This window comes from Rhodococcus sp. GQ147 (assembly GCF_059759155.1).
The window spans coordinates 57,672-114,806 of the sequence record NZ_JCAXDU010000002.1 but is presented as its reverse complement, the minus strand read 5'-3'; the positions used below and the strand labels follow the sequence as shown (position 1 = coordinate 114,806).

Sequence of the window (57,135 nt, the reverse complement as noted above, 5' to 3'; positions counted from 1 at the left end):
CCGATTCCGCAGACGACACCCCGCAGTCCGCGATGCTCCCGACCCCCACCGTGCGTCCCGGCGCTGCGCACCGATCCACGGCGACTCCCTCGGGAATGCGTCGAGCGTTGCGTCGGGCTCGCGACGGGGTCGCACTGAACGTCGACGAAGCGGCGGTCCTGCTGCAGGCCCGGGGTGCCGATCTCGAGGATCTCTGTGCGTCGGCGGCGCGGGTGCGCGATGCCGGCCTTCTCGCGGAGGGTCGATCCGGCACGGTCACCTATTCGCGCAAGGTCTTCGTCCCCATCACCCGGCTGTGCCGGGACCGATGCCACTACTGCACCTTCGTCACCGTCCCCGGCAAGCTCCGCGCCGAGGGTCACGGCATGTATCTCGAACCCGACGAGATCCTCGAGATCGCCCGTCAGGGAGCCGAACTGGGTTGCAAGGAAGCCTTGTTCACACTCGGCGACCGGCCCGAGGACCGGTGGCCCGAAGCGAAGCAGTGGCTCGACGAGCGCGGCTACGATTCCACCCTCGACTACGTGCGAGCGATGGCGATCCGCGTCCTCGAGGAGACCGGTCTGCTGCCGCACCTCAATCCCGGGGTGATGAGCTGGGCCGAGATCTCGCGGCTGAAGCCGGTCGCCCCGTCGATGGGCATGATGCTCGAGACCACCTCCGAACGGTTGTTCACCGAGAAGGGGCAGTGCCACTACGGCAGCCCCGACAAGGATCCGGCGGTGCGGCTGCGGGTGCTCACCGATGCGGGCCGACTCGCGGTGCCGTTCACCACCGGCATCCTCGTCGGCATCGGTGAGGACTTCACCGAGCGTGCCGAATCGATCCACGCGATCCGTAAGTCGCACAAGGCATTCGGTCATATCCAGGAAGTAATCGTCCAGAACTTCCGCGCCAAGGACGACACCGCGATGCGCGAGCACGACGACGCCGATCTCGGCGAGTTCCTCGCCGCGATCGCCGTTGCGCGGCTCGTCCTCGGGCCGGGAATGCGCATCCAGGCCCCGCCGAATCTCGTCTCGCTCGACGAGTGCCGAGCGCTGCTCGGGGCGGGTGTCGACGACTGGGGTGGTGTCTCGCCGTTGACGCCCGATCACGTCAACCCCGAACGGCCCTGGCCGAATCTCGACACCCTGGCGCGCCTGAGCTCCGAGGCCGGCTTCGAGCTCACCGAGCGGATCGCCGCGCAGCCGAAGTACGTGCTCGCCGGGCAGCCGTGGATCGATCCGCGCATCACCGCGCACGTGCACGCCCTCGCCGATCCGGCCACGGGCCTCGCGCGCGAGGTGATCCCGTCCGGACTGCCCTGGCAGGAACCCGACATCGACTGGGAGTCGTCGGGTCGCGTCGATCTGAACTCCGAGATCGACGTGACCGGACGCAACACCGAGCACCGGTCCGATCTCGGGAGCGCTTTCGGCGACTGGGAGACCGTCCGCGAACAGGTGCTCGAGCTGGGCGCCTCCGCACCGGTGCGGCTCGACAGCGACGTGCTCTCGGCGCTGCGCTCCGCGGAACGGGATCCGGGCGGTTGCACCGAAGCGGAGTACATCGCCCTCGCCAACGCCGACGGCGCCGGTCTCGAAGCACTCGTGGCGCTCGCCGACCAGCTGCGCCGCGACACCGTCGGCGACGACGTCACCTATGTCGTCAACCGGAACATCAACTTCACCAACATCTGCTACACCGGCTGCCGGTTCTGCGCCTTCGCGCAGCGCAAGGGCGACGCCGACGCGTTCACCCTCTCGGCGAGCGAGGTCGCCGACCGGGCGTGGGAGGCGCACGTCGCCGGCGCCACCGAGGTGTGCATGCAGGGCGGTATCGATCCGGAACTGCCGGTGACCGGCTACGCCGATCTCGTCCGCGCCGTCAAGGCGCGGGTGCCGTCGATGCACGTCCACGCGTTCTCGCCGATGGAGATCGTCAACGGTGTCGCGCGCAGCGGCACGTCGATCCGGGACTGGCTCACCGAACTGCGTGAGGCCGGGCTCGACACCATCCCGGGCACCGCCGCGGAGATCCTCGACGACGAGGTGCGGTGGGTGCTCACGAAGGGCAAGCTCCCGACCGCCGAGTGGATCGAGGTGGTGACCACCGCGCACGAGGTGGGCCTGCGATCGAGCTCGACGATGATGTACGGGCACGTCGACCAGCCGCACCACTGGGTCGGCCACCTCGAGGTGATCCGCGGGATCCAGGACCGCACGGGCGGATTCACCGAGTTCGTGCTGTTGCCCTTCGTGCACCAGTCGTCGCCGCTGTATCTGGCCGGCGCGTCGCGTCCCGGCCCGACCATGCGCGACAACCGTGCCGCGCACGCCCTCGCCCGGGTCATGCTGCACGGCCGGATCGACAACATCCAGACCAGCTGGGTCAAGCTGGGTGTCGCCGGGACGCAGGCCATGCTCGAGGGCGGGGCGAACGATCTCGGCGGCACGCTCATGGAGGAGACGATCTCGCGCATGGCGGGCTCGCAGCACGGTTCGGAGAAGACCGTCGCCGAACTGGTCGCGATCGCCGAGGGCATCGGGCGGCCGGCGCGCCAACGGACCACCGCGTACACGCCGATCGAGCTCCCGGTCACCGCGGGCTGACCCGCCTCGACGGTCTGCACTCTGAAGTAGGGGACCCTTACTCCGGTGTGTGGCACGGGCACGGGGGATACTGGAGGACCGTGGGCGCCGAGGGTGCCCGCTCGGGCGAGACCGCGCAGGTCGGCGGGCTTACAGAGAGGCAGGGAGAACAGCAGTGACGTACACGATTGCGGAACCGTGCGTGGACGTGTTGGACAAGGCATGCATCGAGGAGTGCCCCGTCGACTGCATCTACGAGGGCGGTCGCATGCTGTACATCCACCCCGACGAGTGCGTCGACTGCGGTGCGTGCGAGCCCGTGTGCCCCGTCGAAGCGATCTTCTACGAGGACGACGTCCCGGACGAGTGGTCCGAGTACGTCAAGGCCAACGTCGACTTCTTCAACGATCTCGGCTCGCCCGGTGGCGCCGCGAAGCTCGGCAAGGTCGACTACGACCCGCCGTTCGTCAAGAATCTCCCTCCCATGGGCGAAGAGTGACGAACGGACCGGTGGAACTTTCGTGAGCACGCGTGTCCGCCGTTCGGTGGCGAAGAGCCTGCCGGACTTCCCCTGGGATTCCCTGACCGACGCGAAGGCGAAGGCAGCGGCGCATCCCGACGGCATCGTCAACCTGTCGGTGGGCACACCGGTCGACCCGGTCGCCCCCGTGATCCGGGAGGCGCTCGTCTCCGTCGCGGAGGAGCCGGGCTACCCGACCACGCACGGCACCGCCGAACTGCGGCGGGCGGCCGTGGGTGCGCTCGAACGTCGCTACGGCATCACCGGTCTCGACGACTCGGCGATCCTGCCGGCGATCGGCACCAAGGAGATGATCGCCTGGCTGCCGTCGCTGCTCGGCCTCGGTGCCGACGATCTCGTCGTGATCCCCGAACTGGCGTACCCGACCTACGAGGTGGGCGGGCTGCTCGCCGGTGCCCGCATCATCCGCGCCGACGGGCTGACCCGCCTCGGCCCCGAGGTCGCGTCGCTGGTCTTCGTGAACTCGCCGTCGAACCCCACCGGCAAGGTGCTCGGACCCGACCACCTGCGCAAGGTCGTCGACTGGGCGCGCAGCCGCAACGCGATCGTCGTCTCCGACGAGTGTTATCTCGGGCTCACCTGGGAGTGTGAGGCCCTGTCGATCCTGCACCCGGACGTGTGCGGGGGCGACCACACCAACCTCCTCGCGGTGCACTCGCTGTCGAAGACCTCCAATCTCGCGAGCTACCGGGCCGGTTTCGTCACCGGCGACGCCGACCTCGTCGCCGACCTGCTCGAGGTCCGTAAGCACTCCGGCATGATGCTGCCGCTGCCGATCCAGGCTGCGATGACCGCGGCACTGAACGACGACGAGCACGAGAACGCGCAGCGCGAGAAGTACCGCAAGCGTCGCGAGGTGCTCCTGGGGGCCGTGCGCGGCGCCGGCTTCACCGTCGACCATTCGGAGGCGGGCCTGTACCTGTGGGCGACGCGCGGTGAGGGATGCCGCGCGACCGTCGACTGGTTCGCCGACCGCGGCATCCTCGTCGCACCCGGCGAGTTCTACGGTCCCGGAGGTGTCCTGCACGTCCGGATCGCGCTCACCGCGACCGACGACGCCATCGACGCCGCCGCTGCCCGACTGCGCCGATAGAGCGCGCCGACGCACCGCTCAGCGAGCAGCTCGCCGGTAGATTGGCCCCGTGAGTTCGTCCGGTGAGGATCCGCTGCTGTGGGTGCTCTACGTCGCCGTGGTGGCCATCGCTGCGGTGAGCGCGTCACGCTCCCATGCGGGAAGTTCCGTGCACGCGACGACGCGATCGTTCTGGTGGCCTCCGCCGGTCGCGGCGACGATCCTGTGGTCGGTGGTCGCGGTGGCCTCGCTCGCGCGACTGGTCTTCCCGGGACTGCTCGACGTCTTCCGGCGGCAGCCGGTCCGCACCCGGGACTCGGGGGAGTGGTGGCGCGTCCTCACCGCAGGTCTGATCGAGGACGGCGGCGTGCTCCTCACCGTCGTGAACCTGCTGTTGCTCGCGGTGGTCGCCATCGCGATCGTGCGGGTGTGGGGGTGGTACCGCGCACTCGGGTTGTTCCTGGTCGGCCAGGTGCTGTGGGGGTTGTTCACCACCTTCGTCTTCCCGTCCGACGGCGCGGGAACAACCGGCGCGACGCTCGCGGCGGCCGCGACCCTCGCGGGACTGTGGCCGGTCGTCGGAGCGACACGCTCGCTGCTCGTCGCCTCCGCGGCGACCTTCCTTCTCGGTGTGGTCCTCGTGATCGCGGGCGATGCGCACGGCGTGGCCGTCCTCGTCGGAATGCTGCTGGGCGCGGTCCTGGCCACCGTGCTTCCCCCGGCACATCTGGCGCGGACATCGATATCCGCGGCGCGCGGCGGCATCCACACCTGACCGCCACACCCGACCGCCCCCGCGAGGCTGCGGCATCGATATGGAATCGTGGCTGTCGTGTCTGCACTGCTTCGTTCGCTGAATCCGCTGGCCGTCGCGCGGGGCGACGATCTCCCGGACGTCGTCCGTATCGACGGCCACACCTTCTCCCGCAGCGATCTGCTCGGCGCGGCCACCGCCGTCGCGGCGCGGGTGGCGCGCGCCGATCGGGTGGCCGTGCTCGCGACTCCGAGCGCGACCACCGTCGTCGCCGTGACCGGTGCCCTGCTCGCCGGGACGACCGTGGTGCCGGTGCCACCGGACTCGGGGCCCGCCGAACTCGCCCACATCCTGACGGACTCGGACGCGCAGGCCTGGCTCGGTCCGGCGCCGGAGGTGCAGCATCCCGACGTTCCGCAGTTGTCGAGCCTGCCGGTCCGCCTGCACGCCCGCGACTGGCACCACCTGCCCGAGCCGAACCCGGCGCGAATCGCGTTCGTGCTCTACACCTCCGGGACCACCGGCGCTCCGAAGGGTGTGCTGCTGAGCCGCCGGGCGATCGCCGCGGGCATCGACGCGCTCGCCGAGGCGTGGGCCTGGACCGAGCGCGACACGCTCGTCCACGGGCTGCCGCTGTTCCACGTGCACGGACTCGTGCTCGGTGTGGTCGGAGCCCTGCGGGTGGGCAGCCGGCTGATCCACACGGGGAAGCCCACTCCGCAGGCCTACGCCGAAGCGCAGGGATCCCTCTACTTCGGGGTGCCGACGGTGTGGACACGCGTCGTCGAGGACGAGGACTCCGCCCGCGCGCTCAGCGGCGCGCGACTGCTCGTCTCCGGCAGCGCGCCGCTGCCGGTGCCGGTCTTCGAACGACTGCGTGAGCTCACGGGACTGGTTCCGATCGAGCGCTACGGCATGAGCGAGACGATGCTGACGCTCAGCACGCGCGTCGACGGCGAGCGCCGTCCCGGCTGGGTCGGCACGCCGGTGGCCCGGGTCGAGACGCGCCTGCGCGACGAGCAGGGCCGCGACGTGCCCCACGACGGGGAGAGCATCGGCGTCTTGCAGGTGCGTGGACCGATGCTCTTCGACGGCTACCTGAACAGGCCGGAGGCCACCGCGGCCGCGTGGACCGAGGACGGATGGTTCGTCACCGGCGATGTGGCGGCCGTCGACGAGGGCGGATTCCACCGCATCGTGGGTCGCGAGTCGACCGATCTGATCAAGACCGGTGGGTTCCGGGTGGGTGCGGGGGAGATCGAGACCGTTCTGCTCGGTCATCCCGCGGTGCGGGAGGTGGCCGTGGTGGGCCTGCCCGACGACGACCTCGGTCAGCGGATCGTCGCGTTCGTGGTGCCCGCCGCCGACGGCCCCCAAGTCGACGGGTCGGAACTGATCGACCTTGTCGCACAACAGCTTTCCGTGCACAAGCGGCCCCGGGAGGTGCGTGTGGTGGGTGACCTTCCACGCAATGCGATGGGCAAGGTGCAGAAGAAGAAACTGGGCTGACAGGGTCGGTGGGGAGCGCCCGCGGGCAGGTTCCTGTCACCGGAACTTCGTGGAAAATCGGTCACAGGGGTTGCATGTGTCACACTGCGAGGCGGATTCTCTACTGCACCGTATGTAGATCTACTCACTTCGATGGGGGTTCGAGGGATGTCTGTAACGGATCAGGTCCGGGTGACCGGGCACGATCGTCGGGGGGACGGTGACAACGCTCCGCTCTTCCTGGTGGACGGGAAGCCCGCGTCCGTTCCGCTGCGCGATCTGCCTGCCGTGGCTCGCAAACTCGTGGCGCACTTCGCCGACAACGTGGCGCCGTGTTCGCTGCGACCGGGCGAATCGCTGCGCGGTGACGTCACCGAGGTCACCGTGCGCTGCCTGCGCATCGCGATCCATCTCCTCGACTCCGGAGAACTACCCTCCGACGCGGAACTCGCCGACCTGCGCAGCAGCGCAGCCCAGTGGGCCCGCGCCGGCTTCCGGCTCGAATACATGCTCCGGATCTATCACGAAGGCATCCGTCTCGGGTGGGAGCTGGTCACCGATCGGGCCCGGGAGGGCGATGTCTCCTCCGTCGCCGACGCGTCCCGCCTGTGGATGGCGCTGCTCGAGAAGGTCACCGTCGCCGCGACCACCGGTTTCGTCGCCGAACTCGACGCCATCCGCCGTGAACGCGACGTCGCCGCGCAGGAACTGGTCGCCGCGCTGCTGAGCGGGCAGGACGCCGCGGCCGTGGCGCAACGCTCCGGGTTGGTGCTCGCCGACACCTACACCGTGCTCGCGGTCTCGCTCACCCGACATCCCGACGAACGCAATCCGCACGTGCGGCCGGAGGTCGTCGCGCGGCGCACCCTGCGCCGGGTCGAGACCGAACTCGAGGCGATCTGCGAGGGCCGCCACCTCGCGATGCTCGGCCCCGAGGGCGGCACCGTCCTGCTCCCCGAATCGCCCTCGACCGAGGCGATCGAGGAATTCCGGCAGCGCATCGAGACCGTCGCGGGCGTGTCCGTCACGATCGCTCTCGTCCACGCCCCCGTCCGGGAGGTGCCCACCGCGGCGAAGCAGGCCCACGAACTGCTCGATCTGGTGCGACGGCTCGGCCGTGCGGTCGGGGCCTACGGTATGCAGGATCTGGCCCTCGAGTACCAGCTCACGCGGCCCGGACCGGCGCGCCGTCACCTCGCACGCGTCCTCGACCCGCTCGACGAATCACCCGAACTCGTCGAGACGCTGGAAACGCACATCGCCCACGACCTGAGCCGCCAGCTCACGGCCAAGACCCTGCACGTCCACGCGAACACTGTCGACTACCGCCTCAAGCGGGTCGCGCAACTCACCGGATTCGACCCCACCCGGCCCTCCGGACTGCGCCAGCTGCAGGCGGCGCTGATCGCTCGACGACTCGAACTGGAGAGCTCCGAACAGGGCTGATATCGCGTCGGATTCGGCTTCCCGAGGCGTGCCGGTCTATATCATCGGTCTCGGGCGACCGAGGGTCGTCACCCGGAGTGAGCACGAGGGGGCCGACGCATGGCGGGGGAGTCCGGACCGTCCGAGTCGGATCCGCCGAGCCGTCGTGGCGGCGTGAGTGGGGATGCACGGCCGGGCGGGGGTCGGGCGCGCTGGTTCGTCGTCGCCGTGATCCTCGTCCTCGCTGCCGGATCCGTCGCCTTCCTGTTCGTGGAGCGGCGGAGTGGGTGCGACGACTCCGAGCGCTACACCGTGGCGGTCACCGCCGACCTCGCACCGGTGATCGAGGGGACCTCGGTATCCGCATGTACGGAGTTCGAGGTCGTCGAACAGGAACCGGGGGAGGTGTCGGCGCGACTGGCGACCGACGACGTTCCCGACCTGTGGCTCCCGGCGGGCGGTTGGTGGGCGTCGTGGGCGGGTGAGACCGCCACGGGCCCGGTGCGCACGGTGTCGACACCGCTGGCCACCACGCCGCTCGTGATCGCGGGTGCGCCGGGCACCGTCGAACCGGCGGCCGACTGGCAGGAGGCCCTGTCCGATCCCGGTCTCGTCTTCGGCAATCCATTGCGCTCCGGTCCCGCGGCAGGTGCCATCCGCGCCGTGCTGGCCGAGGCCGCCGACGATCCCGTCGCGATGGGCACGGTCCGTCCCGTCATGGCGCCGCTCGCCGAGCGGGAGGGGGTTCGCGACGAGGAGGTACCTACCGGATCGACCTTGCTCGAGGAGACCGTCGCCGATGGTGGGACGGTGGTGAGCACCGAACAGCAGGTCGAGACCTATCGCAGCGTCCACAAGCGCGAACTGGGCATCGAGGTACCCATCACCGGGACGCTGCTCGTGGACTATCCGGTGGTCGTGACGGCGCGCGGAGAACGGCACGACGCCGCGGCGGCGGCCGCCACGGCGCTGACCGACGCGCTGCACACGTCCGAAGGACTCGACAGGCTGACCCGTCACGGCTTCCGGGACGGAGGCGGACGACCCCTGCCCGACGGCCGCGGTGTGGGAGCGGTGCCGGTGCTCGAACTCGACGACGAGACCGTCGCCGAGGAGGCGATGAACGTGTGGGCGTTGCAGGCGCTTCCCGTGCGCACCGTGTTCGCGGTGGACGTCTCCGCGTCGATGAACCGTAATCTCGGCGACGAGAGTCGGATCGAACTGGTCCGGCGCGCCGCGACCGCCGCCAACGAGGTCCTGCCCGGGAACGTCTCAGCGGGCCTGTGGTTCTTCGGTGGGGGAGTGAGCGACTACGCCACATTGCCGAACGACCGCGCCGAGGCAACGGGGGACTACATCGTGGCGGCACCGATCCGGCGCTTCGATGCGGTGGTGGACGACGGTACCCAACGCGACCTGCTCACCTCGCTCGTCGCGCAGATGGCCGGTACGGCCGACGAGACCACCGCGCTCTACGACACGATCCTCGCGGCCTTCCGGTACGTGCAGGACAGCTACGATCCGCGCGCGGCCAACAGTGTCGTCGTGGTGACCGACGGCGCCGACAACGGTTCCGCGATGTCGAAGGACGAACTGCTCGCGGTCCTCTCGAACGAGAACGATCCGTCCAGGCCGGTACGGATCGTGACGATCGGACTCGGTGAGGACGTGGACACCGCAACCCTCGAGCAGATCGCCGCGGCGACCGGAGGGGTGAGCTACCGGACGAGCGATCCGCTCGACATCACCGAGCTCGTGCTCACTGCGCTGGCCGATCGGACGGGTGGCTGACCGTCTTGTCGTCGTGGGTGCGGTGCCAGAGCAAGCCGAGCGCCGTGATGATCAGGAACAGCACGAAGGTCGACGCGAGCTGGACCCGGGCCGCGCTGTCGGACAGCATCAGCACGATGAAGCCGATGAGCATCGCGAGCGTGAACCAGCTGAGATAGGGGAACAGCCACATGCGCAGGCGGATGGTGCCTTCGCGCTCGAACTTGCGGCGCAACCGCAGATGCGAGACGACGATGAACAACCAGATCGCGATGAGCGCCGATCCGACCGCGTTGAGCAGGATCCCGAGGATGGTGTCGGGCAGCAGCCAGTTGAGCCACACGCTGACGAAGCCGAAGAACACCGAGACGAGCACCGCGTTGCGGGGCACTCCGTGGTGGGTGAGCTTACTGAGCCAGGCCGGTCCGTCGCCGCCGCGTGCCAGCGAGTAGGCCATGCGGGAGGTGCCGTAGACGTTGGCGTTGAACGCCGACAGCAGCGCGATCACCACGACGAGTTCCATGAAGCCGGACACGTAGGGGATGCCGGCGATGTCGAGCACCGAGACGAACGGGGAGGTCTCACCGCTCGCCGCGGTCCACGGCAGCACGAGCACCATGATCGAGATCGACCCGAGGTAGAAGACCGAGATCCGCCAGACGACACTGCGCACGGCCGTCGCGATGGACCGTTCCGGATCCTTCGATTCGGCCGCGGCGATCGTGACGATCTCGATGCCGCCGAACGCGAAGGCCACCGCGAGCAGACCGGCCGCGACACCGGCGATCCCGTTGGGCGCGAAACCGTCGCCGTCGCCGAGCAGGTGCGTGGTGCCGACGGGTTCGGTGCCCGGAAGCAGACCGAACACGAGCAGGATGCCGATCACCAGGAACCCGAGGATGACCGCGACCTTCAGTGCCGCGAACCAGAACTCGAACTCACCGAAGTTGGCGACCCTCGCCAGATTGACCACCGCGAAGAAGGTGACGAACACCAGCGCGACCACCCATTGGGGTACGCCCGGCAGCCACGACTGCACGATCGCGGAGGCACCGGTGATCTCGACACCGAGCACCATGATCAGCATGAACCAGTACAGCCACCCCATGCTGAATCCGGCCCAGCGGCCGATTCCGATGCGCGCGTAGTGCGAGAACGAACCGCTCACCGGCAGCGCGGCACCCATCTCGCCGAGCATGCGCATCACGAAGATGATCATCACGCCGGCGAGCAGGTACGAGACGATGATGGCCGGACCGGCTGCGGCGATACCCACTCCGGAACCGAGGAACAGGCCCGCGCCGATGGCGGAGCCGAGTCCCATCATGGTCAGATGGCGGACCTTCAGGCCGCTCCCGAGATGTTCGGCCTCGGACGCGGGCCGCTGGGTTTCACTCACAGTTTCTCGGTTCCGAATCTGTTGTGGGTGCAGAGTCAGTCGTTGGCGTGCAGAGCCGCGTTCAGTTCGACTCCGCTGCCCTTGTTCGGCACGACCTCGACCGCGCCGCTCACCGAGTTGCGTCGCAGCAGGAGGTTGGACGCGCCGCTGAGGGTCGCGGCCTTGACGACGGTGCCGTCAGGTCCGGTGACCTTGGTACCGGCGGTGACGTACAGGCCGGCCTCGACGATGCAGTCGTCGCCGAGCGAGATGCCCACGCCCGCGTTCGCACCGAGCAGGCAGCGCTTGCCGACGGAGATGACCTCCTTGCCGCCACCGGAGAGGGTGCCCATGATCGAGGCGCCTCCACCGACGTCGGAACCGTCGTCGACGACGACACCCGCGGAGATGCGGCCCTCGACCATCGAGTTGCCGAGCGTGCCGGCGTTGAAGTTGACGAAGCCCTCGTGCATCACGGTGGTGCCGGACGCGAGGTGCGCACCGAGGCGGACGCGGTCGGCGTCGGCGATGCGGACACCGGCCGGAACGACGTAGTCGACCATGCGGGGGAACTTGTCGACACCGAAGACCGTCACCGGTCCGCGGATGCGCAGACGGGAGCGCACGGTCTCGAAGTTCTCGAGCGAGCACGGGCCGTAGTTGGTCCACACGACGTTCGCGAGCATGCCGAAGATGCCGTCGAGGCTGAGCCCGTGCGGCTGGACGAGACGGTGCGACAGCAGGTGCAGGCGCAGGTAGACGTCGTGAGTGTCGACGGGCGGCTTCGACAGGTCCGCGATGTCGGTGCGCACCACGACCTGCTGGACCTCGCGCGCCTCATCGTGACCGGCGAGCAGGGCGAGATCGGACGGGATGTCCGTGCCCTCGAGTCGCGTCGTTCCGGTTTCGCTCGGCTCGCCGAGGGCGGGTGCCGGGTACCACGTGTCGAGGACGGTCCCGTCCTCCGTGATGTTCGCGATGCCTACTGCTGATGCTCCGTGTGCACTCACGGGTGAGAAGCGTACGCGAGGCGGTCCTGCGCCTGTGTCCCCCCTGAGAAAATCGTGTGCGGGGTCTGAGGAACAGGCGCGTTTCGTATCGTGCAGGTATGCCCGTACCGCAGCTGGACCTGCACGCCGACCCCGTCGAACTGACCGCCGCGCTCGTCGACATCCCGAGCGTGTCGCAGAACGAGACGCTCATCGCCGACGCCGTGGAGACGGCCCTGCGCGAGCAGACCGACGGCTTCGAGGTCGTGCGCAACGGCAACTGTGTCCTGGCGCGGACGAACCGCGGACTCGGCAGCCGTGTGATGCTCGCCGGCCACCTCGACACCGTCCCGATCGCCGACAACGTGCCGTCGCGGCGCGACGGCGACCTGATGTGGGGCTGCGGCACCTCCGACATGAAGGCCGGCGATGCCGTCTTCCTGCACCTCGCGGCGACCGTCACCGATCTCGCTCACGACCTGACGATCGTGATGTACGACTGCGAGGAGATCGCGGCCGCGTACAACGGGCTCGGACGGATCGAGACCGAACTGCGCGACTGGCTCGACGCGGACGTCGCGATCCTCGGCGAACCCACCTCGGGTGAGATCGAGGCCGGTTGCCAGGGCACCCTGCGGGTGCGCATCACGACCGACGGTGTGCGGGCGCATTCGGCGCGCTCCTGGCTCGGCGACAACGCGATCCACAAGCTCGCTCCCGTGCTCGACCGTCTGGCCCGCTACGAGGCACGGTCGGTCGACATCGACGGTTGTGTGTACCGGGAAGGACTGTCGGCCGTGCACATCGAGGGCGGTGTCGCCGGCAACGTGGTGCCCGACGCCGCTGCGCTCGACGTGAACTTCCGGTTCGCCCCGGATCGCAGCCCCGACGACGCACTCGCGCACGTCCGCGAGGTCTTCGACGGTCTCGCGATCTCGATGGAACTCACCGACATGTCACCCGGCGCGCTGCCCGGACTGTCGAACCCGGCCGCGGCGGCGCTCGTCGAGGCCGCGGGCGGGAAGTTCCGGGCCAAGTACGGCTGGACCGACGTCTCGCGGTTCGCCGCGCTGGGGATCCCGGCTGTCAACTACGGGCCGGGCGACCCGAACCTCGCGCACAAGCGCGACGAGCACGTCGAGGTCGGGCGGATCACCGAGGTGACCTCCGTTCTGCGCTCCTATCTCACCCGATAACGTGGCCGCCATGTCCGGCGACAACTCCTCCTCCGAACGCGGCTCCCGGCGCGAGGTCGTGCACCAGGGCCCGGTGCAACTGCGCGGCTCTCTCGCCCGCGAGGCGACGACGATGGACCAGCGGCTGCTCGATCGCCGCGGCCCGTCCGACTGGGTGCACACCGATCCGTGGCGTGTGCTGCGGATCCAGAGCGAGTTCGTCGAAGGCTTCGGTGCGCTCGCCGAGGTGCCCCGCGCCGTCACCGTCTTCGGATCGGCGCGCACCCCGGCCGGTCACGAGGAGTACGAGATCGGCCGCGAGCTCGGCGCCGCACTCGTCCATGCCGGATACGCCGTCGTCACCGGTGGCGGTCCGGGCGCGATGGAGGCGGCCAACCGCGGTGCCAGCGAGGCCGGGGGACTGTCGATCGGACTGGGGATCGAGCTGCCCTTCGAACAGGGCCTCAACGAGTGGGTCGATCTCGGCCTGAACTTCCGGTACTTCTTCGCGCGCAAGACGATGTTCGTGAAGTACTCGCAGGCGTTCGTGTGCCTGCCCGGGGGTTTCGGGACGCTCGACGAGCTGTTCGAGGCACTGACCCTCGTGCAGACCCGCAAGATCACGCAGTTCCCGATCGTGCTGTTCGGTTCGGAGTACTGGAACGGTCTGGTGGGCTGGCTGCGCGAGACCCTGGTCCGCGGCGGCAAGATCTCGCCCGCCGACCTCGACCTGCTCTTCGTCACCGACAGCGTCGAGGAGACGGTGGACATCATCCTCGAGGCGCATCGCGGCGAGGACGAGAACGAACTGTACGGAAACGGGAGTGGATGGTAACCGAAGCTCTGTCGGTCTGTGTGTACTGCGCGTCGGGCCCTGTCGACCAGAAGTTCCTCGAACTCGCCGCCGCTGTCGGTACCGAGATAGGCCGACGGGGCTGGCAGCTGGTCTCCGGCGGCGGCAACGTATCGATGATGGGCGCGGTCGCCGACGCGGCCCGCGCGGCCGGCGCGCACACGATCGGGGTCATTCCGAAGGCACTCGTGCACCGCGAGGTCGCGGACGTCGACGCCGACGAGTTGATCGTCACCGAGACGATGCGCGAGCGCAAACGCATCATGGAGGACCGCGCCAACGCCTTCCTGACCCTGCCCGGCGGCATCGGAACCCTCGAGGAACTGTTCGAGACGTGGACCGCGGGGTATCTCGGTATGCATGACAAGCCGGTCGTCCTGCTCGATCCCACGGGCCACTTCGACGGCCTGCTCGGCTGGCTCGGGTCGATGGTCGACACCGGCTTCGTCGCGCAACGCGCACTCGACGGTCTCGCGGTCACCACCGACCTCGCCGACGCGCTCGACCGTTGCGCTGCGCCGTACGCGACGGTCTGAGGTGTTCCACTTCGCCGCGCGCTTATCTACTCTTCGGTAAGTTCGGGGGAACGCCGTGGGTGTCGCCCGAGCGAGCCCGCCCGTCCCCAACGTCGCCGTGAGGAAATCTGTCGTGACCACTCGATCCGATCGAGGCAATGTCCCCGTCGTGTCCCTGCCCGGACTCGTCTCGAAACTGCCCCGGATGGCTACCGATCTCCCCATCGTGCTGCGCGGAGCAGCCGGGATGACCCGGAAGCCGACCGCCCGCGAGACGATCGGGTCGGTCTTCCAGAAGCTCGCCGAGCGTCACCCGGAGCGGCCCTTCATCCGGTTCGAGGGAGCCTCCATCGGGTACGGCGAGGCCAACGCGCAGGTCAACCGGTACGCAGCGGTGCTCGCCGATCGCGGTGTCGGCATGGGCGACGTCGTGGGCATCCTCATGGGCAACCGGCCCGAGACCCTGCTGGTCGCGCTGGCCGCGGTCAAGCTCGGTGCGGCCGCCGGCATGCTCAACATCAACCAGCGTGGTGAGGTGCTCGAGCACAGCCTGTCGCTGCTCGACAGCGCCGCCCTCGTGATCGGGGAGGAGTGCGAGGAGGCCGTCGACTCTCTCGGTGGCGAGCCGCAGGCCCGCACCGTGCTGCGCTTCGACGATCTCGACACCGCCGCCCGCGACGCCGACGCGTCGAATCCCGCAGTCACCGAGGAGCTGCAAGCGTCCGAGACGGCCTACTACATCTTCACCTCCGGCACGACAGGACTGCCGAAGGCCAGCCGCATGACGCACTTCCGGTGGCTGAAGTCGATGTCGGGCCTGGGCAGCCTCGGCGTGCGCCTGCGCCGGACCGACGTCCTGTACTCCTGCCTGCCGCTCTATCACAACAACGCCCTCACGGTCGCGTTGTCCTCGGTGCTCGCCGCCGGCGCCACGCTCGGGCTCGGCCGGAAGTTCTCGGCGTCCAACTTCTGGAACGACGCGGAGCGCAACGGCGCCACGACCTTCATCTACATCGGCGAGATCTGCCGCTACCTGCTCAACCAGCCGCCGCGGGAGGACGACGCCGACCACGGGATCCGCCTCGCCGTCGGCAACGGTCTGCGCGCAGAACTGTGGGACGAGTTCACCGAACGCTTCGGTATCGACCGCGTCGCGGAGTTCTACGGTGCGAGCGAATGCAACATCGCCTTCATCAACGCGCTCGACCAGAAGCGCACCGCCGGCATCTGCCCGCTGCCCTACGCCGTCGTCGAGTACGACCCCGATTCGGGCCAGGCACGTCGCGGCGACGACGGCCGGTTGAAGAAGGTCGGCAAGGGCGAGGTCGGACTGCTCCTCGCGAAGGTCACCTCCCGCGCACCCTTCGACGGGTACACCGATCCCGAGGCCACCGAGAAGAAGCTGCTCCGCGACGCGTTCTCCGACGGCGACGTCTGGTTCGACACCGGCGACCTCGTCCGCAACCAGGGCTGGATGCACGTCGCGTTCGTCGACCGGCTCGGCGACACCTTCCGGTGGAAGGGCGAGAACGTCGCGACCACGCAGGTCGAAGCCGCGGTGTCGTCGCACGAGACGATCGCCGAGGCCGTCGTCTACGGCGTCGAGGTCGACGGGGCCGACGGCCGCACCGGGATGGCCGCGATCACCTTGAAGGAGGGCGCCGAGCTCGACGGAGCGGCGCTCGCGAAGTCGCTGCACGACGCGTTGCCGGACTACGCGGTTCCGCTGTTCGTCCGCATCGTCGACGAGCTCGAGTACACGACGACCTTCAAGAGCAGGAAGGTCGATCTGCGCAAGCAGGGCTACAGCGAGACCGGTGAGGACGAGGTGTACGTCCTCGCGAGTCGCAGCGAGGGTTACCGGCCGATCTTCGACGGCTTCGTCGACGGCGTCGCGCGAGGAGAATTGCCCGGTCGCTGAGCATGTCAGGATGGGATCATGAGCGGCCCCGCGACCGATGTCGACGAGCAGACCCCCGTGACCCGTCCCGGTCCGGCACCGTCCACCCTGTGCGGGCGCCCCGTCGCCACCGACAGGGCGCTCGTCATGGCGATCGTCAACCGCACCCCGGACTCGTTCTACGACCGGGGAGCGACCTTCGAGGACGACATGGCGCTCGCGGCCGTCGACCGCGCAGTGGCCGAGGGTGCCGACCTCGTCGACATCGGCGGGGTGAAGGCCGGGCCGGGTGAGGTCGTCGACAGCGACGAGGAGATCCGGCGCGTCGTGCCGTTCGTCGCCGCGATCCGCGAGCGCTATCCGGATGTGCTCATCAGCGTCGACACCTGGCGCAGCGAGGTCGCGCGTCGCGCTGTGGGCGAAGGCGCCGATCTGATCAACGACACGTGGGCCGGTGCCGATCCCGAGCTCGTCGCGGTCGCCGCGGAACTCGGGGCCGGCATCGTCTGCTCCCACACGGGCGGCGCCGTCCCGCGCACCCGCCCGCACCGTGTGCGGTACACCGACGTCGTCGGGGAGGTGGTGCGGGAGGTCGTCGCGGCCGCGGATGCCGCCGCCCGCGCCGGCGTCGCGAGCGACTCGATCCTCATCGACCCGACCCACGATTTCGGAAAGAACACCCATCACGGACTCGCTCTGTTGCGGCACGTGGACGTTCTTGTAAAAACCGGGTGGCCTGTGCTTATGGCGCTGAGCAACAAGGACTTCGTGGGGGAGACTCTGGGAGTCGAACTCGCCGACCGGTTGGAGGGCACATTGGCAGCGACAGCTCTGGCGGCAGCGGCCGGCGCACGAATGTTCCGGGTACACGAGGTGGCAGCCACACGTCGGGTGGTCGACATGGTCGCGGCGATCGCGGGCACACGCCCGCCGGCGCGCACGGTGAGGGGGTTGGCATGAGTGCACCTGCACGCACGTGGAACGAAGCCAACAGCTGGGATCGGCCCGCCTGGGCGATCGACGAGCTGATCGCGGCCAAGGCCGGCCGCACAGTGACCGTGGTGCTGCCCGCCCTCAACGAGGAGGAGACCGTCGCGAGTGTGATCGACACGATCCACCCACTGCTCGGTGGTCTCGTGGACGAACTGGTGGTCCTCGATTCGGGTTCCACCGACGAGACCGCCACCCGGGCGCGGGCGGCGGGTGCCCGTGTCATGTCCAGGGAGGAAGCGGTGCCGGGCATCGAACCGGTCCCCGGCAAGGGGGAGGTGCTGTGGCGGTCGCTCGCGGCGACCTCCGGCGACATCATCGCCTTCGTCGACTCCGATCTGATCGATCCCGATCCGGCCTTCGTGCCGAAACTGCTCGGACCCCTGCTGCTCGGCGACGGTGTGCACCTCGTCAAGGGGTACTACCGGCGCCCGCTGCGCACCGGTGGGGGCGAGGACGCCCACGGCGGTGGCCGCGTCACCGAGCTTGTCGCACGGCCGCTGCTCGCGGCACTGCGACCGGAGCTGACCTGCGTGCTGCAACCGCTCGGCGGTGAGTACGCGGGGACGCGGGAACTGCTCGAGTCGGTCCCGTTCGCACCGGGTTACGGGGTGGAGATCGGGTTGCTGCTCGACACCTACGACCGGTTCGGTCTCCACGCGATCGCGCAGGTCAACCTCGGGGTCCGCAAGCACCGCAACCGGCCGCTGTCCGAACTCGGGGCGATGAGCCGGCAGATCGTGGGCACGATGCTCGCGCGCTGCGGGATCCCCGATTCGGGTGCGCCGCTCACCCAGTTCCTGGTGGAGGGCGATGCGTTCGTGCCGTTCGACACCTCCGTCGATCTCACCGACCGCCCCCCGATGGCGACGGTCACCGGCTGACCCGACCGTCCGGCACCGGTCCCGGCCGGTGTCGGCCGCTCGTGCCAAGATCGGAGCATGCTCACGGTTCTGCTGTACGTGCTCGTGATGGCGGGCGTCGCCGCGGTGCTGTTCTTCGTCGCGAGCGCCGTCTTCGGCCGGGGCGAGACGTTGGCGCCGCTGCCTCCGGGCACCACCGTCACGGTGTTGCCGGCCACCGACGTCACCGGCACCGACATCCGCGACCTGCGGTTCCAACAGACTGTGCGGGGTTACAAGATGAGCGAGGTCGACTGGGCGCTCGATCGTCTCGCCCGCGAGGTCGACGATCTGCGGGTCCGCCTCGCCGACGCCGAGGCCCGCGCAGAGGAGCCGCCGGTCGACGGCACCGGAAAGGGCGACGGCACCGGAAAGGGCGGCGGGGCAGAAGACGTCGGAGCAGAGGACGTCGGAGCAGCCGACGTCGATGGGGAGAACGTCGCCGAGCGGGCTTCGTCGGAGTCGACGGGGGAGTCACGATGACGGCAGACGGGCAGGGGCCCGTAACCGATACCGACGACCGCGTGCGGTGCCCGTGGGCCGTCGACGGTCCCGGTTCGTCGCTCTACCGCGACTATCACGACTACGAGTGGGGTCGGCCGCTCCACGGCCGCGACGAGATGTTCGAGCGGCTCTCCCTCGAGGCATTCCAGTCGGGACTGTCGTGGCTGACGATCCTGCGCAAGCGGGAGGCCTTCCGCGCGGCTTTCCACGGCTTCGACGTCGAGGCGGTCGCCCACTTCACGGAGGCCGACGTCGAGAGGTTGCTTGCCGACTCCGGCATCGTGCGCAACCGCCGCAAGATCGAGGCGGTGATCGCCAACGCGCGGGCCGTGCTCGAACTGTCCACCGATCTCGACGAGCTGCTGTGGTCGTTCGCACCGCCGCGACGCGCGCGACGTTCGGTAACGGTCGAGGAGATTCCGGCGGTGACGCCGGAGTCCACGGCGATGGCCCGTGAGCTGAAGCGTCACGGCTTCCGTTTTGTGGGCCCTACCACTGCGTATGCGCTGATGCAAGCTACCGGAATGGTCGACGATCACCTCGAATCGTGCTGGGTGTCACTCGACTCGTAGAACCCGGAGGAGTGTCTTACCCAGGAGTCAGCTACGCGCACGTATTCCGGATAGGGAAGAATGAGAAGGTGCGCGTCGCCGCGACCGGCGATGCAACCACACGGTAACCCACGCGCCCGGCGGTCGGGTGCAGATTTGGAGGGAGCAGAGGATGGCGGCCATGAAGCCCCGGACCGGGGACGGTCCCCTCGAAGCAACCAAAGAGGGACGAGGAATCGTCATGAGGGTTCCACTCGAGGGCGGCGGACGTCTGGTCGTCGAGCTCACGCCGGAAGAGGCTGCGGCACTCGGCGACGAACTCAAGAGTGTCACCAGCTGATCGGCCCCTCTCAGGGCACTCCGGGCCCCGCGCTCCTCGGCGCGCGGGGCCCGGTGTCGTCCTGAGAGCAGGATCGGAGGCGCGATGCTCGCCGACGTGATCGATCTTCTCGCGTGCCCTCACTGCGAGTCCGCGCTCGACCTCGACGACAACGTCGTGGTGTGCGATCGCGGGCACAGCTTCGACGTCGCACGCCAGGGCTACGTGTCGCTGCTCGCCGGCGGTTCGACGCCGTTCACCGGCGACACCGCCGACATGATCGCGGCCCGCGCCGATTTCCTCGGTGCCGGGCACTACGACCCGATCCGGCGCGCGGTGGCCGACGCATGCCTCGACACCGCCGATACGGTGGACACCGATGCGGTAGTCGCAGCCGCCGACGCTGCGATCCTCGAGGTCGGGGCCGGTACGGGGCAGTACCTCGCGTCCGTGCTCGACGCCCTGCCGGCGGCGCGCGGCATCGGGCTCGACGTCTCCAAGCCCGCGGTGCGGCGCATCGCCCGCAGTCATCCCCGGACCGGAGCGATCCTCGCCGATGCGTGGCAACGACTGCCTGTGAAGTCGGCATCGCTCACCCACGTGCTGTCGGTGTTCGCGCCCCGCAACGCCGCCGAGAGTCATCGCGTGCTCGTCCCCGGAGGAACGCTCGTGGTTGCTACACCCACCTCGGAGCATCTGCGCGAACTGGTCGCGTTGCCCGGCATGGTGAGTGTGGACGGCCGGAAGACGGAGCGGCTCTCGTCCGCGCTGTCGGGACGTTTCGAGCGAACGGGACGGACGGACGTGCGCTTCACGGCCGCACTCCCGTGCGAGGCGCTCGGTCTCGTCGCGGGGATGGGACCGTCCGCCCATCATGTGACGTCCGACCGGCGTGCGGAGTTGCTGGCCTCCCTGCCCGATCCGTTCGAGGTGACGGTCTCGGTCACCGTCACCTCGTGGCGACGGGTCGAGACGGCCGACGAACCTAGCGCGTCGTGAGCACCTGCTGGTAGACGGCGACGGTCTGGCGGGCGATCTGCGCCCACGAGAACTCGTTGACAGCGCGGTCGCGTCCGGCCCGGCCCCACCGGGCGGCACGGTCGCGGTCGCGCGCGACGTCGTCGATCGCATCGGCGAGCGCACGCTCGTAGGTCTCGGTGTCGAAGGCGTCGTAGTGCACCAGTCGCCCGGTGACCCCGTCCTGCACGACCTCCGGGATGCCTCCGACGTCGGACGCCACCACGGCGGTCTCGCAGGCCATCGCCTCGAGGTTGACGATCCCCAGCGGCTCGTACACCGACGGACAGACGAAAACCGTTGCAATCGAGAGTAGTTCGCGGACCGATTCGGTGGGCAGCATCTCGCGTACCCAGTGCACCCTGTCACGGGCGTCCTGCAGGGCGGTCACCGCCCGTTCGGTCTCCGCGGCGATCTCGGGGGTGTCGGGCGCGCCGGCACACAGGACGAGCTGGATGTCGGGGTCGAGATGGTGCGCCGCGGCGATCAGGTGCCCGACGCCCTTCTGCCGGGTGATGCGGCCGACGAATACGACGATCGGACGATCCGGATCGAGACCGATGCGGGTGACGACGGACTCGTGGCCGGGCTCGGCCGGGCCCGGATGCCAGACGGTGGTGTCGATCCCGTTGCGCACCACGTGGACCCGAGCGGGATCGACGAACGGATAGGCGTCGAGCACGTCGAGGCGCATCCCGTCGCTGACCGCGATGATCGCGTCGGCGTACCGGACGGCGTTGCGCTCGGACCAGGAGGAGATGCGATAACCGCCCCCGAGTTGCTCGGCCTTCCACGGCCGTCGGGGTTCGAGGGAGTGCGCGGTGAGGATGTGCGGGACGTCGTGGAGTTCGGCGGCCAGATGACCGGCCAGCCCGGTGTACCAGGTGTGCGAGTGCACCACGTCGACTCCGGCCGCGGCGTGCGCCATGCGCAACCCGGCCGACAGGGTCGTCAGGGCAGGATTGGCATCGCGCAGTGCCGGGTCGGGGGAGTGCACGAACGCGGTATCGCGCGGTGCGCCCGTGCAGTGCACGTCGACCTCGACCAGTCGACGCAGTTGTTCGACGAGTTCGGTGACGTGGACCCCTGCCCCGCCGTACACCTCAGGCGGATACTCCCGCGTCATCATTGCCACCCTCACCGCCTCAAAGTAGCGGGCCGCGCAGGTTCCGGCCACCCGGCCCCGACACTCCGAAGGGCGTCGAGATCGCGCTTCGCTGGCGGCGGCCTGGGTCGGGGGATAGGTTGAAGCGTGTGAGGAGCCAGCCCCATGTGCTTGGAATCGTTCTCGCCGGCGGCGAGGGCAAACGTCTGTATCCGCTGACCGCGGACAGAGCCAAGCCGGCAGTGCCGTTCGGGGGCGCATACCGCCTCATCGATTTCGTGCTCAGCAATCTCGTGAATGCCGGTTACCTGCGCATCTGCGTTCTCACGCAGTACAAGTCGCACTCCCTCGACCGGCACATCTCGCAGACCTGGCGCCTCTCCGGCTTCACCGGTGAGTACATCACCCCGGTGCCGGCCCAGCAGCGGCTCGGTCCACGCTGGTACACCGGCAGCGCCGACGCGATCCTGCAGTCGCTCAACCTGGTCTACGACGAGGATCCCGAGTACATCGTGGTCTTCGGCGCCGACCACGTGTACCGGATGGACCCCGAGCAGATGGTGCGCCAGCACATCGAGTCGGGCGCCGGTGTCACCGTCGCCGGTATCCGCGTCCCGCGCAGCGAGGCATTCGCGTTCGGCTGCATCGACAGCGACGAGAGCGGCAGGATCACCCAGTTCCTCGAGAAGCCCGCTCATCCGCCCGGGACACCCGACGACCCCAACGTCACGTTCGCGTCCATGGGTAACTACGTCTTCACCACGAAGGTCCTCGTCGAGGCGCTGCGGGCCGACTCGGAGAATCCCGACTCCGACCACGACATGGGGGGCGACATCATCCCGGCGCTCGTCGAGCGGGGCGAGGCTCACGTCTACGACTTCAACGACAACGTCGTCCCGGGCGCGACCGAACGCGATCGTGCCTACTGGCGCGACGTCGGTACGCTCGACGCCTTCTACGACGCTCACATGGACCTCGTGTCGGTCCACCCGATCTTCAATCTCTACAACCGGCGCTGGCCCATCCGCGGTGCCGCCGAGAACCTGCCGCCCGCGAAGTTCGTGCAGGGCGGTCTGGCGCAGGAGTCGATCGTCGGCGCCGGCAGCATCCTGTCGGCCGCCACGGTCCGCAACTCGGTGCTCAGCTCGAACGTCATGGTCGACGACGGCGCGACCGTCGAGGGCAGCGTGCTCATGCCCGGTGTGCGCATCGGCAAGGGTGCGGTCGTGCGACGAGCGATCCTCGACAAGAACGTCGTCGTCGGCGACGGCGAGATCATCGGCGTCGACCTCGAGCGCGACCGTCAGCGGTTCGCGGTGAGCAACGGCGGTGTCGTCGCCATCGGCAAGGGCATCTGGATCTGAGAGCGTGCTGCCCGCCCGGAGGCGGCTGCGCGGATCAGCTGAGGCGCACCGCGCAGAGCAGGCCGTCGCCGAGCGGCAGGACCACCGGAGCGAGACGCTCGTCGTCGGACACCGCGCGGGTCGCCTCGCGCACCGCGAGCACCGTTGCGTCGCGGGCAGCGGGGTCGGCGACGCGTCCGTCGAGCAGGGCGTTGTGCAGCACGATCACCCCACCCGGCCGGAGCAGACGCACCCCTTCGCGCACGAAGTGCGGATGGTCGGCCGGGGTCGCATCGACGAAGACCATGTCGTAGCCGGAGTCGGCGAGTCGCGGCAGCACGTCCAGCGCGCGGCCGTTGATGAGCCGGGTGCGCGACGCCACGACACCCGCCTCGCGGAAGGCGATCTTCGCGGCCCGCTGATGCTCCGGCTCGCTGTCGATGGTGGTGAGCACGCCGTCCTCGCGGAGGCCGTGCAGCAACCACAGTCCGCTCACACCCGCACCGGTCCCGATCTCCACTACCGTCCTGGCGTCGAGCATGCGGGCGAACATCGCGAGGGCGGCTCCGACGGAGGGGGACACCGGGTCGGCGCCCAGATCTTCGGCACGGTCACGCGCCGCGGCGAGCTCGTCGTCCTCGACGACGATGTTCTCGGCGTGGGTCAGGATGCGATCGGCGTTGGTCTGCACCTCACTGAGGCTATCCTCGGCGATTCGTTCGCGCAGGCAGGCGCGCACGGAGTGGTGCCGCCAGTTGTGTGATTCAGGCGGATGACCACGCCCGAACCGATTTTCTCAGGGACGTTTCAGGTTACTCATACGGCGGCCACATCGCCGCGAGGAAAACTGACAATCGGCGAACCGGACGATCGCACCGGTTCACGACTTCGAGGACGCACCGCTCTCGGGGAACGCTCCTGTGAAGGAATATTCCCTGCAGATCGAGTGTTGATAGGCCCTGAAGCCAGTACCACTGCGGTCCCGACGAGGAGGATCCACCGATCCACATGACCCGAGCCCACACTGTTCCCGAGAACGACGCCTCGGCGCTCGAGGCGGACCTGAGCGGCACCGCGGCGCTCGAGGTGGACCTGAGCGGCACCGCGGCGTTCGACGCCACCGGGGACCACGCGGCCATGCCGTCGTGGGACGAACTCGTTCGTGAGCACGGCGACCGCGTCTACCGCCTCGCCTACCGTCTTTCCGGCAACGCCCAGGACGCCGAGGATCTCACGCAGGAGACCTTCATCCGCGTCTTCCGGTCGTTGCAGAACTACCAGCCCGGCACTTTCGAGGGTTGGTTGCATCGCATCACCACGAACCTCTTCCTGGACATGGTGCGCCGCCGGAACCGCATCCGGATGGAAGCGCTCCCGGAGGACTACGATCGTGTACCGGCCGCAGGGCCGAACCCCGAGGAGATCTACCACGACGCGCGTCTCGGCGCCGACCTGCAGTCCGCTCTGGACTCGCTCGGACCCGAGTACCGTGCCGCGGTGGTGCTCTGTGACATCGAAGGTCTGTCCTACGAGGAGATCGGTGCCACACTGGGGGTGAAACTCGGTACGGTGCGTAGTCGTATCCACCGAGGCCGCCAGGCACTCCGCGAGTACCTGCGCGAGCATGGAAAGGTCGAAAACGGTCGCGTCGATGCGGGGTAGCCGCCGGGAGGTAGTGATGACGATGGTGCAACCACCTCGCAGGTTCGGCTCCACGGAACACCTCGCCAGCGAGGCAATTGCCGCATTCGTCGACGGCGAACTGCGCATGGCGGCCTACATGCGGGCCGCCCAGCATCTGTCGATGTGTCCGGAGTGTGCCGCCGAGGTCGAAGCCCAGCAGCAGGCCCGCCACGCACTGCGGGCCGCTGCCGATCACATACCGCGTATGCCGAGTTCACTGCGCGGTACGCTCAGCAACATCCCGTCCCACCTGTGCGACCCGACCCCGCGCCCTCAGGCGGAGGAAGGCTTCGCCGCGCGCCGCTGGTCGATTCTCCGGCGCCGGTGACCGGACGGGCGGTAACAGGTGATCCGATGCCATCGGTGATACTGGGCTGCGTGACGGACCTAGACGGGGGAGACGGGCACGCGTGACGGCCGAATCTGCGCAGCACACCGGACGGCGGGGCGGCGACGATCGTCGTCGCGACGACGAGCTGCCCCATGCCTCGTCCGGTAAGGACTCCTCGGGCGGAGACTCGTCCGGCAGAGGCTCGTCCGGCAACGCCTCGTCGGGTCTCCCCGACGGAGCGATCGCGCGCCCCGACGACGCTCCCCGTCTCGAACCGCGGCCCGTCTACCGGCCCACCGTCGACCCGGCATCGGCCCGTGTCTTCGGGCGCCCGGCCGGCGCCGAGGGATCGTTCGACTCCTCGGCCCATCCCCGCGTCGTCGACCCGCGCGTCCAGCAGGCACCTCCGACCGATGCGATCCTGGCCGAGGCCTACGGACGGCCGTCCGACGTCGACGAGACGCTCCAGCGTCCCCCTTCGCAGCCCGCGGCCGAGACCGAGGACGACACCGAACCCGATCCCTGGCGCGACCCCGACTCAGCGGTGCGGCTCGGTCCGCCCCTGGCCGGGCAGACCGAGGAGAAGGAACTTCCTCCGGCTCCCGGACTGACCCTGCGTGAGGTGTTGTTCGACCGCCGCGTCCAACCCCGCGCACTCGCGACCCTGGCCGCTGTGGCTGTCGTGATCGGCATGGTCGGCGGACTCGTCGTCGCGCTCGCGACCGCCGACAACGGTTCGCTGACCAGTCGCGGAGTGACGCTGAGCCAGTCGGGTCCCGACGAGGAACTGCCCACCGGCGCGGTCGCGCGTGTCGCCGACACCGTGCTGCCCGCGGTCGTCTCCATCCAGACCACCGTCGGCGGCGACGCCGGCACCGGCTCGGGCGTGGTGATCGACGGTGCCGGTTACATCGTCACCAACAACCACGTCGTTTCGATGGCCGCCGGCAATCCCGATGCGAAGGTACAGGTCACCTTCGATGACGGCACGAAGGTGCCCGCCTCGATCGTCGGACGCGACATCAAGACCGACTTGGCCGTGCTCGCCGTCGAGAACGTCGACAACCTGGTCGTCGCCGAGCTGGGCCGCTCCGAGGACGTCCAGGTGGGCGAGGACGTCGTCGCGGTCGGTTCGCCGCTCGGCCTGAGCAAGACCGTCACCCGCGGCATCGTCAGCGCGCTGCACCGGCCCATGCGGCTCAGCGGGCAGGGCACCGACACCGACGCGGTGATCGACGCAGTCCAGACCGACGCCTCGATCAACCCCGGCAACTCCGGCGGCCCCCTCATCGACATGGAGGGTCGCGTGATCGGTATCAATTCCGCGATCAAGTCGGAGACCGGCGGTTCGGTGGGCCTGGGCTTCGCGATCCCCATCGACGACGTCACCGAGGTGGCGCAGGAGCTGATCCGCACCGGCGAGATGCGGCACCCCGACATCGGCGTGAACGCACGCTCGGTGGTCAACGACGTCGCGAGCGGCGCGGAGGTCGCCAACGTCCGTCAGGACAGCCCGGCCCAGCGCGCCGGCATCGTCGAGGGCGACGTCATCGTCAAGGTCGGCGCCCGCGAAGTCACCAGCGCCGACGAGCTCGTCGTGGCGGTCCAGCAGCAGGAGATCGACGAACCGATCACCGTCCAGCTCGTGCGCAACGGCCGTCTCGTCGACGTCGAGGTCACCCCAGTCTCCGACTGAGCGGCCCCTGTCTCGGACAGAACGTCCCAGCCGTGTGATGTGACCTTCCACGTAGGTGCTGCGATCCGGACGAGACCACGTACCCTGGATGCGTGTTCGGCAACATCGGTTGGGGCGAGTTCCTGGTACTCATCGTGGCGGCCCTCGTGGTCCTCGGCCCGGAGCGTCTCCCCGGCGCCGTCTCGTGGGTGGCCAAGTCGCTGCGTCAGGTACGCGACTACGCCACGGGTGCGCGCGACCAGCTCGAGCAGGAACTCGGACCGGAGTTCGACGACCTGCGGCAACCGCTGTCCGAGCTGAACCAGCTGCGCGGCATGACACCGCGGGCCGTGATCACGAAGCATCTGCTCGACGGCGACGACTCGATCCTCACCGGCAATTTCGACAAGCCGTCCTCGGCGGCTCCGGGAACGCCCACCAACGGCGCGGCCCGGCCGAACCTGTCGAAGCCGCTCGCTCCGGACGAGAAGCCGCCGATCGATCCCGACGCCACCTGACAGCTTTCCTACGATCGAGCCCCCGCCGTGAAGCACGGCGGGGGCTCGATCGATATCGGGTTCTTACAGGTGACGCGTGGTGTCGATTCCCAGCGACATGCCGGCCAGTCCGCGCCTGCGCACGGCGAGCTTGTCGGAGATCTCCTCGAGCGCCACGGCGGGTGCCGAGTCGGGCGCCGCGAGGACGATCGGGGTACCGGAGTCGCCGGCCTCGCGCACTGCCGGGTCGAGCGGGATCTGGCCGAGCAGCGGCACCGTCGCGCCCACCGCGCGGGTGAGCCGCTCGGCGACGGCCTGACCGCCGCCGCTGCCGAAGACGTCCATTCGGGTGCCGTCGGGCAGCTCGAGCCACGACATGTTCTCCACCACGCCGGCGATGCGCTGACGCGTCTGCAGCGCGATGGAACCGGCGCGCTCGGCGACCTCGGCGGCTGCCTGCTGCGGCGTCGTCACGACGAGGATCTCGGCGTTGGGGATCAGCTGCGCGACGGAGATGGCGACGTCACCCGTGCCGGGCGGCAGGTCGAGGAGCAGGACGTCGAGGTCGCCCCAGAAGACGTCGGCGAGGAACTGCTGCAGCGCGCGGTGCAGCATCGGGCCACGCCACACCACCGGGGTGTTGCCGTCGGTGAACTGGGCGATGGAGATCGTCTTCACGTCGTGCGCGATCGGCGGAATGATCATCCGCTCGACCTGCGTGGGCTTGGCGGACGTGCCGAGCATGCGGGGGATCGAGTGACCGTAGATGTCGGCGTCGAGCACACCCACCGACAGTCCGCGCGCGGCCATCGCCGCGGCGAGATTGACGGTGACCGACGACTTGCCGACACCACCCTTGCCGGAGGCCACCGCGTAGACGCGCGTGAGCGAACCGGGCTGGGCGAACGGGATGACGGGCTCGGTGGAGTCGCCGCGCAGCGACTTGCGGAGCTCGGTGCGCTGCTCGTCGCTCATCACGTCGAGGGTCACCCGGACCTCGCCCACGCCGGCGACGTCGGCGACGGCCTTGGTGACGCGCTCCGAGATCTCGGTGCGCATGGGGCACCCGGCGGTGGTCAGATAGATCGCCACATCGACGCTGCTGTCGGCGCCGATCTCGATGCTCTTGACCATTCCGAGATCGGTGATGGGCTTGCGGATCTCCGGGTCCTGGACCCGTGCGAGCGCACTGCGGACGTCGGACTCACTGACTGCCATGACGCCCATGGTAGGCGGCACGCCGCTCGCGACCGGATACGGGTCGACGGTGACCCGACGACCGCCTTCGGTCCGGGGTGACCCGACGACCCTCTCCGGACCTCAGTGGATGCGGGGGAGATCCGCGGGGCTCGGGTCGATGCCGGTGGAGTAGGCCGTCGACCAGGCGAGCACGTTCGCCACGTAGGCCATCGAGTTGTTGTAGCGGTGGATCGCCTTCGTCGAGTGCGCGAGGTTGCGCATGTCGAGGCCACCGTCGCACAGGTACTTCGCGGTGGTGAGCGTCGAATCGTACAGGTTCTGGGGATCGGAGACTCCGTCGCCGTTGCCGTCGCCCGCGTACTGGTTCCACGTGGTGGGGATGAATTGCATCGGCCCGACCGCGCGGTCGTAGACGGTGTCGCCGTCGAGGGCGCCGCCGTCGGTGTCGTGGATGACGGCCTGGCCGGGCAGGCTGCCGTTGAGCGGCAGTCCGATGACGGGCTCGAGCAGGTTGCCCTTGGCGTCGGCATGACCACCGTTGGCGTGTCCGGACTCGACGCGGCCGATGCCGGCGAGGAGCGTCCAGTGCATGCCGCAGGCGGGATTCTCCTCGGCGAGGATGCGCTCGGCGTTGCGGTAGGCGGCGTAGTTGATGCCGGGGATGCCGAGGGGGCCCTCGTGGAGGACCTCGGGCTCGGGTTCCGGCTGGGGGGCGGCCTTGAAGGTGCGCACGGGTGCCGGTTCGGGCTCGAGCATGATCGTCTGCACGGCGGCGACCGCTTCGGGAATCGCGTTCGCGAGGTCGGCCGAGTCGGTCGACGACGCCGTCGGCTCGGTCTCGTGGTGAGCTGCACCCATCAGCGCTCGCGGCGACGCACCCGCGGTGGTCGCGGCTGCGGCGACCAGTCCGACCGGAACGAGTCCGGTCATCGCGATGACGGAATTTCGCCGAAGCTTCGAATCCGACGGTTTGGCGTGGCGGCCCAATGGATAACCCTCCCTCGGGTGCCTCGGAACGAGACACCTTCGTTACGTGCCGGGCCGAGGCTACAGCATTCGATGCCTTTCCGTTACTCAAACGTGATGTAACGGGGGTGTATGCGTACTGCTGTGGCCCGTCCGTGCTGGTCCGGTAGGTCGGGTGGGGTGAAAGAAAAAGATGACGACACGCGTGTCGCGCGTGGCGTCACCTCACGTGTGTGCCGGGAGTTATTCGCAGAAGGCGGGCACCAGGCAGGGGAGTTCGGGCATCTCCGGCATCGGCGGCGGAGCCGGGATGTTCTGTTCGGGTGCCTGCCGAGCCGGAGTGTCGGCGGGCGCTTGCTGGGCCGGCCGAGGTGTCGCCTCCGGAGCGGGCGCGGTGACCGCCGGAGCCGGCGCGGGGGCCGCGACATCCGCGGCGTTCGGAACGGGCCGCGCCGGGATCGGAGCGAGATCGGCGGGAGCCACCTCGGCGGCCTTCGAATACGCACCGGACCAGTGCCGGACGTTCGCCAGATAGTCCGGTGACGGATCGACCGACGCCACCGCCCGCGCCTCCCCGTCCGGCTCGCGCAGGTTTCCGCCCTCCGCGCACATCCGGGCGCCGGCGGCCAGGGTCGCGTCGAAGATGTTCTGTGGATCGGCGGTGCCGTCCGCGTTGCCGTCGGCCGAGTACTGCTCCCACACCGCGGGGGCCAGGCGCATCGGCCCGAGCAGCCCCTCCGGGGTGACGACCGGCGCGGTCAGCGTGCCCAGGATGTCGGTGCGTCCCCCGTCCGCGTGTCCGGAGTTCAGGCGCCCGACGGCGGCGAGCAGATTCCACGGCAGGCCGCACTCGGGAGAGTCGATGGCCAGCTGCATCTCGGCCGCGCGATAGGCGTAGAAGACGAGTTCGGGGATCGCGAGCGGCCCGTCGCCGAGGGCCGCCGCACCCCCTGCCGCGGCCACGGCTTCGGGCGGAAGCTGGGTGAGCGGGTCGCTCGGGCTGCGCAGCGGTTGCGCCTCGCGCACCTCGCCGGGGAGCACGCCCACCGCCGGAGCGGCGCTCGGCTCGGTCTCGGCGGATGTCGTCTCCGCCACCACCGTCGCCGACGACGCTGTCGCCGCGAGTCCGGCAGCGACGATCACCGGCATCGCCAGCGCGACCTTCCACCGCACGCGATCACCCTCCTCCGATCGTCCGTCCGACTGATGTGACGAAGGTTACAGAAGGGTGTCGGGTTGTGTGCAACGGGGCGTGCCGGACAACAGGACGGGGTCCCTCAGTGACGGGGCCCGCGGGTGCGTGGAGTGCCGGCGTCGTCCTCGTTCTCGTCGTCGATCAGCAGGGCGCGCAGATCGTCGAGTTCGCGACGCAGATAGTCGCGGGTCGCGACCTCACCCACCGCGAGTCGCAGAGCCGCGAGTTCGCGTGCCAGGAACTCGGTGTCGGCCTTGGTCTGCTCGGCGCGGGCGCGATCCTCCTCGAGAGACACGCGGTCGCGGTTCTCCTGCCGGTTCTGCGCCAGCAGGATCAACGGCGCCGCATAGGCGGCCTGCGTCGAGAAGGCCAGGTTGAGAAGGATGAAGGGATAGGGATCCCACTGCAGTCCGACCGCGGCGATGTTGAGGGCGATCCACACGATGACGACGATCGTCTGGATGGCGAGATAACGGCCCGTTCCGAGGAACCGGGCGATCGACTCGCTGACCCGGCCCACCGCCTCGGCGTCGAAGTTGAAGCGGAACCTCGACGCCTGTGGGGTCTCGAGGCGCGAGCGGCCCTGCGTGCTGCGGTCACTCATCCTCGATGTCCTCCTCGCGCCAGTCCTCCGGCAGCAGATGGTCGAGCACGTCGTCGACGCTCACCGCGCCGAGCAGGTGCCCCTCGTCGTCCACCACCGGACCGCAGACCAGGTTGTACGTCGCGAAGTACCGGGTGACGGTGGTCAGGGCGTCGTCGGGGGCCAGGCGCGGCAGGTCGTCGTCGACGACCCCTCCCACCAGGCTCGCAGGCGGTTCCCGGAGCAATCGTTGCAGATGGACACAGCCGAGGTACTTGCCGGTGGGCGTCGCGGTGGGCGGCCGCACGACGAAGACCATCGACGCCAGGGCGGGACTCAGATCCGGATTACGGGCGCGGGCGAGCGCTTCGGCCACCGTGGTCGCCGGCGTCAGCACGACCGGCTCGGGGGTCATCAGACCACCGGCGGTGTCGGGGGAGTGCTCTAGCAGGCGGCGCACCGGCTCGGAGTCCTCGGGGTCCATGCGTTGCAGGAACGACTCGGCGTCCGTTGCGGGCAGCTCACCGAGGAGGTCGGCGACGTCGTCGGGATCCATCGCCTCGAGCACCGCGACCGCCCGGTCGAGGCCGAGCTGGGTGAGCAGGTCGGTCTGATCGTCGGAGGGTAGCTCCTGCACGATGTCGGCGAGGCGTTCGTCGTCGAGCGCCGCGGCGACCTCGGTGCGTCTCTTGATCGGCAGGTCGCGCAGGGCGTTCGCGACGTCCGGCGGGCGCATGTCCTCGAACTGCAGGAGCAACTGCGCGACACCCTGTCCAGGCATCGACAGTGCCTGCTGGGTGAGTCCGTGCACGTGCGGCCATTCCACGATGTGGATGGGGGAGCGGCGCGCGAGCCGGCCGCGATGGCGACGCACCGCCACGCGGGCGACGACCCAGTCGCGGGTGCGCATGAGCTCGAGCCCCAGATCCACCACGACGGCGTCGACACCCATCAGGTCCGGCAGCTCCGGGTCGTCGACGCGCACACGCGAATCGAGGACCTGACCGAGGGCGAGCACCTCCGAGGGTCGCTGGGTGAACCGGCGCAGACTGACGTTGCCGGTGACGAGGGTGACCGCACCGGGTTCGATCGCGGTCACGCGCAGCATCGGGACGAAGATCCGCTTGCGGGTGGGCAGTTCGACGACGAGCCCCAGCGCACGAGGAGGCTGACGCCCCACTCGTATGGTCAGCACGACATCGCGGACGCGGCCGATGGACTCGCCGTCGGGGCCGAGAACGACCAGTCCGGCCAGCCGCGCGACGAAGACCTTGCTCACTGCTGCCATGATTGCCAGGCTAGAGCGTGCCCACGCTGTTCCCGGAACTCGGAGGTCTGGTCAGGTCATGTCGTTTTCGTTCAGGCCCCGAAGATCGGTACTCGCGGTTCCCGGCAGCAGCCGGAAGATGATCGACAAGGCCAAGGGCCTTCCCGCCGACGAGATCTTCCTCGATCTCGAGGACGCGGTGTCGCCGCTGGCCAAGGAGCAGGCCCGCAGCACCATCGTCGAAGCTCTGAACGAGGACGGCTGGGGCGACCAGATCAAGGTCGTGCGCGTCAACGACTGGACCACGGACGCGACCTATCTCGACGTCGCGACGGTCGTCGGTGGTGCCGGCGCGAATCTCGACGCGATCCTGCTGCCGAAGGTGCCCGACGCGAGCCACGTGAAGGCGCTCGACCTGCTCCTCACGCAGGTCGAGAAGGCCCACGGTCTCGAGGCGGGACGGATCGGTATCGAACCGCAGATCGAGAACGCCATCGGGTTGACGAACATCAACGAGATCGCGACGGCGAGCCCGCGCGTGCAGACACTCGTGTTCGGTCCGGCAGACTTCATGGCGAGCATCAACATGCGCACCCTCGTCGTCGGTGAGCAGCCCGAGGGTTACGACGTCGGCGACGCCTACCACCACATCCTCATGACGATCCTCATGGCCGCGCGTGCGCACGGGCTGCAGGCCATCGACGGCCCCTACCTCCAGATCCGCGACGTCGACGCCTTCCGCCGGTCGGCGCAGCGCACCGCCGCCCTGGGCTTCGACGGCAAGTGGGTGCTGCACCCGAGCCAGATCGACGCGGCCAACGAGGTCTTCAGCCCCCGGCAGGAGGACTACGACAAGGCCGAGATGATCCTCGACGCCTACGAGTGGCACACCTCGGCCGAGGGCGGCGCCCGCGGTGCCGCGATGCTCGGTGACGAGATGATCGACGAGGCGAGCCGGAAGATGGCCCTCGTGATCTCCGCGAAGGGCCGGGCCGCGGGGTTGCAGCGCACCCAGAAGTTCGAGCCGCCGGCCTCCTGACGGGAACGACCAGGGAAAAGAACATATCGGGCGAACCATCGCGGCGTGCCGGTCCCTGTCGAGGCAGAATGGAGACCGGCGCCGCGACCGTCGGCGTGCATCGCGAAGGAGCCGAAACGACATGACGAATCCCCTCGGACCCGGTCGCCAGGTACCCGGTCTGCCGACACCTCCCACGGGCTGGCCCGTCGGTTCGTACCCGACCTATGCCGAGGCGCAACGGGCGGTCGACCACCTGGCCGATCAGAACTTCTCCGTCGAGGACGTCACCATCGTCGGTGTCGATCTCATGCAGGTCGAACGGGTCACCGGTCGGCTCACGTGGCCGAAGGTGATCGGCGGCGGCATCGTCTCGGGCGCATGGCTCGGCGTGTTCTTCGGTCTCCTGCTCGGCATCTTCTCCACCGACTTCCTCGGCCCGCTGCTCGTCGGCCTCGTCGGCGGCATCATCTTCGGCCTCATCTCGGCGAGCATCCCGTACGCCGCGACCCGCGGTCAGCGCGACTTCTCGTCCACCATGCAGCTCGTCGCCGGCCGCTACGACGTGCTGTGCCAGCCGCCCACCGCCGAGAAGGCGCGCGACATCCTCGCCAAGCTCGCCATCTGATCGTCTCGCGGTCGCGCGTTCGCCGAGAACGGCACTCGTCGTGATCGGCCTCGCGCCACTACTGTCGATCCCATGCCCGACCTCGATTCGGTGGCCGATGCCCTCTACGGCCTCGACCCAGGAGACTTCGTGGCGGCCCGCTCCGAATTCGCGGCGCAGGCACGCGAAGCGGGCGACCGCGAGCTGACGGCGGCCATCGGCAGACTGCGCAAACCGACGGTCGCGGCCTGGATGGTCAACCTGCTCGCCCGCGAACGGGCCGACGAACTCGCGGCGTTGCTCGACATCGGATCCGCCCTGCGCACCGCGCAACGACGACTGTCCGGCAGCGAGATGCGGAAACTGTCGGAGCAGCGTCGCCGGGTGGTCGCCGCGCTCGAGCGCGACGCGGGTCGGCTCGCCGCCGACCGTGGCCGCACCGTCTCGGAGAGCGCACTGCGAGAGGTGGGGCGCACCCTCAACGCCGCGTTGTCGGATCCCGACATCGGGGAGCAGGTCCGGCAGGGCCGGCTCGACGCGATCGTCGAGTCCGACGGTTTCGGCGACCTGTCGGCCATGCCGCTCACCGTCGTCCGCGGAGGGTCGGAGGAGGACGACGAGGACGACCGGACGGCAGCGGGCAAGTCTGCACGCAAGAGCAAGGGCGAGCGCGAACCCACGGAGCGTGAGAAGGCGGACCAGGCGGCTCGCGAGGCGGAGATCGACGAGGCCGCTGCCGCTCTCGACTCGGCGCACAGCGCGGCCGAGGAAGCGCGCGAAGCCGCGTCGGCGGCAGAGCAGGAGCTGGCCCGTCACGAGGAGGAGGTCGCCGAGCTGCGGGCGAAGCTCGAACACGCAGAGCAGCAACGCACCTTCGCGCGCCGCGCCGCCGCCGAGGCGAAGAAGCGGGTGGTCGCCGCCGAACGTGCCGTCTCGGCCGCCGAGGTCGACCTCGCCCGGACGAAGAACTGAGCTGTCAGGAATGCGCCTTCGCGTGCGCGACGAATTTGCGCTGCCAGGGCGTCTCGACCGCGCGCGGATGGTAGTGCCGCCGAACGAAGTCGACCGCCTCCTCCGGGGAGAGCCCGTCGAGGACGGCGAGGCACGCCAGTGCGGTGCCGGTGCGGCCGCGTCCACGCCCGCACGCGATCTCCACCCGCTGTCTTCCCGCGCGGATCCACGCCTCGTACAGGATGGCGAGAGCGTCCTCCGGGTCGCGTGGCGTGCGGAAGTCGGGCCAGTGGATCCACCGCGACTCCCACTCGAACGGTGCTGCCGGGGGGCGGCCGAGGAGATACACCCCGAAGTCGGGAAACGGCTCGCCGAACACCGGTCTGCGCATCCCGCGTCCCCGCACGAGTCGGCCGGAGGGCAGCTGCAGCACCCCGGTGTCTGCTGGATCCCACTCGCGTCGCACGCTGGAAACCTACCCGCCCGGAGCCGGTGTACCGAACGTCACGGCCGTTCACCCGCGGTGCAAGTTCGCGGTCGATAGTGTCGTTCCATGGGTGAGCGAACGGAACCGGAGATCAGAGTTCTGGAGTCGGAAGCCGAACTGCGGGAGGCGTCCGCGCTGTTCCGCACGGCGATGGTGGGTCTGCCCTCGTGGCCCGAGGTTCCCGACGGGACGGTGAGCCGCTACCTCGAGGCCGGCCGCACGTGGGGTGCTTTCCTCGACGGCATGCTCGTCGGGACAGTCGACGCCACGAGCGGAAATCTCACCCTGCCCGGCGGCGCCCGGGTGCCGCACGCGGCGGTCACCCACATCGGTGTGCTGCCCACCCACACGCGTCGCGGCGTGATCTCCGGACTCGTGCACCGGCAGTTGAGCGACGCGCGCGACCGCGGCGAGATCCTCGCGACGCTGCGTGCCTCCGAAGCGACCATCTACGGCCGGTTCGGCTACGGCGTCGCCTCGACTTCGGTGTCCGTCGACGTCGACGTGCGTGGTGCCGCACTGCGTCCCGACGTGCCCGAGTCCGGAGCGGTGCGTCTGCTGACCTATCCGGATGCGTGGGACGTGCTGGCGCAGATCCATTCCCGTCATCTGCCGCCGCGCCCCGGCATGATCGATCGGTCGGAGTACTGGTGGAACTCGCGCCGGTGGCGGGCCGACTCGCTCACCGATCCGATGTACGTGGCGGTGCACGGCGAACCGGGACAGGAGGACGGTTTCGTCCGGTACCACCCCGTCGACACGCAGGGGTGGTTCACCAGTCGCAACCGCACCGTCGTGGTCGACGACTTCTTCGCCCCGTCGCCCGCGGCGTACGCCGGCCTGATCCGGTTCCTGCTCGACCTCGACCTGGTCGACACCTTGCGGTTCGCGGCACTTCCGCAGGACGACCAACTCCCGCTCATGCTCGGCGACGCGCGTGCCGTGCACTTCCGCTCGGTCTCGGACGAGACGTGGTTGCGCATCCTCGACCTCGATCGGGCGCTGTCGGCGCGGAGTTACCGAGGCTTCGGCTCGGTGACCGTGGAGGTGACCGATCCGGTGCTGACCGACAACGCCGGTGTCTTCGAGATCTCCGCCGACGGCGTGGCGCGCACCGCGGGACCGGCCGACCTGACGATCGACATCGCCGACCTCGGTGCGCTCCTGCTCGGCCGGCAGGGCTGGCACCGAATGGTCGACGCGGGGCGCGCCCGGGTGCACCGGCCCGAGGCCGTCGACACCGCTGACCTGCTGTTCTCCTGGCCCCAGGCACCCTTCTCGGGGACCTCCTTCTGACCTCGTCGTCGTGCCGATTCCGTTCCGGATGTACGCCCTGCTCGTTTTGCTACGGCTGGCCGGTACGGGCGTTATCGTCGGATCACGAGGTCCCCGATGCGAGCGGAGTCACGCATGAGACGGTCGGGCAAGAGCCGGCGGACGAGCCGAGCGGTCACAGCTTCCGCGGCTGCTGTGCTCCTGGCGTCGGGGCTGGCCGCGTGCGGCAGCGACGACGAGGGTGTCGTCCTGTCCTTCTACACGGCCGCCGACGGTGCCGAGCAGTACGCGCAGGCCGCGGAGGTGTGCACCGCGGAGGCGGGCGGCCGATATCGCGTGCAGCAGAGGACACTTCCGAAGAACGCCGACGACCAGCGACTGCAGTTGGCGCGGCGGCTGACGGGTAACGACCCGGGGCTCGACCTCATGACCCTCGACGTCGTGTGGACGGCCGAGTTCGCCGAGGCCGGGTGGGCGCTGCCGCTGCCCGACGATGTTGCAGCCGCGGTCTCCGAGGGCACCCTCGAAGGTCCCCTCGAATCGGCGACCTGGCAGGACCGGCTGTACGCTGCACCGCTCAACACCAACACCCAGTTACTCTGGTACCGAAAGGATCTCATGCCGGACGGGCAACCTCCGGAGACCTGGGACGAGATGATCGAGATTGCGAGCGGCCTCGCCGAGGAGGGCCGGCCGTCGTGGATCGGTGTGCAGGGCCGGCAGTACGAGGGGCTGATGGTGTGGTTCAACACCTTGCTCTCGAGCGCCGGAGGCTCGGTGGTGGGGGAGGACGGTGTCACCGTCACCCTCACCGACAACGACGCGGCGGTGACCGCGCTCGACATCATGAAGCGCGTTGCGACCGCGCCCGGCGCCGATCCCTCCCTGAACCAGGCCGACGAGGCGGCCGTCCGTCTCGGTATGGAGAGCGGGCGCACCGCGTTCCAGGTCAACTGGCCGTTCGTCCTGCCGGGCATCATGGAGAACGAGGGGGCCCTGCCCTTCATCGACGAGAACGGCAACGTCACCTCGGAGAACACCGGCAACACGGTCCTCACCGTCGACGGTGAGCAGAATTTCCTTCCCGCGCCGTACCCCTCGGTGATCCCTGGCGAGCCCGCCCAGGTCACCATCGGCGGGTTCAACATCGCCGTCGCCCGCACGAGCACCCACCCGGATCTCGCGTTCGAAGCGATGCAGTGCCTGCGCAACGAGGAGAACCAGCGCAACAACGCCATCGGTGGCGGCGTGCCGCCGACGCTCGCGGCGCTGTACGACGACCCCGATTTCCAGGAGGCCTATCCGGCCTGGCGTGAGGTCCGCGCCGGTCTCGAGAACGCCGCGGTGCGTCCCGCTTCACCGGCCTACCAGAGCATTTCGACACTGGTGACGGCCACCCTCAACCCGGTCGACCAGATCGATCCGCCCCGCACCGCCGAGGAACTCGCCGAGCAGGTGCGCAAGGCGGTCAATTCGGAAGGACTGATCCCGTGACCGCCGTCGAATCGACACCGACCGACGAGACCCCGAAGGAACCGTCGACGAAGACGAAAGCAGCGCTGTCCGAGGGGAAGAAGGCCGAACGGCGACTCGGTCTGCTGCTCGTCGCACCCGCCGCGATCGTGATGCTCGCCGTCACGGCCTATCCGGTGGGATACGCCGTCTGGCTCAGTCTGCAGCGTTACGATCTGCGCTTCCCCGACGAACGGCGCTTCGTCGGACTGTCGAACTATATCGCGGTGCTCAGCGACGGATTCTGGTGGCAGGCCTTCATCGTCACCTCGCTCGTCACCCTGGTCTCCGTCGCGATCGAGTTCGTGCTCGGCCTCGCGATCGCACTCGTCATGCACCGCACCATCGTCGGCAAGGGCATCGTGCGCACGGTGGTGCTGATCCCGTACGGCATCGTCACCGTCGCCGCCGCCTACAGCTGGTACTACGCGTGGACCCCGGGCACGGGCTATCTCGCGAACCTGCTGCCCGACGGCAGCGCCCCGCTCACCGACCAGATCCCGTCCCTGGCGATCATCGTGCTCGCCGAGGTGTGGAAGACCACGCCGTTCATGGCACTGCTGCTCCTCGCCGGCCTCGCACTCGTCCCCGACGATCTGCTCAAGGCGGCGCAGGTCGACGGCGCCGGAGCGTGGACACGTCTGGTGCGGATCATCGTGCCGCTGATGAAACCGGCGATCCTCGTCGCCCTGCTCTTCCGCACGCTCGACGCCTTCCGCATCTTCGACAACATCTACGTCCTCACCCGCGGTGCCAACGGCACCGGATCGGTGTCGATCCTCGGTTACGACAATCTGTTCCGGGCCTTCAACCTCGGCATCGGGTCGGCGATCAGCGTCCTGATCTTCCTGTGCGTCGCGATCATCGCGTTCGTGTTCATCAAGTTGTTCGGTGCATCCGCGCCCGGCTCGGACGAAGGGGGCCGATGATGGCCGAGACCAGGAAACGGACCCTGTCGTGGTCGGCGGTGAACCTGATCGTCCTGCTCTACGCACTCGTCCCGGTGCTGTGGATCGCGAGCCTGTCGTTCAAGCCGCCCGGCACCATCCAGGACGGCCGGTTCATCCCGCAGCAGTGGACGCTCGACAACTACCGCGGCATCTTCCGCACCGACGCGTTCACGAGCGCGCTGGTCAACTCCATCGGCATCGGCCTGATCGCCACGGTCATCGCGGTGATCCTCGGGACGATGGCCGCCTACGCGATCGCCCGGCTCGACTTCCCCGGTAAGAAGATTCTGGTGGGCGTGGCGCTGCTCATCGCGATGTTCCCCCAGATCTCCCTCGTCAGCCCGCTGTTCGAGATCATGCGTGGCCTCGGACTGTTCGACACGTGGGCGGCGCTGATCCTGCCGTACATCACCTTCTCGCTACCGCTCGCGATCTACACCCTGTCGGCCTTCTTCAAGGAGATCCCGTGGGAACTCGAGAAGGCCGCGAAGATGGACGGCGCGACACCGGGTCAGGCGTTCCGGAAGGTCGTGGCCCCACTCGCCGCTCCCGGCATCATCACGGCGGCGATCCTGGTGTTCATCTTCTGCTGGAACGACCTGCTGTTCGCGATTTCGCTGACCTCCACCGAGCGGTCCATCACCGCACCCGCCGCGATCGCGAACTTCACGGGTGCATCGCAGTTCGAGGAACCGACCGGCTCGATCGCGGCGGCGGCCGTCGTCATCACGATCCCGATCATCGTGTTCGTCCTGATCTTCCAACGTCGAATCGTCGCCGGACTGACCTCCGGCGCAGTGAAGGGATAACTACCGTGGCCGAGATCGTGCTCGACAAGGTGACGAAGGAATATCCGGACGGAGCGAAGGCCGTCAGCGACGTGGATCTCGAGATCGCCGACGGCGAGTTCATCATCCTCGTCGGCCCGTCCGGGTGCGGAAAATCCACGACGCTCAACATGATCGCCGGTCTCGAGGACATCTCCGACGGCGAGCTGCGCATCGCGGGTGAGCGTGTCAACGAGCGGGCACCGAAGGACCGCGACATCGCGATGGTCTTCCAGTCCTACGCGCTGTACCCGCACATGTCGGTGCGCGACAACATCGCGTTCCCGCTCACCCTCGCGAAGGTGTCCAAGGACGAGATCGCCCGCAAGGTCGACGAGGCGGCCCGGATCCTCGATCTCACACAGCATCTCGACCGCAAGCCCGCCAACCTGTCGGGCGGTCAGCGGCAACGCGTGGCCATGGGTCGTGCGATCGTGCGCAGCCCCAAGGCGTTCCTCATGGACGAGCCGCTGTCGAATCTCGACGCGAAGCTGCGCGTGCAGATGCGCACCGAGATCGCGCGCCTGCAGAAGCGTCTCGGGACCACGACGGTGTACGTCACGCACGACCAGACCGAGGCGATGACGCTCGGCGACCGCGTCGTCGTGATGCGCGGTGGGATCGTGCAGCAGGTCGGGGCGCCGCAGGAGTTGTACGACCATCCGCGGAACCTGTTCGTCGCCGGCTTCATCGGATCGCCGTCGATGAACTTCGTTCCGGGGCAGATCGAGAACGGTTCGATCCGCACCTCGTTCGGCGAGTTCCGGTTGCCCGACGAGCGGTGGGAGACCGTGCGTCGCAACAATCCGTCGCGCGAGGTGGTCGTCGGTATCCGTCCGGAGCACTTCGAGGACACCGACCTGCTCGACCCGACCCAACGGGAGACGGGCGTGACCTTCTCCGCCGAGGTCGACGTGCTCGAGTCGATGGGCTCCGACAAGTTCGCGTACTTCACGGCCGAGGGGCCGGGCGTGCACTCGAAGGACCTCGACGAACTCGCCGCCGACGCCGGCGCCGACATGTCGGCCGAATCGCTGGTCGCGCGATTGTCGGTGGAATCGCAGGCCACCAAGGGCGGGACCGTGCAGTTGTGGTTCGACAGGGCGAAGATCGCCTTGTTCGATCAGGAGACCGGCGCGAACGTCACCCTCTGACAAACCGGCTTCGGTGGATCCGACCCCGGAAAACGGGTCCGGATCCACCGAAGCCGTCAGCGGGGTGCGCGGCTACGGAGCTCGTCGACGATCTCCTCGCTCCACACGTGCCGCCGCACGAGCCGGTACCGCTCGCTCGCGATCCACAGATACACCTCGGCGTCGGTGCGTGAGCGCAACATCCCCGCTTCCCGGGCCATCGCGACGACGGGGACGAATTCCTCCTCGTACCAGCGCCGCGCGACCTCCTCGCGGGTGAGGTACTCGCCGAGATCCTGCATCAAGCGGAAACCCCACGCCTCGACGGCCTCGGCCAGTTCGGCGTATCCCCACGGGTCGGACACGCGGATCGTGTCCTGGGCCGCGCCGTGCAGGGGAACGCGGCCGAGAAACATCCTGAAGTGGTCCTTGCGCACGAGATCGGGACGGGCGGTGATGCCCTCCGCGGGCACCTTCGTGGTGATCTCGGTGACGTAGGCGTCGATGGTGCGGTCGCCCTGCGCGTAGGCGATGGACACACGGTGGTGCCCGTCCTGCACGAAATGCATCGGTCCCACCCGGTACACGGAGATCGGGGGCATGGCCTCGCCGCGCCGCCGCGCGGCCGCGATGCGTTCCCACCTGGCGCGCAGGCGTGCCGAGGTGGGGCGGAAACGGCGGTCGAAGTCGTCGGCACGGTCGACGCTGCCGACGATCGAGGCGACCTCGATGATCTGCAACCCGAGTCGCCGTTCACCGAGGCGTCCGAGGGCTGCGACGACGTCGTCGAAGGGCAGCACCGTGTTGACGTCGGCCGGTTCGCGGCGCAGCCATGCGATCAGCCGGGCGTACTCGGCGCGCCGGCGTTGCCGGGCGAAATCGTCGCCGGCATCGGAGACCGGAAAACCGGTGTCGCGAGCCACGCTTCGACGGTACCGCGCGGTGCACAGGTCCGGGTGTGAACCGCATGTGCGGGGACGGGGACTACATTGCAGGGGTGACCGACGCAGTTCTCGCCACCGTCCGCAGCCACCTCACCGAACATCTGACCGTGCCGGGGGATCCGGAGCCGGAATCGGCGTCGGTGACCTTCCTCGGTCTCGAACCGATCGAGGTCCTCCGCTTCCGTGGTGCAGAGCTCCTGCGGTACGCCACTCTGGGGTGCTCACGGCATCCGATGGGCGATCCGACCGACATGGTGGCCGACCCGACGCGCGGGCCGCGGGCCGAACTGGTCCTCAGCCTGCGCGACAACGAGGGCGTCACCGCCGGTGTCCACCGCACCCTCGCGGTGCTCGCTGCGCTGCCCGCCGTGGAGGGCGTGGTCCTCACCGACGACGCCCTGCTCGATCTCGGGGAGCCGCTGTGGCCGGGCGCTCCGTTCACCGCGGTGTTGCTCGAGACGGCCGACGTGCCGTCGCTGGAACTGCCCGAGCCCTCCGATCCGGTCCACTTCTTCGAGGCCCGCCCGATCACCGGTACCGAGGCGGCCTGGAAGCGGCTGAAGGGAACCGAGGCGCTGCGCGAGGCGTGGGAGGAAGCGGGCATCGACCTGAGCGACCCGCGCCGGGCGCAAGCACGTCTGTGACCGTCCCGGTTCTCACGGACCGCGCGCTCGGACGCGCCACGCTGGCCCGCCGTCACCCCCGCGGCACGACCACTCCGAGCGATCCGGCACCGAGGCACACGGTCGTGCCGGGGGTGGACGAGCGCGCCTGCAACGCCGACCCGTCCCCGGAGACGCGGACGTACACCGTCCCGAGTCCTTCGGTGACGGGGACCGGAACGGATGCGCGGCCGGGGAAGCCGAGGTCGATCGTGCCGTCGGCGGAGGCCCGGTAGTTCACCTGCACGGTCCACTCCCAGTCGCCCGCGGGGGAATCGAGCGGCACGGCCGTGACGGCGTCGGTGGTGACGCGATGGCCACAGTCGGGCTCGGGGCCGGGCGGGACGAGGCGCAGCGGCAGCAGGTCGGCAGGAGTGCGGTGACCGAGATCGTCGAGGACCCACAGGTCGGTCGCGTGGTCGCGGATGTCGGACCGGACGGGCAGCGCGGAGAAGACGGACCCCACCAGGTTGTGCGGGTAGGTGACGGGCAGCAGGATCCATACCGACACCGGGTGATCGAGCACGGGCTCGTCGGGCCGGGCCGTGAGCGCCGCCTTCGCCGCCCCGAGATAATCGCCCGTCGGATTGTCCGACCAGCTGCGCGCGAACGTCACGGTCGACCACAGGGAGCCGACGGTGAACACGGCCGCGCAGGTCCAGGCGGCCGCACGCACGGCACGAGGACGGGACGTCGTGCCTCGTCGCGGGGCGCGCAGGATCAGCGCCGCGGCGATCGCGACGACCACGGCGGAGTCGGCGAAGTAGCGCAGAGTGCGCGCGAGTTCGTAGGTGGTCTCCGGGCCGAAGCGGGTGCTGATCATCGCCGCGAGCGAGGCCAGGATGTAGGCGATCACAGCGAACCACACGGGCCCGGCCCGCCGTCGCCGGCGCACCGTCCACGCTGCGGCGCCCGCGACAGCGAGCCACGCGACCACGACGAGCACGAGCGGGGGATCGGCCCAGGGCGGGCTCGGATTCCACCGCTCCCATTCCCAGGGACCCCCGAGCAGCGACGGCAACAGCCCGTAGGAGATGCCGTGATGGGTCAACCCGGCCACCATCGACCACGGCGGGATCCCGAACCGGGATTCGACGATCGTCGAGTAACAGACCGCCCACACGACCAGCACGGCCGCCGAGCCGAGCCACAACGGCCGGGCCTGCGCCCACGTGCTGCGGATCGGCCGAACGAGTCCGTCGACGTGGTGTGCGAGGGCGACCGTCGCGAACGCGGCGAACGGAACGAGGACCGACTTCTCGAAGAACACCAGCGCCACAGCGGTGACGACGAGGGCGCTCACGATATGACGGCGCCGGCCGGTCCTGCTGTACTGCAGCGCATCTCCCGCCACCCAGGCCAGTGCGGCCTGCAGCGGCAACGCGTTGAGCGCGGCCGACCACCACGCGAAGGCCGGAAGCGTCAGCGGCGTGAGGAGATAGAACAGCAACGGTCCCCACAGAGCGCGTCGCGGGCCGAGCAGCAACCAGAGCACCCGCAGCACCGCCAGCGAGGCGAGCAACTGACCGATCACGAGCGAGGCCGCCGCCGGCCACCATTCCAGCGGCGCGATCGCCGTGGCGATCCCCGCCACGAGGAAGGCGGCGGGCATCAGGTGACCGTCGTGGTCATACCGCAGGAAGGCGTCGGACAGCAGCGGATACGACCCCGCGCGCCCGACGAGGATCAGGTCGTCCCAGTAGAACTCGCCGGTCGCGGCCACCACGGTCCGGAGGATCGTCTGCAGCAGGATCAGCGCGAGGGCGACGGCGAGCACGTGGCGCCGAGGAGATCGCGCAGCCTGCGCAGCGCGTGTCGAGGGGCGGTCGAGTTCGGTGGTCACAACCAGTTGTTGCGCCTGAAGGTGACGAACAGTCCCACGGTGATCGCGACGATCGCGGAGAGCACGACGTAATAGCCGTATTGCCAATGCAGTTCGGGCATGCGATCGAAGTTCATGCCGTAGATCCCGGCGATCATCGTCGGCACGGCGGCGATCGCGACCCACGCGGAGATCTTGCGCATGTCGGTGTTCTGCTGCACGGTGACCTTCGCGATCGCCGCGTCGAGCAGCGTGCCGAGCGTCTCGTCGAAGGCCGCGATGCGGTCGGACACCGTGGTGTGGTGGTCGGCGACGTCGCGGAAGTAGCGCCGGACGTCCTTCGGGATCGGGTTGCCCGGCGCCCGGATGAGTTGCTGCAGTGGTTCGGCGAGCGGCACGACGGCGCGGCGCAACTGCACGATCTCGCGCTTGAGCATGTAGATCTGGTCGACCGCGATCCGCGTGTCGGGGGTGAACACGAGTTCCTCGATGTCGTCGACGTCGGGTTGCACGGCCGTGGTGACGGCGAGATAGGAGTCGACCACGTGGTCGGCGATCGCGTGGAGCACGGCCGCCGGACCGTGGGACAGATGATCGGGGTCGCTTTCGAGGCGCTTGCGCACGTGCGAGAGCTCGGAGTGGTCGCCGTGCCGCACGCTCACGATGAAGTCGGGGCCGGTGAACAACATGATCTCGCCGGTCTCGACGATGTCCTTGGTGGTCGTCACCGACTCGTGCTCGATGTAACTGACGGTGCGCAGCACCAGGAACAGCACGTCGTCGTAGCGCTCGAGCTTCGGGCGCTGGTGGGCGTGGACGGCGTCCTCGACCATCAGCTCGTGGAGTCCGAAGGTGTGCGAGACGTTCGTCATCTGCTTCTCGTCGGGGTGGTGCAGCCCGAGCCACACGAATCCCGTACCGCGCCGACGTACCTCTGCCACCGCCTCGGTGTGGCTGTAGCGGCCGGGCAGGCGGTGCCCGTCGACGTAGACCGCGCAGTCGACCACCGCTTGCTCGGTGGGGACCGGGGGAGTGGGGCCGCGACGGGGGGCACGAGAAGGCTGGTGCGGCATGTTGTCCTTCCTCACGGCATGCCGCTGGGACGCGGCCCGGTCGCAGGCCCGCGGCGCGGCGGTCGCCCGTCGACGGGGACCGGGCGGGGCAGCTCCAATCATGCTAGCCCGCCGACCTGACAGACTGGTGGCGTGCGTATCGATCTCCACACCCACTCGTCCGCATCGGACGGCACCGACCGTCCCGCGGAACTGGTCCGTGCCGCTGCCCGGGCGGGTCTCGACGTCGTGGCCCTGACCGACCACGACACGACCGCGGGATGGGACGAGGCCGCAGCGGCCCTGCCGACGGGCCTGCGTCTCGTCCGGGGAATGGAGATGTCCTGCGCGGGACGCGGGGAGGACGGCGCCCCGGTCGCCGTGCACCTGCTGGCCTATCTGTTCGACCCGCACGATCCGGTCTTCGTCGCCGAACTCGAGCGGCTCCGTGGCGAACGGGTGTCGCGGATCCGGGCGATGGGTGTGCGGATGGCGGACGACGGTCTGCCGATCGACATCGACGCAGTGCTCGCCGAGGCGGGCCCCGCCGCGGGCCGGCCCCATCTGGCGCGGGCGCTCGTCGCCGCCGGTGTGGTGCCCACGGTGGCCGACGCATTCACCGAGCTGCTGTCGCCGCGCGGCCGTTACTACGTACCGAAGGCTGATACCCCGCTCGCCGACGCCGTGAAGATGGTGACGGCCGCGGGCGGTGTGCCGGTGGTGGCGCACGCCCGGGCACGTGTGCGTGGGCGGCTCCTCGCCCTCGACCACATCGAGGAACTCGCCGAACTCGGACTCGGCGGTGTCGAGGCCGATCATCCCGATCACGACGAGCAGGATGTGCGGACGATGCGCGATCTCGCGCGGTCGCTCGGGGTCGTCGTCACGGGATCGTCCGACTATCACGGCGACAACAAGACCATCAGGCTCGGCAGCTTCACCACGGCTCCGGCGGCGTACGAGGCGTTGCTCGACTGCGCGACCGGTGTGGAGGTGCTCGAGGGATGAGGCGACGGGGTGCGCGGTATCCGGACGAGGAGTACGGGTCGCCGAACGACGAAAACTACTACGACAGTGAGTACTACAACGAACCGTATTACCCGGACGAGGGGTACTACGCCGATCCGTACGAACCCGCATCGCGCCGCGCGAGTCTGCCCGTCCGCGCCCTCCGCGCTCTCTCCGGTGTGGTGTGCGGGGCGGTGCTGGTCCTGACGTTCGTGGTGTGCGGGGCCCAGTACCTCGCCGGCGACCGCGGTTTCCCCGGCCCGGGCGCCACCTCGGTCGCCGCGCACGTCGTCGCCGCGCTCGTGGCCGTGATCGCCCAGGTGACGGCGGATCGACGCTCGGGTGGCACAGCACTCCTGTCGAGCCTTGTGGTGATCTTCACTGCATCGATTCTGATGATCACTCAGTGGTGGGGATGACGGCCCCGAGTGCCATCTCGGCTACCCGTCGGTAGCCATCGTGTAACTGCGGAAATTCATCGCGGTGCGCCCGCGGCGCGGTGTTCACAGCACGTAAACTCACAGGTGAGGCGACAAAACCGTGAGACCTTCGCAATCGATGCCGATTTGATTGTTCGTCTGCGAAGGTGGCAAACTTGCGGCAATCCGAAAGCCGGAATACCCCGGAATCGGACGAAGGATGGCAGACCCACCCAGGGCTAGATCACCCAGGGCTCGATGCCAGGGCCACCCGCCCCGGCTCCATCACGTTCCGGAAGCCGTACAGCGTTGTACAGCGGCAGTCGGGATCGCGCCCGGAAGCTTCAATCCAATGTCCTTGGCGAAGCGCTGCAACTCGATGCATGCACGTGTGTGAGATGCATTGAACTGCGGTGTTTCGCAGCAACCGAGTCCAGAGGTCGACTCGGAACACGCAGGAGTGTCATCGTGTCAATTGTGTCTGATGCACCTACCCCTCAGAAGCTCGAGTTGACGGACGAGGAGATCTTCTCGAGTCACGTCGACGGCAAGCTGTCGGTCGAACTGACCGCGCCGCTCGAGAACCAGCGCGATCTGTCCATTGCATACACCCCCGGTGTCGCCCAGGTCTGCCGGGCCATCGCCGCCGACGAGACCCTCGTCGACCGTTACACCTGGACCAACCGCCTGGTCGTCGTCGTCTCCGACGGCACCGCGGTCCTCGGTCTCGGCAACATCGGCGCACGTGCCTCGCTGCCGGTGATGGAGGGCAAGTCCGCGCTGTTCAAGAAGTTCGCGGGCCTGAACTCCATCCCGCTGGTGCTCGACACCACCGATCCCGACGCGATCGTCGAGACCCTCATCCGGCTGCGTCCGTCCTTCGGCGCCGTCAACCTCGAGGACATCTCGGCTCCGCGCTGCTTCGAGATCGAGAAGCGCGTCATCGAGGCGCTCGACTGCCCGGTCATGCACGACGACCAGCACGGCACCGCCATCGTCGCCCTGGCCGCCCTCAAGGGTGCGGTGAAGGTGCAGGGCCGCGACATCGCCGACCTGCGCATCGTGATCTCCGGCGCCGGAGCTGCCGGCGTGGCGTGCACGAACATCCTGCTCGCCGCCGGTGCGCGCGATGTGGTGGTGCTCGATTCGAAGGGCATCATCTCCTCCGACCGCACCGATCTCGGTGAGATCAAGGCCGATCTGGCCTCCCGCACCAACCCGGAGGGCCGCAAGGGCGGCATCGCCGAGGCGCTCGACGGCGCCGACGTCTACCTCGGCGTGTCGTCGGGCACCGTGCCCGAGGAGATCGTCGCGACGATGGCCGACGACGCCATCATCTTCGCGATGTCGAACCCGGATCCGGAGATCCACCCCGACATCGCCCACAAGCACGCCGCGATCGTGGCGACCGGTCGCAGCGACTTCCCGAACCAGATCAACAACGTGCTGGCCTTCCCCGGTGTGTTCAAGGGCGCTCTCGACGCAGGTGCCCGCCGCATCACCGAGGGCATGAAGCTCGCCGCCGCCGAGGCCATCCTCTCGGTCGTCGGTGACGAACTGGCCGCGGACAAGATCGTCCCGAGCCCGCTCGATCCGCGCGTGGCGCCCGCCGTCGCCGAGGCCGTCGCGGCCGCGGCGAAGGCCGAAGGCGTCACCGACTAGGGATTCGCTCCCGGCGAGATCGCACCGAACGCCCCGATCCGAACCGCACAAGGGTTCCGGACCGGGGCGTTCGGCGCCTCGGCGGGCCGGACGGTCGGGCACGTGCGGACCGTGGCGCACCGGTGGGCGACAATGACCGCCGTGGCGAACGAAGCGAGACGGATCCGGCCGGTCGCGGCGACGGTGCTCACCGCATGCGCGGCGGCGGCCGTGCTCCAGGGGTGTGCGTCGCCCGTTCTCGACGAGGCGGCACCGTCGACGACAGTGATCGTCGGGGCGGGGGAGCGGCCCGACGAGGAACTGCTCGCGCAGCTGTACGCGGGAGCGCTGCGCAGTAGCGGGATCGACGTGCAGGTCCGCTCCGGCGTCGCCGATCCGACCCCAGCGCTCGACGCCGCCGATCTCACACTGATCCCCGGCTACACGGGACGGCTGCTCGCGTCCTACGATCCCGGTGCCGACGCGACCGACGCCGAGGACGTCTTCGAAGCGCTGGCGCGCGCACTGCCCGACGAACTGACCATCTCCGATTACGCCTCGGCGCAGGACCGCGCGGTGCTGCTCGCCGACCGCGAACGGCTCACGCAATGGTCGGTGAGCCGCGTGGCCGACCTCGCCGGCCGCTGCGCCGACCTGACCTTCGCGGTGACCGAGGACTTCGACACCGCCGGTGGACTCACCGCCCTCGAACGCGCCGACTGCCGCCCGCGCGAGGTGCGACGGATCGAGGATGCACAGTCCGTCGCCGTCGCGTCGGAACCCGACACGGTCGTCGGAACCACCACGACGTCGTCCGCCCTCGCGGAGATCGACGCGGATTCGCCCGTGAGCACCGTGCCCGACGCACCCGACCGCAGCCCGCAGGACGACACGAACGCCGACGATGCGCCCGTCCCGGTCCTGCCGGCCCAGAACGTCGTCCCGGTCTTCCGCAAGGGCACCCTCGACGAGGCACAACTCGACGCGTTGCGGACCATCGCGGGTGAACTGACCACGAGCGATCTCACCGAACTGCGTGCGCGTGTCGAGGAGGGAGACGATCCCGAGACCGTGGCCCGCGAATGGATCGACGAACACGCCGGAGCGTGAACGGCACCCCGCGAGTACTCAGCCCGCGCGGGTGCCCATCCGGTCGCGGAGGAACACACCGAAGTCGGAGATCGCCGCGGCGGCCTCGGGAACGAGCGACGCCTGCAACGGCGCGACGTGCCACAGCTCGGGTTGTTCGACGAGGGTGACCTCGACGCCCGCCGCCCGGAGCTTCTCGGCGTACTGCCGCACCTGTGGGTGGAACATCTCCGCGGTGCCCACCTGGATGAGCGTCGGCGGCAGACCCGTGGGATCGGCGTGGATGGGCGCGTAACCGGGATCGGTGGGATCGCCTCCGGCGAGATACGCCTCGGCCGAGGAATACACCCAGCCCTTGTTCAGAACGACGTCGTTCACGTCGGGCAGGTCGCGGGCGGCCGGATCGGTCCACGGCGACAACAATCCGAGCGCCGGCGGGGTGATCCCGTGACGGTCGACGAGCCGGTGTGTGGTGGCCGCGGCGAGGCCACCGCCGGCCGAGTCGCCGGCGATCGCGATGCTCGACACCTCGAAGCCGTGCTCGCTGACGAGTTCGCGATAGGCCGCCTCGGCGTCGTTCAACGCCGCCGGATAGGGATGCTCGGGCGCGAGCCGGTAATCGAGGACGTACACGGCCGCTCCGGACGCGGCGGCGAGATGCGCCGCGAGCGAGCGGTGCGTGGCGAGCGACCCGCCGGTGTACGCCCCGCCGTGCAGGTACAGGATCGCCGTGGTCCGCTCGGTGGCGCCCACCGTGATCCGCTCGGCGGGGCGTCCCGCCAGACCGATCGGGCGCACCACGGTGTCCTTCGGGAGGAACTGCAACGGCGCCGCGAGGTCGAGCAACCGGCGCTGCGTGGCGAACGACCAGCGCGGCGACAGCAGGGCACGGAAGAGAGGACGCAGGGCGGTACGCGCCACCCGCGGTGACAGCTGCGGTGTCGGAGGCATGCCGCAGCCTATCCCCTCGGCACGACCCGGGAGGTCACGGTGGCGACGACACGCTGATAGGCCGGTCCGGCAACGCGGACGAAGGCGTCGAGCAGCTTCGCATCGGCGCCGATCAGTACACGCGCCTTGTTCTTCCGCACACCGGTGAGGATGGTCTTCGCCGCGTCCTCGGGGGTCGTGCGTGCGAGCTTGCGGTCGAAGAACTCCGCGAAGGTCGCCTGGTCGTCGCCGTCGGGGACGGCGGCGTTGCGCGCGATCGCGGTTTTGATACCACCGGGATGCACGCACGTGACCTGTACGGGATGCCGCGCGACGAGCATCTCCTGCCGCACCGCCTCGGTGAAGCCGCGCACGGCGAACTTCGCCGAGTTGTACGCCGCCTGACCCGGGATGCTCAGCAGACCGAACAGGCTCGAGACATTGATCAGGTGGCCGTCGCCCGACGCGATGAGATACGGCAGGAAAGCCTTGGTGCCGTTGACGACTCCCCAGAAGTCGACGTCCATCACGCGCTCGATGTCCTTGAACTCGGTGCGCTCGAGGTCGCCGTGATAGGCGATGCCCGCGTTGTTGTACACCTGGTGGACCGCGCCGAAGTGGGCGGCGACCTGCTCGGCGTACTCGAGGACCTTCTCGCGCTGGGTGACGTCGAGATGGTCGGCCTTCACCTCGGCGCCGAGTTCCCGTGCGCGACGCGCGGTCTCCTCGAGCCCTGTGGTGTCGACATCCGAGATCGCCAGGCGGGCGCCTCGGGCCGCGAGGGCGAGGACGAGGGCCCGGCCGATCCCGGAACCCGCGCCCGTGACGACGACGACCCGGCCTGCGACATCACTCATCGAACTGCTGCCTCTCGGGACGTGCGCTCCTGCGCGGGACGGTCGGTGGCGACGGGGAGATCCGATTCGGCGACGCTACGGTACGCCTCGAGGTCGAATCTGCGGGTGATACGGCGGAATTCGAAGGTGAATCCCGGCCACAGCGTGGTGTTGTTGCCGTGCTTGTCGAGATACCAGCTCGCGCACCCGCCGTTGTTCCACACGCTCGACCGCATCGCGCGCTGCAGGTCGCGGTTGTACTCGTCCTGCACGTCCTCGCGGACCTCGACCGTGCCGATGCGGTTGCGATCGATCGTGCGAATGGCGTCGACGACGTATTCGAGCTGCGACTCGATCATGTACACCATCGAGGTGTGGCCGAGTCCGGTGTTCGGTCCGACGAGGAAGAACAGGTTCGGGAAGCCGGCGACCGAGCTGCCCTTGTACCCCCGCATGCCGGTCTCGTCGAAGACCTCGGCGAGCGAACGGCCTTCCTCGCCGAAGATGCCGGCGAAGGTCGGCGAGTCGGTGACGTGGAAGCCCGTCGCGACGACGATCGCGTCGACCTCGCGTTCGGTGCCGTCCTTCGTGACGATGCCGCGCGGGGTGACGCGGGCGATGCCGTCGGTGACGAGGTCGACGTTCGGCCGGTCGAGCGCGGGGTAATAGTTGTTCGAGATCAGCATGCGCTTGCAGCCGATACCGTAATTCGGCGTGACCTTCCGGCGCAGTTCCTTGTCGCGGATCTGCCGCCGGACCTGGATGCGCGCGGCGAGCTCGAGCGGCTTCATGAAGGCCTGCGCCTTGGCCAGACCCACGACCTGCGTCTCGCGGGCGGTGTACTGCAGGGCGCGTGAAAGGCGCTGGAAGCCGGGGATGAACCGGAAGGCGAACCGCTCGGGAGCGGTGTACTCGCGGTCGAAGCGGGGGAGGATCCACGGTGCCGTGCGCTGGTAGACGTCGAGATGGCCCACGGTGCCGGCGATGGCCGGCACGATCTGGATGGCGGAGGCGCCGGTGCCGATGACCGCGACGCGCTTGCCGGCGAGGTCGGCGTCGTGGTTCCACCGTGCCGAGTGGAAGATCTCGCCCTCGAAACCGGAGATGCCCTCGATGTCGGGCAGCGACGGCTCGCACAGGGCGCCCACCGCGGAGATCACGACCTTGGCGCTGTACTTCCCGCGCGTGGTGGCCACGTCCCAGCGGTGCGTCGCGGTGTTCCAGCGGGCCGTCTGCACGTCGCACTCGAAGACAGTGCGTCGCCGCACGTCGTACCGGTCGGCGACCGAGCGGATGTACTCCTGGATCTCCGGCTGCGGCGAGAACGAGCGCGTCCAGCCGGGGTTGAGGGCGAACGAGTAGGAGTACAGGTTCGACGGCACGTCGCACGCCGCGCCGGGGTAGGTGTTGTCGCGCCAGGTGCCGCCCACCTCGGAGGCGCGTTCGAGCACGAGGAAGTCCTTGCCCGCCTGCGACAGTCGGATGGCCGCACCGAGCCCGGCGAACCCGCTGCCGATGATCAGCGTGTCGACCTGACGGATCTCCGCGTCGGCGACGGTATCTGTAACCGGAAGACTCATGTACTTGAGGTTAGAGCGTTCCAGTGACCTGGTCAACACTTGTTGACCATAATTCAATAACGGTGTTTGCATGGTGGACGTGACAGACGACAGTCCCGGACCCCGCCGGACCCGCCTCGGTCCCGCCCAACGCCGGGCCCAGCTGATCGAACAGGGTCTCGAACTGCTCGCCGACCGGCCCCTCGAGCAGATCTCCGTCGACGAGGTCGCCGACCGGGCCGGGGTCTCGAAGGGGCTGCTGTTCCACTACTTCGCCTCGAAGCACGACTACCACGTCGAACTCGTGCGATGCGTCGGCCAGGATCTCGTCGAGTACACCGCACCGGACGAAGGTCTCGAACCGATCGAGATGCTGCGCGGCACGCTCGTCGCGTACGTCGACTACGTCACCCGGCGCCGCGACATGTACGTCTCGATCCTGCGCGGCGCCACCAGCGGCGACCCCGACATGCGGGCGGCCTTCGAGGACACCCGCACAGCGCTCGTCGACCGGACCGTCGCGCACCTGCCCGCCATCGGGATCGAGCCGACGCCCGCCGTGCGGCTCGCCGTGCGCGGCTGGGTGGCCTTCGTCGAGGACACGACCATCGCGTGGCTACGCGATCCCGAACTCACCCGCGACGAGTTCGTCGAACTGGCCATCGCGGCGCTGTCCGGCGTTGCGCTGGCGGCACATTCGCTCCACTCATCGGCTGGTGACGCTGCTCCGGCCGGTGGGTTTCTCAGCGATCGTTTCCGGGAAGGTACTCCTGCAGCTTCGTCTTGACGCCCTGTTTCACGAAGCCCCAACGGTTCTCGTCACCGGCGAGCACGGCCTTGGCGACATCGGTGAACTGCTCCCACGTCGCGTGCGGCGGGATCGGCGGCATGTCCGGATCGGTGTACACGTCGAGCACCGTCGGACGGTCCGCGGCCAGCGCGCGATCCCAGGCCGAGCCCATCTCGTCCGAGGACTTCACGGTTTCGCCGCCCAGCCCGAGACTGCGCGCGAAGGCAGCGTAGTCGACGTCCGGAAGCGACTGGGACTCCGCGAATTTCGGTGCCCCACCCATCGCACGCATCTCCCAGGTGACCTGGTTGAGATCGTTGTTGTGGATGATCGCGACGACGAGCCGCGGATCGGTCCACTGCTGCCAGTACCGCTGGATGGTGATCAGCTCGGCCATGCCGTTCATCTGCATCGCCCCGTCGCCGGCGAACGCGACCACCGGACGACCCGGATGCGCGAACTTCGCGCCGATCCCGTACGGCACCGCCGGACCCATCGTCGCGAGGGTGCCCGACAGTGAACCGCGCATGTCACCGCGGAACTGCAATTGGCGCGCATACCAATTGGCGGCCGAACCCGAGTCGGCGGTGACGATCGCATCGTCCGGCAGTCGCGGTGAGGCCTCGGCGAACATCCGCAGCGGATTGACGAACTCCGTCTCGACCTCCGCCTGCTGTCCCATGGTCTGCCACCAGCGCTGCACGTTCTGCTCGATGCCCTCACGCCATGACCGGTCCTCCTTGCGCTGCAGCAGCGGGACGAGCGCGTCGAGCGCGGCGGCGGCATCCGCGACGAGATTGACCTCGTTCGGATAGCGCATCCCGATCATGTTCGGGTCGATGTCGATCTGCACGCAGCGGGCCTGGCCGTATTCGGGCAGGAACTGGCTGTAGGGGAGGGACGAACCGACGATGAGCAGCGTGTCGCAGCCGGTCATCATCTCGTGGGTGGGCCGCGTGCCCAGCAACCCGATCGATCCGGTGACCCACGGCAACTCGTCCGACAGCACGTCCTTGCCCAGCAGGGCTTTCGCCACCCCGGCGCCGAGCAGATCCGCGACCTGCTCGAGTTGCGCCCGCGCACCGCGGGCGCCGCTGCCGACGAGCATCGCTACCTGGTCCCCGGCGTTGAGGATCTCCGCGGCCCGCCGGATCGCGTCGTCGTCCGGTGCGATCCGGGGACGGTCGAAGCCGACGCTCGACGGCACCATCTTGAACTCGTGGCCAGGCGGGGAGTACTCGAGTTCCTGCACGTCGCCGTGGATGATGACTGCCGTGGGAGTGCGGTACGCGATGGCGGTGCGCATCGCCCGGTCGAGGACGTTCGGCAACTGCTCGGGCACCGTCACCGTCTCCACGAACGCCGACGCCACATCCTTGTACAGCGTGTGCAGGTCCACTTCCTGCTGGTACGACCCGCCCATCGCTGAACGGTCGGTCTGGCCCACGATCGCCACCACCGGAACGTGGTCGAGTTTCGCGTCGTACAGGCCGTTGAGCAGATGGATCGCGCCCGGGCCGGAGGTCGCCATGCACACCCCGGGCCGGCCCGTGAACTTCGCATAGCCCACGGCTTCGAAGGCGCTCATCTCCTCGTGCCGGGACTGCACGAAGACCGGATCGTTGCCGGTGCGCGTCCAGGCGGCGAGGATCCCGTTGATGCCGTCGCCGGGATATCCGAAGACGTGGTCCACCCCCCACGCGCGCAGGCGGTGCAACAGGTAGTCGGCCACGGTCGGATTTGCCATCGGTAGCTCCTCGCAGGACACGATCGGGGGTCCTCCGGAGGGTGCCCGTCGTGCCCGGTCCGAAACACACCGGAAAAAGGCGTGAGCCGGGTCGATCGCCCCTCGCGGGGACGAACCGACCCGGCTCACATGAGAACCGTCAAGGACCCGAAGGATCCGAAACGGAGCTTCTAGCGACCGAAGGCCTTCTCGATGATCTCCTGCTGCTCGACAGCGTGGACCTTGCTCGAACCGGACGACGGTGCCGACATCGCGCGACGCGACACGCGCTTGATACCGCTGAGCTTGTCGGGTAGCAGTTCCGGCAGCGCGAGGCCGAGGAACGGCCAGGCACCCTGGTTCGCCGGCTCCTCCTGGACCCAGAAGAACTCGGTGGCGTTCGGGTACTGCTCGAGCGTCTCGGCGATGCGGCGACGCGGCACCGGGTACAGCTGCTCGATGCGCACGATCGCGACGTCGTCACGACCTTCCTTCTGCTTCTTCGCCAGCAGTTCCCAGTAGATCTTGCCGGAGGTGAGCAGCACACGAGTGGCCTTCGACCGGTCGGCCGTGCCCTCCTCGTAAGGAACCTCTTCGAGCAGCGAGCGGAACTTGCCCTGCGTGAAGTCCTCGATGTTGCTGACCGCGGCCTTGTTGCGCAGCATCGACTTGGGCGTGAACACCACCAGCGGGCGGCGGATGCCGTCGAGGTGATGGCGGCGCAGCAGGTGGAAGTAGCTCGCCGGGGTCGACGGAACCGCGACCGTCATCGAACCCTCGGCGCACAGCTGCAGCCAGCGCTCGATGCGGCCCGAGGTGTGGTCGGGACCCTGGCCCTCGTGGCCGTGCGGCAGCAGCAGCACGACGTCGGAGAGCTGACCCCACTTGGCCTCACCGGACGAGATGAACTCGTCGATGATGGGCTGCGCGCCGTTGACGAAGTCGCCGAACTGCGCCTCCCACAGCACGAGCGCGTCGGGGTTGCCCACCGAGTAGCCGTACTCGAAGCCCAGACCCGCGAACTCGGTCAGCGCCGAGTCGTAGACCATGAAGCGGCCGCCGTTGCCGGCCTGGTTGGCCAGCGAGGCGAGCGGGTTGTACTCGTCGCCCGTCTTGCGGTCGATGATGACCGAGTGGCGCTGCGTGAACGTGCCGCGACGCGAGTCCTGACCGGCCAGGCGCACCAGGGCACCTTCCTCGGCCAGCGAACCGAACGCGAGCAGCTCGGCGAACGCCCAGTCGATCTTGCCGTTGCGTGACATCTCACGACGCTTCTCGAGCACCGGCTTGACGCGCGGGTGGACGGTGAAGCCCTCGGGCGCCTCGGCGAAGGCGT

At 69.0% G+C, this 57,135-nt stretch carries 54 protein-coding genes (2 of these 54 running past the window's edge); 36 read left to right on the top strand and 18 right to left on the bottom strand.

The features are described 5' to 3' along the window. The 7 genes from AC6CID_RS02980 to AC6CID_RS02950 form a co-directional block, all read left to right on the top strand. On the top strand, positions 1-2,594 hold the 3' portion of the coding sequence (locus AC6CID_RS02980; RefSeq protein ID WP_482127289.1) for a bifunctional FO biosynthesis protein CofGH. The gene continues 4 nt to the left of window position 1, outside the view; the window shows 2,594 of its 2,598 coding nt (coding positions 5-2,598); its start codon lies beyond the left edge, outside the window; its stop codon occupies positions 2,592-2,594. A gap of 154 nt (positions 2,595-2,748) precedes the next feature. After that, complete coding sequence (gene fdxA / locus AC6CID_RS02975) at positions 2,749-3,072, top strand: ferredoxin (RefSeq protein ID WP_006550573.1); 324 nt, start codon at positions 2,749-2,751, stop codon at positions 3,070-3,072. A 22-nt stretch (positions 3,073-3,094) separates the two neighbouring features. Next, positions 3,095-4,207 carry a succinyldiaminopimelate transaminase gene (gene dapC, locus AC6CID_RS02970; protein ID WP_308257052.1) on the top strand — a complete coding sequence of 371 codons (1,113 nt, stop codon included), beginning with the start codon at positions 3,095-3,097 and terminating at the stop codon, positions 4,205-4,207. A gap of 49 nt (positions 4,208-4,256) precedes the next feature. Further along, positions 4,257-4,961 (top strand): rhomboid family intramembrane serine protease, encoded by a 705-nt coding sequence (locus AC6CID_RS02965; RefSeq protein ID WP_220666025.1) that lies wholly within the window; start codon positions 4,257-4,259, stop codon positions 4,959-4,961. A 57-nt stretch (positions 4,962-5,018) separates the two neighbouring features. Continuing rightward, positions 5,019-6,449: an acyl-CoA synthetase gene (locus AC6CID_RS02960; protein WP_498353544.1), complete on the top strand. Its 1,431-nt coding sequence runs from the start codon at positions 5,019-5,021 to the stop codon at positions 6,447-6,449. A gap of 171 nt (positions 6,450-6,620) precedes the next feature. Then, positions 6,621-7,874, top strand: coding sequence for a PucR family transcriptional regulator (locus AC6CID_RS02955; RefSeq protein ID WP_006550569.1), 1,254 nt, complete (start codon positions 6,621-6,623; stop codon positions 7,872-7,874). 153 nt (positions 7,875-8,027) lie between these two features. Then, positions 8,028-9,644 carry a substrate-binding domain-containing protein gene (locus tag AC6CID_RS02950; protein WP_498353543.1) on the top strand — a complete coding sequence of 539 codons (1,617 nt, stop codon included), beginning with the start codon at positions 8,028-8,030 and terminating at the stop codon, positions 9,642-9,644. Here AC6CID_RS02950 and AC6CID_RS02945 read toward each other — a convergent pair. After that, positions 9,613-10,950, bottom strand: coding sequence for an amino acid permease (locus AC6CID_RS02945; protein ID WP_220577881.1), 1,338 nt, complete (start codon positions 10,948-10,950; stop codon positions 9,613-9,615). The genes AC6CID_RS02950 and AC6CID_RS02945 overlap by 32 nt on opposite strands. A gap of 107 nt (positions 10,951-11,057) precedes the next feature. Next, a complete protein-coding gene (dapD, locus tag AC6CID_RS02940) occupies positions 11,058-12,011 on the bottom strand; it encodes a 2,3,4,5-tetrahydropyridine-2,6-dicarboxylate N-succinyltransferase (RefSeq protein WP_006550566.1) in 954 nt (317 codons plus the stop codon). Positions 12,012-12,109: 98 nt separating this feature from the next. Between dapD and dapE the strand changes: the two genes are divergently transcribed. The 10 genes from dapE to AC6CID_RS02890 all read left to right on the top strand — a co-directional run bounded on the left by dapE (position 12,110) and on the right by AC6CID_RS02890 (position 20,698). Continuing rightward, the gene (dapE, locus tag AC6CID_RS02935) at positions 12,110-13,186 is read left to right on the top strand and encodes a succinyl-diaminopimelate desuccinylase (protein ID WP_006550565.1); all 1,077 of its coding nucleotides are present in this window, start codon (positions 12,110-12,112) and stop codon (positions 13,184-13,186) included. A 10-nt stretch (positions 13,187-13,196) separates the two neighbouring features. Further along, on the top strand, positions 13,197-14,000 hold the full coding sequence (locus AC6CID_RS02930) for an LOG family protein (protein ID WP_006550564.1): 804 nt from the start codon (positions 13,197-13,199) through the stop codon (positions 13,998-14,000). After that, positions 13,994-14,554 (top strand): LOG family protein, encoded by a 561-nt coding sequence (locus AC6CID_RS02925; RefSeq protein WP_019288053.1) that lies wholly within the window; start codon positions 13,994-13,996, stop codon positions 14,552-14,554. The genes AC6CID_RS02930 and AC6CID_RS02925 overlap by 7 nt, the downstream gene beginning before the upstream one ends. A gap of 148 nt (positions 14,555-14,702) precedes the next feature. Further along, positions 14,703-16,454, top strand: a complete 1,752-nt coding sequence (locus tag AC6CID_RS02920) for a long-chain-acyl-CoA synthetase (protein WP_397518948.1) — start codon at positions 14,703-14,705, stop codon at positions 16,452-16,454. Between the two features lie 18 nt (positions 16,455-16,472). Continuing rightward, positions 16,473-17,393 carry a dihydropteroate synthase gene (folP, locus tag AC6CID_RS02915; RefSeq protein ID WP_019288055.1) on the top strand — a complete coding sequence of 307 codons (921 nt, stop codon included), beginning with the start codon at positions 16,473-16,475 and terminating at the stop codon, positions 17,391-17,393. After that, entirely contained in the window at positions 17,390-18,307 is a 918-nt protein-coding gene (locus AC6CID_RS02910; RefSeq protein WP_006550560.1) for a glucosyl-3-phosphoglycerate synthase, read from the top strand. Before folP ends, AC6CID_RS02910 begins: the two co-directional genes overlap by 4 nt. Before the next feature lie 57 nt (positions 18,308-18,364). Further along, positions 18,365-18,808, top strand: a complete 444-nt coding sequence (locus AC6CID_RS02905) for a DivIVA domain-containing protein (RefSeq protein ID WP_498353542.1) — start codon at positions 18,365-18,367, stop codon at positions 18,806-18,808. Beyond that, positions 18,805-19,401, top strand: coding sequence for a DNA-3-methyladenine glycosylase I (locus AC6CID_RS02900; protein ID WP_255027312.1), 597 nt, complete (start codon positions 18,805-18,807; stop codon positions 19,399-19,401). The genes AC6CID_RS02905 and AC6CID_RS02900 overlap by 4 nt, the downstream gene beginning before the upstream one ends. Positions 19,402-19,552: 151 nt before the next feature. Next, positions 19,553-19,720 (top strand): DUF3117 domain-containing protein, encoded by a 168-nt coding sequence (locus tag AC6CID_RS02895; RefSeq protein ID WP_006554284.1) that lies wholly within the window; start codon positions 19,553-19,555, stop codon positions 19,718-19,720. A gap of 84 nt (positions 19,721-19,804) precedes the next feature. Beyond that, a complete protein-coding gene (locus tag AC6CID_RS02890) occupies positions 19,805-20,698 on the top strand; it encodes a putative RNA methyltransferase (protein ID WP_498353541.1) in 894 nt (297 codons plus the stop codon). On the opposite strand, the gene glgA is transcribed toward AC6CID_RS02890, so the two are convergent. After that, complete coding sequence (gene glgA / locus AC6CID_RS02885) at positions 20,685-21,857, bottom strand: glycogen synthase (protein ID WP_498353540.1); 1,173 nt, start codon at positions 21,855-21,857, stop codon at positions 20,685-20,687. The genes AC6CID_RS02890 and glgA overlap by 14 nt on opposite strands. Before the next feature lie 113 nt (positions 21,858-21,970). On the opposite strand from glgA, the gene glgC reads away from it, so the two are divergent. Beyond that, complete coding sequence (gene glgC, locus AC6CID_RS02880) at positions 21,971-23,185, top strand: glucose-1-phosphate adenylyltransferase (protein ID WP_006554287.1); 1,215 nt, start codon at positions 21,971-21,973, stop codon at positions 23,183-23,185. Between the two features lie 34 nt (positions 23,186-23,219). On the opposite strand, the gene AC6CID_RS02875 is transcribed toward glgC, so the two are convergent. Then, the gene (locus tag AC6CID_RS02875) at positions 23,220-23,855 is read right to left on the bottom strand and encodes an O-methyltransferase (protein WP_006554288.1); all 636 of its coding nucleotides are present in this window, start codon (positions 23,853-23,855) and stop codon (positions 23,220-23,222) included. Between the two features lie 317 nt (positions 23,856-24,172). Here AC6CID_RS02875 and sigE point away from each other — a divergent pair, with 317 nt between their 5' ends. From sigE to tatB, 4 genes are all read left to right on the top strand, one after another. Further along, positions 24,173-24,826 (top strand): RNA polymerase sigma factor SigE, encoded by a 654-nt coding sequence (sigE, locus tag AC6CID_RS02870; protein ID WP_064060626.1) that lies wholly within the window; start codon positions 24,173-24,175, stop codon positions 24,824-24,826. A 16-nt stretch (positions 24,827-24,842) separates the two neighbouring features. Then, complete coding sequence (locus tag AC6CID_RS02865) at positions 24,843-25,175, top strand: anti-sigma factor family protein (RefSeq protein ID WP_064060625.1); 333 nt, start codon at positions 24,843-24,845, stop codon at positions 25,173-25,175. A gap of 82 nt (positions 25,176-25,257) precedes the next feature. Further along, positions 25,258-26,874, top strand: coding sequence for a S1C family serine protease (locus AC6CID_RS02860; protein WP_006554291.1), 1,617 nt, complete (start codon positions 25,258-25,260; stop codon positions 26,872-26,874). Between the two features lie 92 nt (positions 26,875-26,966). Continuing rightward, positions 26,967-27,371: a Sec-independent protein translocase protein TatB gene (tatB, locus tag AC6CID_RS02855; RefSeq protein ID WP_064060624.1), complete on the top strand. Its 405-nt coding sequence runs from the start codon at positions 26,967-26,969 to the stop codon at positions 27,369-27,371. Between the two features lie 63 nt (positions 27,372-27,434). Here tatB and AC6CID_RS02850 read toward each other — a convergent pair whose 3' ends face one another. From AC6CID_RS02850 to AC6CID_RS02830, 5 genes are all read right to left on the bottom strand, one after another. After that, entirely contained in the window at positions 27,435-28,568 is a 1,134-nt protein-coding gene (locus AC6CID_RS02850; RefSeq protein ID WP_498353539.1) for an Mrp/NBP35 family ATP-binding protein, read from the bottom strand. 102 nt (positions 28,569-28,670) lie between these two features. Beyond that, positions 28,671-29,537: a lytic transglycosylase domain-containing protein gene (locus AC6CID_RS02845; protein WP_006554294.1), complete on the bottom strand. Its 867-nt coding sequence runs from the start codon at positions 29,535-29,537 to the stop codon at positions 28,671-28,673. Positions 29,538-29,759: 222 nt separating this feature from the next. Continuing rightward, on the bottom strand, positions 29,760-30,689 hold the full coding sequence (locus AC6CID_RS02840) for a lysozyme family protein (RefSeq protein ID WP_498353538.1): 930 nt from the start codon (positions 30,687-30,689) through the stop codon (positions 29,760-29,762). A 104-nt stretch (positions 30,690-30,793) separates the two neighbouring features. Continuing rightward, positions 30,794-31,315: a DUF1003 domain-containing protein gene (locus AC6CID_RS02835; RefSeq protein WP_006554296.1), complete on the bottom strand. Its 522-nt coding sequence runs from the start codon at positions 31,313-31,315 to the stop codon at positions 30,794-30,796. After that, positions 31,308-32,582: a magnesium transporter MgtE N-terminal domain-containing protein gene (locus AC6CID_RS02830; RefSeq protein ID WP_006554297.1), complete on the bottom strand. Its 1,275-nt coding sequence runs from the start codon at positions 32,580-32,582 to the stop codon at positions 31,308-31,310. The genes AC6CID_RS02835 and AC6CID_RS02830 overlap by 8 nt, the downstream gene beginning before the upstream one ends. A 58-nt stretch (positions 32,583-32,640) precedes the next feature. Between AC6CID_RS02830 and AC6CID_RS02825 the strand changes: the two genes are divergently transcribed. From AC6CID_RS02825 to AC6CID_RS02815, 3 genes are all read left to right on the top strand, one after another. Beyond that, positions 32,641-33,600 carry an HpcH/HpaI aldolase/citrate lyase family protein gene (locus tag AC6CID_RS02825; RefSeq protein ID WP_006554298.1) on the top strand — a complete coding sequence of 320 codons (960 nt, stop codon included), beginning with the start codon at positions 32,641-32,643 and terminating at the stop codon, positions 33,598-33,600. A 121-nt stretch (positions 33,601-33,721) separates the two neighbouring features. Then, complete coding sequence (locus AC6CID_RS02820; protein ID WP_006554299.1) at positions 33,722-34,207, top strand: YflT domain-containing protein; 486 nt, start codon at positions 33,722-33,724, stop codon at positions 34,205-34,207. Between the two features lie 72 nt (positions 34,208-34,279). Next, positions 34,280-35,158, top strand: a complete 879-nt coding sequence (locus AC6CID_RS02815) for a hypothetical protein (RefSeq protein ID WP_452583434.1) — start codon at positions 34,280-34,282, stop codon at positions 35,156-35,158. A gap of 4 nt (positions 35,159-35,162) precedes the next feature. On the opposite strand, the gene AC6CID_RS02810 is transcribed toward AC6CID_RS02815, so the two are convergent. Then, positions 35,163-35,603: a protein-tyrosine phosphatase family protein gene (locus AC6CID_RS02810; RefSeq protein WP_019288067.1), complete on the bottom strand. Its 441-nt coding sequence runs from the start codon at positions 35,601-35,603 to the stop codon at positions 35,163-35,165. Between the two features lie 87 nt (positions 35,604-35,690). Here AC6CID_RS02810 and AC6CID_RS02805 point away from each other — a divergent pair, with 87 nt between their 5' ends. From AC6CID_RS02805 to AC6CID_RS02785, 5 genes are all read left to right on the top strand, one after another. Next, positions 35,691-36,920: a GNAT family N-acetyltransferase gene (locus AC6CID_RS02805; RefSeq protein ID WP_498353537.1), complete on the top strand. Its 1,230-nt coding sequence runs from the start codon at positions 35,691-35,693 to the stop codon at positions 36,918-36,920. Positions 36,921-37,034: 114 nt separating this feature from the next. Beyond that, positions 37,035-38,393 carry an ABC transporter substrate-binding protein gene (locus AC6CID_RS02800; RefSeq protein WP_175427923.1) on the top strand — a complete coding sequence of 453 codons (1,359 nt, stop codon included), beginning with the start codon at positions 37,035-37,037 and terminating at the stop codon, positions 38,391-38,393. 65 nt (positions 38,394-38,458) lie between these two features. Next, positions 38,459-39,340, top strand: coding sequence for a carbohydrate ABC transporter permease (locus AC6CID_RS02795; protein ID WP_138845484.1), 882 nt, complete (start codon positions 38,459-38,461; stop codon positions 39,338-39,340). Next, entirely contained in the window at positions 39,340-40,170 is an 831-nt protein-coding gene (locus AC6CID_RS02790; protein WP_498353536.1) for a carbohydrate ABC transporter permease, read from the top strand. Before AC6CID_RS02795 ends, AC6CID_RS02790 begins: the two co-directional genes overlap by 1 nt. A gap of 5 nt (positions 40,171-40,175) precedes the next feature. Further along, entirely contained in the window at positions 40,176-41,342 is a 1,167-nt protein-coding gene (locus AC6CID_RS02785) for an ABC transporter ATP-binding protein (protein WP_024103451.1), read from the top strand. Positions 41,343-41,398: 56 nt separating this feature from the next. On the opposite strand, the gene AC6CID_RS02780 is transcribed toward AC6CID_RS02785, so the two are convergent. Continuing rightward, positions 41,399-42,244, bottom strand: a complete 846-nt coding sequence (locus AC6CID_RS02780) for a hypothetical protein (RefSeq protein ID WP_006554307.1) — start codon at positions 42,242-42,244, stop codon at positions 41,399-41,401. Positions 42,245-42,318: 74 nt separating this feature from the next. On the opposite strand from AC6CID_RS02780, the gene AC6CID_RS02775 reads away from it, so the two are divergent. Beyond that, the gene (locus tag AC6CID_RS02775; RefSeq protein ID WP_024103453.1) at positions 42,319-42,909 is read left to right on the top strand and encodes a suppressor of fused domain protein; all 591 of its coding nucleotides are present in this window, start codon (positions 42,319-42,321) and stop codon (positions 42,907-42,909) included. A gap of 52 nt (positions 42,910-42,961) precedes the next feature. Here AC6CID_RS02775 and AC6CID_RS02770 read toward each other — a convergent pair whose 3' ends face one another. Next, a complete protein-coding gene (locus AC6CID_RS02770) occupies positions 42,962-44,770 on the bottom strand; it encodes a hypothetical protein (protein WP_094980789.1) in 1,809 nt (602 codons plus the stop codon). Then, positions 44,767-45,822: a magnesium/cobalt transporter CorA gene (corA, locus tag AC6CID_RS02765; RefSeq protein ID WP_183079155.1), complete on the bottom strand. Its 1,056-nt coding sequence runs from the start codon at positions 45,820-45,822 to the stop codon at positions 44,767-44,769. The genes AC6CID_RS02770 and corA overlap by 4 nt, the downstream gene beginning before the upstream one ends. Before the next feature lie 132 nt (positions 45,823-45,954). Between corA and AC6CID_RS02760 the strand changes: the two genes are divergently transcribed. The 4 genes from AC6CID_RS02760 (at position 45,955) to AC6CID_RS02745 (ending at position 49,979) form a co-directional block, all read left to right on the top strand. After that, on the top strand, positions 45,955-46,809 hold the full coding sequence (locus AC6CID_RS02760) for a PHP domain-containing protein (RefSeq protein WP_498353535.1): 855 nt from the start codon (positions 45,955-45,957) through the stop codon (positions 46,807-46,809). Continuing rightward, positions 46,806-47,228 carry a hypothetical protein gene (locus AC6CID_RS02755; RefSeq protein ID WP_006554312.1) on the top strand — a complete coding sequence of 141 codons (423 nt, stop codon included), beginning with the start codon at positions 46,806-46,808 and terminating at the stop codon, positions 47,226-47,228. Before AC6CID_RS02760 ends, AC6CID_RS02755 begins: the two co-directional genes overlap by 4 nt. A 468-nt stretch (positions 47,229-47,696) precedes the next feature. Continuing rightward, positions 47,697-48,890: an NAD(P)-dependent malic enzyme gene (locus AC6CID_RS02750; RefSeq protein ID WP_033097302.1), complete on the top strand. Its 1,194-nt coding sequence runs from the start codon at positions 47,697-47,699 to the stop codon at positions 48,888-48,890. A gap of 132 nt (positions 48,891-49,022) precedes the next feature. Further along, complete coding sequence (locus AC6CID_RS02745; protein WP_217580002.1) at positions 49,023-49,979, top strand: glycine betaine ABC transporter substrate-binding protein; 957 nt, start codon at positions 49,023-49,025, stop codon at positions 49,977-49,979. 18 nt (positions 49,980-49,997) lie between these two features. Here AC6CID_RS02745 and AC6CID_RS02740 read toward each other — a convergent pair whose 3' ends face one another. The 3 genes from AC6CID_RS02740 to AC6CID_RS02730 are packed head-to-tail and all read right to left on the bottom strand — an operon-like array spanning position 49,998 to position 53,304. After that, entirely contained in the window at positions 49,998-50,909 is a 912-nt protein-coding gene (locus AC6CID_RS02740; RefSeq protein ID WP_498353534.1) for an alpha/beta hydrolase, read from the bottom strand. A gap of 8 nt (positions 50,910-50,917) precedes the next feature. Further along, complete coding sequence (locus tag AC6CID_RS02735; RefSeq protein WP_019288078.1) at positions 50,918-51,745, bottom strand: SDR family NAD(P)-dependent oxidoreductase; 828 nt, start codon at positions 51,743-51,745, stop codon at positions 50,918-50,920. After that, complete coding sequence (locus tag AC6CID_RS02730; RefSeq protein WP_006554318.1) at positions 51,742-53,304, bottom strand: flavin-containing monooxygenase; 1,563 nt, start codon at positions 53,302-53,304, stop codon at positions 51,742-51,744. Before AC6CID_RS02730 ends, AC6CID_RS02735 begins: the two co-directional genes overlap by 4 nt. A gap of 70 nt (positions 53,305-53,374) precedes the next feature. On the opposite strand from AC6CID_RS02730, the gene AC6CID_RS02725 reads away from it, so the two are divergent. Next, positions 53,375-54,070 carry a TetR/AcrR family transcriptional regulator gene (locus AC6CID_RS02725; RefSeq protein WP_033097304.1) on the top strand — a complete coding sequence of 232 codons (696 nt, stop codon included), beginning with the start codon at positions 53,375-53,377 and terminating at the stop codon, positions 54,068-54,070. Here AC6CID_RS02725 and AC6CID_RS02720 read toward each other — a convergent pair. Further along, positions 54,027-55,820 carry a thiamine pyrophosphate-requiring protein gene (locus tag AC6CID_RS02720; protein WP_498353533.1) on the bottom strand — a complete coding sequence of 598 codons (1,794 nt, stop codon included), beginning with the start codon at positions 55,818-55,820 and terminating at the stop codon, positions 54,027-54,029. The two genes, AC6CID_RS02725 and AC6CID_RS02720, sit on opposite strands and share 44 nt — an antisense overlap. Before the next feature lie 170 nt (positions 55,821-55,990). Continuing rightward, on the bottom strand, positions 55,991-57,135 hold the 3' end of the coding sequence (locus AC6CID_RS02715) for a multifunctional oxoglutarate decarboxylase/oxoglutarate dehydrogenase thiamine pyrophosphate-binding subunit/dihydrolipoyllysine-residue succinyltransferase subunit (protein WP_071934582.1). It continues 2,632 nt past the right edge of the window; the window shows 1,145 of its 3,777 coding nt (coding positions 2,633-3,777); its start codon lies off the right edge, out of view; the stop codon is at positions 55,991-55,993.

Excerpts from the sequence above, each read along its gene's own strand:
- AC6CID_RS02945 (WP_220577881.1), bottom strand. The coding sequence starts at position 10,950 with ATGATGGGACTCGGCTCCGCCATCGGCGCGGGCCTGTTCCTCGGTTCC.
- dapE (WP_006550565.1), top strand. The coding sequence starts at position 12,110 with ATGCCCGTACCGCAGCTGGACCTGCACGCCGACCCCGTCGAACTGACC.
- AC6CID_RS02930 (WP_006550564.1), top strand. The coding sequence starts at position 13,197 with ATGTCCGGCGACAACTCCTCCTCCGAACGCGGCTCCCGGCGCGAGGTC.
- AC6CID_RS02925 (WP_019288053.1), top strand. The coding sequence starts at position 13,994 with ATGGTAACCGAAGCTCTGTCGGTCTGTGTGTACTGCGCGTCGGGCCCT.
- folP (WP_019288055.1), top strand. The coding sequence starts at position 16,473 with ATGAGCGGCCCCGCGACCGATGTCGACGAGCAGACCCCCGTGACCCGT.
- AC6CID_RS02910 (WP_006550560.1), top strand. The coding sequence starts at position 17,390 with ATGAGTGCACCTGCACGCACGTGGAACGAAGCCAACAGCTGGGATCGG.
- AC6CID_RS02905 (WP_498353542.1), top strand. The coding sequence starts at position 18,365 with ATGCTCACGGTTCTGCTGTACGTGCTCGTGATGGCGGGCGTCGCCGCG.
- AC6CID_RS02900 (WP_255027312.1), top strand. The coding sequence starts at position 18,805 with ATGACGGCAGACGGGCAGGGGCCCGTAACCGATACCGACGACCGCGTG.
- AC6CID_RS02895 (WP_006554284.1), top strand. The coding sequence starts at position 19,553 with ATGGCGGCCATGAAGCCCCGGACCGGGGACGGTCCCCTCGAAGCAACC.
- AC6CID_RS02890 (WP_498353541.1), top strand. The coding sequence starts at position 19,805 with ATGCTCGCCGACGTGATCGATCTTCTCGCGTGCCCTCACTGCGAGTCC.
- sigE (WP_064060626.1), top strand. The coding sequence starts at position 24,173 with ATGACCCGAGCCCACACTGTTCCCGAGAACGACGCCTCGGCGCTCGAG.
- AC6CID_RS02865 (WP_064060625.1), top strand. The coding sequence starts at position 24,843 with ATGACGATGGTGCAACCACCTCGCAGGTTCGGCTCCACGGAACACCTC.
- AC6CID_RS02850 (WP_498353539.1), bottom strand. The coding sequence starts at position 28,568 with ATGGCAGTCAGTGAGTCCGACGTCCGCAGTGCGCTCGCACGGGTCCAG.
- AC6CID_RS02835 (WP_006554296.1), bottom strand. The coding sequence starts at position 31,315 with ATGAGTGACCGCAGCACGCAGGGCCGCTCGCGCCTCGAGACCCCACAG.
- AC6CID_RS02830 (WP_006554297.1), bottom strand. The coding sequence starts at position 32,582 with ATGGCAGCAGTGAGCAAGGTCTTCGTCGCGCGGCTGGCCGGACTGGTC.
- AC6CID_RS02825 (WP_006554298.1), top strand. The coding sequence starts at position 32,641 with ATGTCGTTTTCGTTCAGGCCCCGAAGATCGGTACTCGCGGTTCCCGGC.
- AC6CID_RS02820 (WP_006554299.1), top strand. The coding sequence starts at position 33,722 with ATGACGAATCCCCTCGGACCCGGTCGCCAGGTACCCGGTCTGCCGACA.
- AC6CID_RS02815 (WP_452583434.1), top strand. The coding sequence starts at position 34,280 with ATGCCCGACCTCGATTCGGTGGCCGATGCCCTCTACGGCCTCGACCCA.
- AC6CID_RS02805 (WP_498353537.1), top strand. The coding sequence starts at position 35,691 with ATGGGTGAGCGAACGGAACCGGAGATCAGAGTTCTGGAGTCGGAAGCC.
- AC6CID_RS02800 (WP_175427923.1), top strand. The coding sequence starts at position 37,035 with ATGAGACGGTCGGGCAAGAGCCGGCGGACGAGCCGAGCGGTCACAGCT.
- AC6CID_RS02790 (WP_498353536.1), top strand. The coding sequence starts at position 39,340 with ATGGCCGAGACCAGGAAACGGACCCTGTCGTGGTCGGCGGTGAACCTG.
- corA (WP_183079155.1), bottom strand. The coding sequence starts at position 45,822 with ATGCCGCACCAGCCTTCTCGTGCCCCCCGTCGCGGCCCCACTCCCCCG.
- AC6CID_RS02755 (WP_006554312.1), top strand. The coding sequence starts at position 46,806 with ATGAGGCGACGGGGTGCGCGGTATCCGGACGAGGAGTACGGGTCGCCG.
- AC6CID_RS02745 (WP_217580002.1), top strand. The coding sequence starts at position 49,023 with ATGACCGCCGTGGCGAACGAAGCGAGACGGATCCGGCCGGTCGCGGCG.
- AC6CID_RS02740 (WP_498353534.1), bottom strand. The coding sequence starts at position 50,909 with ATGCCTCCGACACCGCAGCTGTCACCGCGGGTGGCGCGTACCGCCCTG.
- AC6CID_RS02735 (WP_019288078.1), bottom strand. The coding sequence starts at position 51,745 with ATGAGTGATGTCGCAGGCCGGGTCGTCGTCGTCACGGGCGCGGGTTCC.
- AC6CID_RS02730 (WP_006554318.1), bottom strand. The coding sequence starts at position 53,304 with ATGAGTCTTCCGGTTACAGATACCGTCGCCGACGCGGAGATCCGTCAG.
- AC6CID_RS02725 (WP_033097304.1), top strand. The coding sequence starts at position 53,375 with ATGGTGGACGTGACAGACGACAGTCCCGGACCCCGCCGGACCCGCCTC.
- AC6CID_RS02720 (WP_498353533.1), bottom strand. The coding sequence starts at position 55,820 with ATGGCAAATCCGACCGTGGCCGACTACCTGTTGCACCGCCTGCGCGCG.